At 33.4% G+C, this 46,884-nt stretch carries 36 protein-coding genes and 1 pseudogene; 13 read left to right on the top strand and 24 right to left on the bottom strand.

Features of this window, described 5'->3' with window-relative positions; translation table 11 throughout:
* From HJ01_RS15970 to HJ01_RS15960, 3 genes are all read left to right on the top strand, one after another.
* Nucleotides 1-1,417 (top strand): Ig-like domain-containing protein (locus HJ01_RS15970; protein ID WP_040474068.1); only part of this gene is annotated, 1,417 nt, incomplete at its 5' end.
* 63 nt (nt 1,418-1,480) lie between these two features.
* Nucleotides 1,481-2,395, top strand: coding sequence for a type IX secretion system membrane protein PorP/SprF (locus HJ01_RS15965; RefSeq protein WP_007139535.1), 915 nt, complete (start codon nt 1,481-1,483; stop codon nt 2,393-2,395).
* Between the two features lie 12 nt (nt 2,396-2,407).
* Nucleotides 2,408-4,336 (top strand): OmpA family protein, encoded by a 1,929-nt coding sequence (locus tag HJ01_RS15960; protein ID WP_007139534.1) that lies wholly within the window; start codon nt 2,408-2,410, stop codon nt 4,334-4,336.
* A gap of 79 nt (nt 4,337-4,415) precedes the next feature.
* Here HJ01_RS15960 and HJ01_RS15955 read toward each other — a convergent pair whose 3' ends face one another.
* Nucleotides 4,416-4,856 carry a KTSC domain-containing protein gene (locus HJ01_RS15955; protein ID WP_007139533.1) on the bottom strand — a complete coding sequence of 147 codons (441 nt, stop codon included), beginning with the start codon at nt 4,854-4,856 and terminating at the stop codon, nt 4,416-4,418.
* Nucleotides 4,857-5,029: 173 nt separating this feature from the next.
* Nucleotides 5,030-5,278, bottom strand: a complete 249-nt coding sequence (locus HJ01_RS15950) for a hypothetical protein (RefSeq protein ID WP_007139532.1) — start codon at nt 5,276-5,278, stop codon at nt 5,030-5,032.
* Nucleotides 5,279-5,367: 89 nt separating this feature from the next.
* Here HJ01_RS15950 and HJ01_RS15945 point away from each other — a divergent pair, with 89 nt between their 5' ends.
* The gene (locus HJ01_RS15945; protein WP_040474067.1) at nt 5,368-5,913 is read left to right on the top strand and encodes a hypothetical protein; all 546 of its coding nucleotides are present in this window, start codon (nt 5,368-5,370) and stop codon (nt 5,911-5,913) included.
* Between the two features lie 66 nt (nt 5,914-5,979).
* On the opposite strand, the gene HJ01_RS15940 is transcribed toward HJ01_RS15945, so the two are convergent.
* Together HJ01_RS15940 and HJ01_RS17225 are read right to left on the bottom strand one after the other, a co-directional pair.
* Nucleotides 5,980-6,375 (bottom strand): response regulator, encoded by a 396-nt coding sequence (locus tag HJ01_RS15940; RefSeq protein WP_007139530.1) that lies wholly within the window; start codon nt 6,373-6,375, stop codon nt 5,980-5,982.
* Nucleotides 6,372-9,215 (bottom strand): PAS domain S-box protein, encoded by a 2,844-nt coding sequence (locus HJ01_RS17225; protein WP_007139529.1) that lies wholly within the window; start codon nt 9,213-9,215, stop codon nt 6,372-6,374. Before HJ01_RS17225 ends, HJ01_RS15940 begins: the two co-directional genes overlap by 4 nt.
* A 465-nt stretch (nt 9,216-9,680) precedes the next feature.
* Here HJ01_RS17225 and HJ01_RS17795 point away from each other — a divergent pair, with 465 nt between their 5' ends.
* From HJ01_RS17795 to HJ01_RS15920, 3 genes are read left to right on the top strand one after another with little or no spacing between them, the layout of a single operon-like run.
* Nucleotides 9,681-9,833 carry a hypothetical protein gene (locus HJ01_RS17795; RefSeq protein WP_007139528.1) on the top strand — a complete coding sequence of 51 codons (153 nt, stop codon included), beginning with the start codon at nt 9,681-9,683 and terminating at the stop codon, nt 9,831-9,833.
* A gap of 11 nt (nt 9,834-9,844) precedes the next feature.
* Nucleotides 9,845-10,078 (top strand): hypothetical protein, encoded by a 234-nt coding sequence (locus HJ01_RS15925; protein WP_007139527.1) that lies wholly within the window; start codon nt 9,845-9,847, stop codon nt 10,076-10,078.
* Nucleotides 10,079-10,086: 8 nt separating this feature from the next.
* Complete coding sequence (locus HJ01_RS15920) at nt 10,087-10,467, top strand: YchJ family protein (RefSeq protein ID WP_007139526.1); 381 nt, start codon at nt 10,087-10,089, stop codon at nt 10,465-10,467.
* 130 nt (nt 10,468-10,597) lie between these two features.
* Here HJ01_RS15920 and HJ01_RS15915 read toward each other — a convergent pair whose 3' ends face one another.
* Nucleotides 10,598-11,830, bottom strand: coding sequence for an ATP-binding cassette domain-containing protein (locus tag HJ01_RS15915; protein ID WP_007139525.1), 1,233 nt, complete (start codon nt 11,828-11,830; stop codon nt 10,598-10,600).
* 144 nt (nt 11,831-11,974) lie between these two features.
* On the opposite strand from HJ01_RS15915, the gene HJ01_RS15910 reads away from it, so the two are divergent.
* The 3 genes from HJ01_RS15910 (at nt 11,975) to HJ01_RS15900 (ending at nt 15,362) form a co-directional block, all read left to right on the top strand.
* Nucleotides 11,975-13,093 (top strand): vWA domain-containing protein, encoded by a 1,119-nt coding sequence (locus HJ01_RS15910; protein ID WP_007139524.1) that lies wholly within the window; start codon nt 11,975-11,977, stop codon nt 13,091-13,093.
* 64 nt (nt 13,094-13,157) lie between these two features.
* On the top strand, nt 13,158-14,621 hold the full coding sequence (locus HJ01_RS15905) for a sigma 54-interacting transcriptional regulator (RefSeq protein ID WP_007139523.1): 1,464 nt from the start codon (nt 13,158-13,160) through the stop codon (nt 14,619-14,621).
* Nucleotides 14,622-14,768: 147 nt separating this feature from the next.
* Nucleotides 14,769-15,362, top strand: a complete 594-nt coding sequence (locus tag HJ01_RS15900) for a 2OG-Fe(II) oxygenase (RefSeq protein WP_007139522.1) — start codon at nt 14,769-14,771, stop codon at nt 15,360-15,362.
* Nucleotides 15,363-15,379: 17 nt separating this feature from the next.
* On the opposite strand, the gene HJ01_RS15895 is transcribed toward HJ01_RS15900, so the two are convergent.
* The 8 genes from HJ01_RS15895 to HJ01_RS15860 all read right to left on the bottom strand — a co-directional run bounded on the left by HJ01_RS15895 (nt 15,380) and on the right by HJ01_RS15860 (nt 27,098).
* On the bottom strand, nt 15,380-16,090 hold the full coding sequence (locus HJ01_RS15895) for a DUF4339 domain-containing protein (RefSeq protein WP_007139521.1): 711 nt from the start codon (nt 16,088-16,090) through the stop codon (nt 15,380-15,382).
* 183 nt (nt 16,091-16,273) lie between these two features.
* On the bottom strand, nt 16,274-17,410 hold the full coding sequence (locus tag HJ01_RS15890; protein WP_007139520.1) for a saccharopine dehydrogenase family protein: 1,137 nt from the start codon (nt 17,408-17,410) through the stop codon (nt 16,274-16,276).
* Nucleotides 17,411-17,656: 246 nt separating this feature from the next.
* Nucleotides 17,657-18,013 (bottom strand): hypothetical protein, encoded by a 357-nt coding sequence (locus tag HJ01_RS15885; protein ID WP_007139519.1) that lies wholly within the window; start codon nt 18,011-18,013, stop codon nt 17,657-17,659.
* A gap of 347 nt (nt 18,014-18,360) precedes the next feature.
* Nucleotides 18,361-18,516, bottom strand: a complete 156-nt coding sequence (locus HJ01_RS18080; RefSeq protein WP_410500981.1) for a hypothetical protein — start codon at nt 18,514-18,516, stop codon at nt 18,361-18,363.
* Between the two features lie 143 nt (nt 18,517-18,659).
* The gene (locus HJ01_RS15880) at nt 18,660-20,222 is read right to left on the bottom strand and encodes a Fic family protein (protein ID WP_007139518.1); all 1,563 of its coding nucleotides are present in this window, start codon (nt 20,220-20,222) and stop codon (nt 18,660-18,662) included.
* 435 nt (nt 20,223-20,657) lie between these two features.
* The gene (locus HJ01_RS15870; protein ID WP_007139516.1) at nt 20,658-22,457 is read right to left on the bottom strand and encodes a DUF4365 domain-containing protein; all 1,800 of its coding nucleotides are present in this window, start codon (nt 22,455-22,457) and stop codon (nt 20,658-20,660) included.
* 32 nt (nt 22,458-22,489) lie between these two features.
* Nucleotides 22,490-22,765, bottom strand: a complete 276-nt coding sequence (locus HJ01_RS15865) for a hypothetical protein (RefSeq protein WP_007139515.1) — start codon at nt 22,763-22,765, stop codon at nt 22,490-22,492.
* Nucleotides 22,766-22,838: 73 nt separating this feature from the next.
* Nucleotides 22,839-27,098, bottom strand: coding sequence for an NACHT domain-containing protein (locus HJ01_RS15860; RefSeq protein ID WP_007139514.1), 4,260 nt, complete (start codon nt 27,096-27,098; stop codon nt 22,839-22,841).
* A 1,163-nt stretch (nt 27,099-28,261) separates the two neighbouring features.
* On the opposite strand from HJ01_RS15860, the gene HJ01_RS15850 reads away from it, so the two are divergent.
* The 3 genes from HJ01_RS15850 to HJ01_RS15840 all read left to right on the top strand — a co-directional run bounded on the left by HJ01_RS15850 (nt 28,262) and on the right by HJ01_RS15840 (nt 33,968).
* Nucleotides 28,262-30,262 carry an ATP-dependent nuclease gene (locus tag HJ01_RS15850; RefSeq protein WP_050855249.1) on the top strand — a complete coding sequence of 667 codons (2,001 nt, stop codon included), beginning with the start codon at nt 28,262-28,264 and terminating at the stop codon, nt 30,260-30,262.
* Between the two features lies 1 nt (nt 30,263).
* Nucleotides 30,264-32,084, top strand: a complete 1,821-nt coding sequence (locus HJ01_RS15845; RefSeq protein ID WP_007139509.1) for a UvrD-helicase domain-containing protein — start codon at nt 30,264-30,266, stop codon at nt 32,082-32,084.
* Nucleotides 32,085-32,270: 186 nt separating this feature from the next.
* Entirely contained in the window at nt 32,271-33,968 is a 1,698-nt protein-coding gene (locus HJ01_RS15840) for a hypothetical protein (protein ID WP_193363020.1), read from the top strand.
* 512 nt (nt 33,969-34,480) lie between these two features.
* On the opposite strand, the gene HJ01_RS17220 is transcribed toward HJ01_RS15840, so the two are convergent.
* The 11 genes and pseudogenes from HJ01_RS17220 to HJ01_RS15780 form a co-directional block, all read right to left on the bottom strand.
* Complete coding sequence (locus HJ01_RS17220; protein WP_262487904.1) at nt 34,481-34,864, bottom strand: helix-turn-helix domain-containing protein; 384 nt, start codon at nt 34,862-34,864, stop codon at nt 34,481-34,483.
* A gap of 966 nt (nt 34,865-35,830) precedes the next feature.
* Nucleotides 35,831-36,154, bottom strand: a complete 324-nt coding sequence (locus HJ01_RS15830; RefSeq protein WP_007139506.1) for a helix-turn-helix domain-containing protein — start codon at nt 36,152-36,154, stop codon at nt 35,831-35,833.
* 1,280 nt (nt 36,155-37,434) lie between these two features.
* A complete protein-coding gene (locus HJ01_RS15820; protein WP_007139501.1) occupies nt 37,435-39,531 on the bottom strand; it encodes a copper-translocating P-type ATPase in 2,097 nt (698 codons plus the stop codon).
* Between the two features lie 118 nt (nt 39,532-39,649).
* Nucleotides 39,650-39,952 carry a hypothetical protein gene (locus HJ01_RS15815; RefSeq protein WP_007139500.1) on the bottom strand — a complete coding sequence of 101 codons (303 nt, stop codon included), beginning with the start codon at nt 39,950-39,952 and terminating at the stop codon, nt 39,650-39,652.
* A gap of 5 nt (nt 39,953-39,957) precedes the next feature.
* Nucleotides 39,958-40,542 (bottom strand): hypothetical protein, encoded by a 585-nt coding sequence (locus HJ01_RS15810; protein ID WP_007139499.1) that lies wholly within the window; start codon nt 40,540-40,542, stop codon nt 39,958-39,960.
* Nucleotides 40,543-40,651: 109 nt separating this feature from the next.
* The gene (locus tag HJ01_RS15805; protein WP_007139498.1) at nt 40,652-41,191 is read right to left on the bottom strand and encodes an AAA family ATPase; all 540 of its coding nucleotides are present in this window, start codon (nt 41,189-41,191) and stop codon (nt 40,652-40,654) included.
* An 18-nt stretch (nt 41,192-41,209) separates the two neighbouring features.
* A pseudogene (locus HJ01_RS15800) lies at nt 41,210-42,582 on the bottom strand (MBL fold metallo-hydrolase RNA specificity domain-containing protein).
* A gap of 13 nt (nt 42,583-42,595) precedes the next feature.
* Complete coding sequence (locus tag HJ01_RS15795; RefSeq protein ID WP_007139495.1) at nt 42,596-43,438, bottom strand: ATP cone domain-containing protein; 843 nt, start codon at nt 43,436-43,438, stop codon at nt 42,596-42,598.
* 45 nt (nt 43,439-43,483) lie between these two features.
* Complete coding sequence (locus tag HJ01_RS15790; RefSeq protein WP_007139494.1) at nt 43,484-44,545, bottom strand: class I fructose-bisphosphate aldolase; 1,062 nt, start codon at nt 44,543-44,545, stop codon at nt 43,484-43,486.
* A gap of 11 nt (nt 44,546-44,556) precedes the next feature.
* On the bottom strand, nt 44,557-45,570 hold the full coding sequence (locus tag HJ01_RS15785) for a type II glyceraldehyde-3-phosphate dehydrogenase (protein WP_007139493.1): 1,014 nt from the start codon (nt 45,568-45,570) through the stop codon (nt 44,557-44,559).
* A 15-nt stretch (nt 45,571-45,585) separates the two neighbouring features.
* Nucleotides 45,586-46,884: APC family permease (locus tag HJ01_RS15780; protein WP_040474064.1), on the bottom strand; the 1,299-nt coding region annotated here is incomplete at its 5' end.

The raw sequence follows: 46,884 nt of genomic DNA, 5'->3' as shown, positions 1-46,884 counted from the left end.
AACAGCCCAAGGCGGAACAGTAGTCTTGACTTCAAATGGAAGTTATACATATACACCGGCATTGAATTATAATGGTTTGGATAGTTTTAACTATACCGTAACTGATGGTAATTCATCTGATATAGGATTAGTGACAATTACAGTAACAGCAGTGAACGATGCCCCAGTAGCAGTAGATGACAATATAACAGCAATTGAAGACACCGTATTTAATTCGACAGTAGATTTAGATGCGAACGATACTGATGCAGATGGCGATACACTAACAGTAGTATCAGGCACCATTACAACAGCCCAAGGCGGAACAGTAGTCTTGACTTCAAATGGAAGTTATACATATACACCGGTATTGAATTATAATGGTTTGGATAGTTTTAACTATACGGTAACTGATGGTAATTCATCCGATATAGGATTAGTAACAATTACAGTAACAGCAGTGAACGATGCCCCAGTAGCAGTAGATGATGCAGCTACAACAAATCCAGGTGTTTTGGTAAGAATTCCAGTATTAGCTAATGACAAAGATATTGAGGCAGATTTTCTAACAGTAACTATTATTACACCGTCAACAAAAGGTATAGTCGTAGTTAATGAAGATGGAACAGTAAATTATACTCCTAATCTAAGTTTTACAGTTGGCACTGATACATTTGAATATCAAGTTTGTGATAGTGCTGGTTTGTGTGATATTGGTTCGGTGACTATTGGAATAGCAAATTGTACTGATAGCCCTAATTTAGACTGTGATAGTGACGGACTTGTTAATAGTGAAGAGAACGCCATTGGAACAAATCCTTTAAATTCTGATAGTGATGGAGATGGAGTTACTGACGGCGAAGAGGTTACCCTTGGTACAGATCCGTTGAATCCAGATACCGATGGAGATGGTGTGATAGATGGAACTGAGTTCATCGACGAAACAAACCCTATTGATGGTTGTGATGCTATCGAAGAACATGTAAGTGTACCTCAATCAGCTGCTTTCTTAGCTGGTGATTGTGATGGTGATGGAATTGCAAATGGCGATGAAATTGGTAACAATCCTAACAATCCTAAAGATACGGATGGAGATGGAATACCAGATTACTTAGAACCTAATAACATCTCAAAAGAAGAGGTCTTTGTTAACCAATTGATGACACCAAATGGAGATGGATATAATGATATATTAGTAATAGAGAATTTAGATAATTTTCCTCAAAACACGGTTAAAATTTACAATCGATGGGGTGTTTTAGTATGGGATACACAATCATATAATTCTCAAACTAATTTCTTTAGTGGAAAATCTAGAGGTAGAATCACTATCTCAGGTAATGAAATGTTACCTGCAGGCACCTATTTTTATGTTATTGATTATATAAACAATAATAAAGAAAGAATTAATAAGTCAGGTTATATATACATCAATTAACAGATAACTAAAAAAGGCCTGGAAAAAATCCAGGTCTTAAATAACAACTAAATAATTTAGAAGATGAAAAAAATATATCTAATAATAGTTCTATTTGTTGGGTTTGTAAATTATGCACAACAAGACGCACAGTATACACAATACATGTATAATACAATGAGCGTAAATCCAGCGTATGCCGGCTCTAGAGGAGTATTGAGTTTGACTGCTTTACATAGATCGCAGTGGGTAGGCTTAGATGGAGCTCCAAAAACACAAACTTTTAATGTGAATGCTCCTGTATCAGATAGGATAGGTTTAGGTCTTTCTGTTGTAAATGATAAAATCGGACCTACTAGTGAAACTTTTTTTGACGCTATGTTTTCCTATACTATTGAGACTTCTGCAAACGGAAAACTTTCTTTTGGTGTTAAGGGAGGACTTAATTTATTGAGCATCGACTTCAATCAGTTAAGCCGGTATCAAAATGAACCTACAATGCTTGAAAATAATTTAAACAATAAAATGTCGCCTAATATAGGTGCAGGTATTTATTACCATTCGGATAAATTCTATGCAGGTGTGTCAGTTCCTAATATTTTAGAAACAAAATATTTTGACGATGAATCGTTTTCAGTGGCAAAAGAAAATATGAATTTTTATTTCATTACCGGATATGTATTTGATTTGAGTCCAACTTTAAAATTGAAACCCGCAATTCTCACAAAAATAGTTGCTGGCGCTCCCCTTCAGTTAGATGTATCTGCCAACTTTATTTACAATGAAAAATTTACTTTAGGAGCTGCTTATCGATTAGATGCAGCTTGGAGTGCCTTAGCCGGTTTCAATATTGATAGGGGGATCATGGTAGGATTTGCTTATGATAAAGAGATAACAGAATTAGGTAACACCTCTTTTAATGATGGGTCTTTTGAAATTGTACTTCGATTTGAATTGTTTAACAAATACCAAAAATTATTCTCTCCAAGGTATTTCTAAAAAACTAGCGCTATGAAATTTAAAAAAATTATAACGACCATTATTTTTATCATCAGTGCTAATAGCATTTATGCACAGAATAATAAAATTGAAAAAGGAAACGAAAATTTTAAGAATTATTCATTTTCACCGGCAATAGACATTTATACAAAAATTGCGGACCAAGGATACGCATCTATTGATTTATTTAAAAAAATGGGTGACTCATATTATTTTAAAGGTGATTTAAAGGAAGCTGCTATTTGGTACAAAAAGGCAGTAGAGAATAACGAATCTGTAGATCCCGAGTGTTATTTTAGATATTCCCATGCCCTAAAATCAATTGATAATTATAAGGAAGCAGCCATAATTATGAATAAATTCATGGGAACTAAGCCTGATGATAGTAGGTCGAAATTATTGAAGTCAAATGAAGATTTCTTCAATACTATCAACAAAAAATTAAATAGATATTCAATTAATTTATTGGTCGATAACTCAGATGCCGCAGACTATGGCGCAACATTTTATAATAACAAGCTTGTCTATTCTAGTGCACGGGATACGGGCCTAATGGCACGTAAAATTCACAAATGGGATAATGAAATGTTTACGGACTTATATGTTGCAAATATAGAAGCTGATGGTCAAATAACTAATTCAGTAAAATTTTCGAATAAAATAAATAGTAAATTTCACGAATCTACTCCTGTCTTTACTAGTGACGGTAAGACAGTTTATTTTACTCGTAATAATTATCTAAATAATAAGAGAAAAGGTGATTTAAACGGTATTACAAAGCTAAAGATCTATCGGGCAAGATTAGATAAATCTGGGGACTGGGGTACTATTGAAGAATTGTCTTTTAATAGCGACGAATACTCTGTAGCGCATCCTGCATTAAGTAAGGATGGACGGACACTGTATTTTGCTTCCGACATGCCAGGAACTATGGGTTTATCTGATATTTTTGAGGTAGCTATTAATGCTGATGGATCATTTGGTTTACCAGTCAATTTGGGAGATAAAATTAACACCGAAGGAAGAGAAACATTTCCATTTATGAGCAAGGAAGGTATACTGTATTTTGCTTCGGATGGAATTCCAGGACTTGGTGGGTTAGATGTTTTTGCAGCAAAAATGGATCAAGAAGGCCACTTTATTGCCGTGCAAAATGTAGGTAAGCCCATAAATAGTACAAGTGATGATTTTAATTTTATAATAAACGATATTTCTAAAAACGGTTATTTTTCTTCTAATAGAGTGGGAGGAAAGGGAAGTGATGATCTTTATCTATTAAAAGAAACTACTCCGTTAGATTTTAATGATGGAAAAGAAATTAGGGTTTTTGTAAAATATCTTAACACTAACGAAGAAGTTGTAAATACTAAAGTTTCCTTGAGAAACAAAGCTAATTTAGTAGAGAAAGACTCACAAACTGATCGTGAAGGTAAAGTTGTTTTTGCCCTTAGTAGTCCGGAACAATATTCTATAAATATAGAGAAACAAGGCTACTTAATAGTTAGTCAAGACGTTAAAACGGAAGAAAATACTATTACTATTTACCTTGAAAAGGAATGTTATACCACTAATTTAGGGGACGATTTAGGAAAGATTTTGAAGTTGAATCCAATTTTGTTTGATACTAATCAATGGAATATTAGAGGAGATGCTGGTTTTGAATTAGGAAAGTTAATAGAAGCAATGAATATGTATCCAAAATTAAAAATTGCTATTAGGTCGCATACAGATACAAGAGGTTCTGAAAAATCAAATAAGCAGTTGTCAGAAAATCGAGCACAATCAACAATGAACTTCTTAATTTCGCGAGGTATCGACAAAGATCGATTAACTGCTAAAGGCTATGGAGAAAGTCTAACTATTGTTGACTGCATCTCGGAAAATTGCGATGAAGCGACTCATCAATTAAACAGAAGATCTGAGTTTATAATAATCGAATGATGTTATAAAATAGTAAAGCCCAATTATAAAATAATTGGGCTTTTTATATTTTAACTCAGCGTTAAAGAAACGGTTTCAATTAGTCTTGATTGATCGTTTTTCTCCAAGTGAAAGAATTTAGAATATGTCTTTTTGCAAATCTTCCAGGAGAAGAAGCGTTCACCATCTTTACGTAAGTGGCTTTAGGAACACTAATGTATTCATAAACACTTCCATTTGAAAAATTGATTATTAACCTACCTTCAACAAACTTATAATCAGTTATTGTAGCGGTGTTAATTGTTTCAGTATATTCCGGTAAGTTTAGTTTAGCTGTTTCAGGATTGATACTTACCAAAAAATGATAAGCTTCAATAACTTGCTTGCTTTTTTCTTCTGCCGCTTTTAATCCAGCTTCATCACCTTGAAATTTATCAGGATGACATTCCTTCATAGAGTTACGGTAGATTGTTTTCAAATCTTTTAGCTCTGCAGTTTTTTCTACATTTAGCAGTTTGCGGTATTCAACTATTTTTTTCATATAATATGGTAACTACTTGTCTTTTAATAAGAATTCAATATAATTTGATTTCTATCCCCGACAAATTTTTTGCAAAGGTACACTTTTTTTTTACTCTTTAGTTGGAGACTAAAAAATATTATGAAAAAAGCTGTTTCCATCTTCGTTTGCGGGAATTTTATTCTAAAAGGATATTATTGCTGCGGTTTGTTATTTGCTTTATCGAAATTTTTTGATTTTTTCGGGTATTTGTTGTGGCTGATGTCACTAGGGTTTTCGATGATTGTTTTTATCGTAATCATATCACCAACAACGTGTTTGGCCATAACCATTTTATAATCTAAAAGAAATTCACCACAAAAGAAATTGTTGTTTTCATCTTTTTCAATTATTCCTGTATAAACTCCCTTTTGTAACATTCTTTCTTCGGCACCTTTGGTCATAATCTATTTGTTTTAAAAAATTCAAGTTGCAAAGTTAATCAAATATTAGTTGTCTCGCTACGTTCTGCACATTCTGATTATATTTGTACATGCAAAAAATCTTCCGTCCCAGTCCCAAGTCCTTTAAAAACACTTTCTGTGTGTTCCAAGAATTTCCAATAGAAGAAATTGAAGGCTTAGTGTTGCAATATGCAAGCAAATCGGGCAGTAGTTATTATTACACTAAGGTAGGAATGTATCGGTTGTCGAACCATTGGGGCCGATTAGCTAATAGCAAATGGCGTTTAGAACCTTTGGAACCTGAGTCGGAATCAAAATTTAAATTAGGTTTTGCACCGTGGACTAGTTTTTACCCAGATAATGTCTTGGATGAATTGTACTATATAGAGATGAATTATGTCAAGAACACAGTCAATTATCAGCATAAAAACAATCCTAGTTATGATGAAAGGGCAATTCTTCGAACCAGCTTTGAAACTACTAAAAAAATCAAACAAATAAGGAACCTCCTTAATCTGACTTCATGGGCCAAGTATTTTGAATATGATGATTTAGATGTTTTGAGAAAAGAAATTATAGACCAATTAATCTTCACTAATAAAACCTTGGAGGAAATAAAAAGGGAAGTAGTGTAAATGTCGAAATATTATAACGTGCGAATCCTGTATTTAATTTAAGGGATTTCTATTTGCGATGTTGTTCTAATCGTTTGAAGCAATTAATAGTAAATCGTTTATGGAAACTGGTTTCGATAAATAGCCTAAAATCTCTGAGTAGGTTTTCGATTTGTTTTTATCTTCAGCTGCGATGGATGAACTTACAATATAGATATTGATTTGGTTACTAATTTCCGGTTTTAGGAGACTAAATGCATCCATAAATTCCCATCCATTCATAACGGGCATGTTAATATCTAACAGAATTAAATCAGGCAGGGAGTCCTTTTTCTTTAATGAATTGGCTAATGAGTCGATAGCGTCTTTCCCGTTTTTAAAAGAAGAAAAAGAGGAGAATTTTCCCGATCTATTAATTATTTTATCAATGAGAATTTGGTAGATTGGATCGTCATCAATAACCCATATGTTTTTTTTTCTCATTGTATGTAAATTTTAAATGTAGTCCCCATATTTGGTTCACTTTCTACTGTTATGGTACCGCCCATGGCTTCAATTTGGTTTTTAGTAATAAACAAGCCTATCCCTTTGGAATCTGGATTATTACTGAACGTTTTGTACATCCCGAAAATTTTGTCAGCATTTTTTACAAGGTCAATTCCTACACCATTATCTGATATTTGTAGAACATTCATATCATTTTCTAGAAACCATTGTATTGAGATTTCTGGTTTTCGTTGCGGGTGTCGGTAACGAATAGAATTGGAGATAATATTATAAAGGATACTTTCTAGATATGCAGGGTTATAATTAACCGTTATATTCTTTGGGATAATAGTAGTAATTGATACATCATTTAATATTATTTGTTCAGTTAAGACATTCTGTGCGGTATCTATATATTGTTGAAGGTTGATTGATTCAGATACTAAACCAATGTTTGTTCTTATATTTATAACTTCATTTAAGTGAACCATTGTTTCATTTAAGGAGTCAGAAACAGTCTTTAATAATTGGACCATCTCGTTTCTCTCTTCATCTGTCTCCGATATTTCAATTAAATTTACTATTGATGCAATATTACTCGTATGGGATCTTAAGTTATGAGATACTATATAAGAAAAATTTAATAGCCTTTGGTTTTGTTCGGTAACTAAGTTAAAGGAGTTATTTAATTCTTTTTCCGCTTCTTTAGTTTTTGTAATATCAATCATTATGCCTCGCATACTTGTTGCTGTGCCAGTTTCAACAACTATATTTACAATGTCTCTAAGCCATACCGAAGAACCGTTTTTGGCAATCATTCGGTATTCAAAATCATGGTTTGAATTTGCATCTACTTTTGTTCTGCAGTAATTCTGAACCCAAGAAGTGTCATCGGGGTGTATATGATCTTTCCAGAAACTTGGGCTTGAGGTCCACTGCTCTGGAGTATATCCCAATATATCTTTTACTTTTTCACTAATGAAAGAAAAATTTAATGTTTCGGCATCACATTCCCACACAATACCATCAACTGTATTTATTAAAGATTCTATTTTTTGTTGCGTCTTTAAGGCTGTTTTTTCAGCAGATTTACGTTCAGTTATATCTTCTGTAGCGATAATTACTCTTTCTAATGTATCTTCATATCCTTTGACTACACTATAAATAAGATGAATATCCCTTATTTCGCCTTTAGGGTTTTTTATATTAGCATCTATATTTAAATGATTATTCCCTTGGCAAATGGCTCCAAGATGTTTTATGAAATAATGAGGTATATCTTTACCTAATATAATATCAGTACTGCTAAGATGTTGAAGTTTTGTTTTTGGTGCATATTGAATCAAGCATTGATTGTTGACATTGAGAACTTTAATCAAAGAGAAACATTTTTGTATTATTTCTGGATGGCTCTCTAAAAAGGCTGTCACAATTTCTGGTTCTTCATTGATTAGATTTAATTCGAAAAGATAGTTTTTTACTGCTGAATAGTCTTCTTCCCATAGCGCTAAAGGGGAGTCGTCAAACAAACTTTTGAACCGAACTTCACTTTTTTTGAGTAGCTCTTCACTTTCTTTGATAGCTGAGATATCTTCAACAATTGCAATGTGGGTTGTCGCTTGTTTATTGATTTCCCACATCGGAGAAACAGTGAGGTTTATCCAAATCACTTTTCCTAATTTTGTGATGTATCTTTTTTCCATTGAATACTCTCGAATTTCTCCTCTCCTGAGCTTTCCTAAGTTAGCTAAATCATCATCGAGATCGTCAGGGTGAGTGACAGATTGAAAATTTTTATTTTTAATTTCCTCTAACGAATATCCTAACAAATCACTATGTTTTTTATTCACTTCCATGAAATACCCTGAGTAGGAATCAATTCGTGCAATGCCCACTGAAGCTTGATCAAATATAGTTTTAAATTTTATTTCGCTATTGATTAGTTTTGTGGCTTGCTCATTTACTAAAAGTTGTAGTTCGGCTGGTTTTTTAAAAATTAAGACAATAAAAACACCAAAACACAAGGCTAAAATAAATCCTAAAATAGTAGGAGCCATTAAGTGTGTGTAAACATCATTTGGATTTTTGCTGATCAAGTATATTTTCCAGTTTCCATCCGGGATGTATTCGGACACATAATTTTTCTGGGAGAAGTTACCTTTCATAGGCAGGAAAAATTCTTCCTTTGAAGTATTTGGATTAATTTTCGATAATTGAAAATAGTATTTTGATTTGTCTATTGCATGTATCCCTGATGTTTTAAGTAAAGTTTCTAACCTTATTATAACAGCAGAAAATCCCCAAAATTTATCTTTGTGATAAACCGGAAATCTTCCCACAATTCCTTCACCACCTTGCTTGAGTTGAAAAGGTCCTGCAAAGTACATTTTTTTATTAGCTATTGATTGTAAAGCTTCTTTTCTTAGTTTCTTTGATTTTAGGATATTTAATCCCATTGCAGCTTCATTCCCTTGCATGGGATATACATAGCTTATAATTCCATTAGGTACTAATTGAACTGAATTAATACTGTTGTTTGAGGCTAACAACTGCTTCGCAATTTCATCAAAGTTCTGAGGCTTGCCTTCATCATTAATAGTTAGGGCTAGTGTCAATGTAGTTGCGTAACAGTTTTTTAAGGATTGTCCAATATTTTGATGAACTCCTGAGAGGATCGTGTCCATTTCATTATTTTTGTTTTCCTTCAGAATTTGATAACGCTGGAAGGCAACAAAGATCACAACGCTGCATAAGACTAGTGAAACTATAAGCCCCGCAATTTTAGGCCTTGTTAAAAACCAACTGATTAAATTAGACCACTTATTTTTAGATTCCATTAGTTTTATTTGGGCAATTTGGGATAACTGAAATTATTAAAATTCAAATATTTGAATGCATTAGTAACTATAATGTAGGCAAATTAATTAAAAAATCTTATGGATTTAGATTTAATATTTTTTTTTATTAATTATTTTCAAACACCTAATTAATTCAATGTTTTATTGTGGGTTCTGTGTCTACTAGTTGACTTCAAATACTTTTATCAATCAATTAGCGCTATGGATTTTTTTTATAAAAAAAAAGATAGAAATGCAGCTTAGTTTGTGATAAGGAAATAAAAATGGAAGAAGTCAACTTATCTCATTTCGGAATAATTTTTTATTGTATTAAAAATGCCGAACTTTACAGAGAAATTAAATAGAATCACGCTGAGGGAATTTGACTTGTTTTATAAAATCTAATTAGTTGTATTGATTATTTTAGAATAACGGGATTTAAATTGCAATGTAAGAAATAGTATTATGAGCAGAAACAACGAGAAAAACATTAAAAAGCATAACGATAAGTTGCACAAAGCCCAGGACAGGGTAAAGCAGGCTGAAATCACTCGCAAAGAACAATTGAAACAGATTGTAAAGAAATTTAATGAGGCGAATGCGTCAGGAACTAATTAAAAGCAAATCCCATGGGAAACAATAAATTTACAGATTTGAAAAAAGGCGTTCAAGAAGTAATTGATTTAATTGCCAATAGAAATGCCAAAGAAGCCAATAATAAACTAGTCGAAGTAAGCGAGGTATTAGATGAATTACTGGACTATTCAGAAGAGGATGAAGATTTAATTGAAATTAGCAAATACCAAGTATTGTTGAATCAATTGCACCAATCTATTATTTCGCTTAATGGCCAAGCCAATTAGTACATACAATGAAAGCGTTAGCCTGCCACTGTGGTTCCCAAACAAATTTTAAGGATTGTTGCAAACAGTATATTGACGGTACCCAAAACGCAGCTACCGCAGTCGTTTTAATGCGTTCCCGTTATTCCGCATACGCGACACATAATGCTGATTATCTTGTGCAAACCACCCATGTTTCAACTCGAAAAGAGCACAATAAAAAAGATATTCTTGATTGGTCTCAAAGCAATCAATGGATAAAGTTAGAGGTGTTACAGGCGACAGATAATACTGTGGAGTTTAAGGCTTTCTATCTGGATCACTTAATGCAGATGCAAATTCACCATGAGCACTCCACTTTTAAGAAGGAGAGTGGGAAATGGTTTTATGTTGATGGTGAATTTTATTAGTTTCTTTAGTCATAGCGATTTTTACAGCAGCGTATCGTGTGAGTGATGGAAGTGGAAATCCCACGCGTTTTTTAGGTGGATTAAGAACGGCCAGCACGACTCTTGTGGTCACGCCCATATTATAAGAAAATCAATTTAGAATTTTACCGATAGATCCTGTGATTTTTGGAGTTAATTCATAGGTAGCATTTGGCTTTATATTAGGTTCTACTCTATGGGAAACGTATAAAATTGCCATCTCTGTTTTTTGCGATAAAAGAGTAATTAATTGAGTTACCAACGCGGCATTTTCATCATCTAAACCTTCTACGGGTTCATCCAGAATTATTAGCGGTGGGTGTTTAAGGACCGCTCTTACTATCAAAGCAAGTCTTTGATGGCCTATGGAAAGTTGATTGAAAGTACTGTTTTTTAGATGATTCATATCAATCAATTCAAGCCATTGTGTTACAATCTTTTTCTGGAAATGAGTAGGTTGCGTATACAAGCCGATGGAGTCAAAGAAGCCAGATAAAATCATTTGCTCTAAAGTGTCTCTTTTTTGAAATAAGTCAGTCATGGCGGTCGAAAAGTAGCCAATATTCTTTTTTATATCCCAAATACTTTCTCCACTTCCTTTCTTTTTTCCAAAAAGATAGATTTCTTGACCATATCCTTTTGCATTTTCTCCTGTAATTAAAGAAAGCAAAGTGCTTTTTCCTGAGCCATTTGGGCCTAATAATTGCCAAAAATCTCCTTTTTTAATTGTCCAATCAATATTTTTTAAAACAGGTTTTTCTTGATAACTTACACAAACTTTATTCATTTTAATTAAAACGCTATCATTGAAAATAATGGGTTCAAATGCAGCTGGTATACCATTGAAATTTACGGTCGGATTTTTTACAATTGATTTTAATTCCTCTAAAACAAAGGAGTTGTTTAGCACATGACTTTTCTTCGGAATGAAGGAAAGCAAGTCGCTATTCCGGTTTACAATCTGGATGAGTGGTATTTTTTTAGATAGTTCCTCTAAAGCAATTGTTATTGATTTTCTAGAGCTAAAATCTAAATGATCCAAAGGATTGTCTAGAATGATAAAACTAGGTTGCTGCTTAATGCAATATTTTAAAAACACTTTTTTTCGTTCTCCTGATGAAAATGTACTCAATTTCCTTATGGTTTCTGCTGATGCTTCAATGGTGTCGTATTGGTATTCTTTTTTGATGAATTTATTAATGGCGATGTCCGAAAAAAGAATCCCCTTTTTGGTATTAAAAGCACTAAGTTTTCCAGTTGATTTACCAGAAAGAATAGTTTCGATAAACGCTTTTTTATCTACTTGATTGGATAAAAGAATATCCCAATGTTCGAGTTGTTGCATTTTGATTTTTTAAAAATATAAAATTAGACTTATTTCATTTAATAGGGTCCAATTAAAATAGAATGTTGGTAAAAGTTCATTTTAACTAAATATTAATAATCGTTTGTCAAGGCCTTGTTTTAAAATGATGTAATTTTAAGGTCTATGGAAAATGATAATAAAAAAGGTTTTTATTTCAAGCAATATGAGGCTCCAAATCAATCTCCGTTTGATAAACTCTTTGGAATTTTCAAGGAGTTAATTACGCACACTTCGGGAGATTTTGACGAAGCAATAGATTGGCTGCGCGAACTAGACAAGGAATATAAACTCACCGATGAACACTACACAATTGATGATTTTATCGAGGATTTAAAGAAAAAAGGCTACATCCGCGATGAGCTCAAAGAAGATGGAACATCAGGACTTGGCATTACGGCAAAAACGGAGCGGGCTATCAGACAACAAGCTTTAGACCAAATTTTTGGAAATTTAAAACGTTCTGGAAGCGGTAATCATAAAACCAAGCATTCTGGAAACGGAGATGAGCATACTGGTGAATTTCGAGAATTTCATTTTGGGGATGGTTTAGAGCGAATTTCTTTGACGGAGAGTTTGCGAAATGCCCAAATTAATAATGGGATGGAAGATTTCATGTTGACAGAGAATGATTTGGTTGTGGAGGAAACCCAATACAAATCGCAAATGAGTACTGTATTGATGATTGACATCAGTCACAGTATGATTTTGTACGGAGAAGACAGAATAACTCCTGCTAAAAAAGTAGCAATGGCTCTTGCAGAGTTGATTACGACACGTTATCCAAAAGACACTTTAGATATTTTAGTGTTTGGAAATGATGCCTGGACTATTGCAATCAAAGATTTGCCATATCTAAAAGTAGGTCCCTTCCATACCAATACTGTTGCTGGTTTACAGCTGGCGATGGATTTATTGCGTAGAAAAAGGAATACCAACAAGCAAATATTTATGATTACTGATGGGAAACCAAGTTGCGTAAGAGAACGTGACGGTTCTTATTATATGAACAGTAATGGTCTTGATGAGTACATTGTTGATAAATGCTACAGTCAAGCGCAACAAGCTCGCAAACTGCATATCCCTATTACCACCTTTATGATTGCTAATGATCCTTATTTGCAACAATTTGTCAATAAATTCACCGAAGCCAATCAAGGGAAAGCATTTTATACAGGGCTTAAGGGCTTGGGCGAAATGATTTTCGAGGATTATGAGACGAATAGAAAGAAAAGGGTGAAGTAGGTTTGAAAGAAAGGGGAGAATAGAATAAAGAGAAAAGAAACAAGATAGAAAGACAATTGAAAAGATGAAAATAGAAAATATAAATACTTTAGGTGAACTAAAAGCATCAGGATACGAAAGCAAAAGTATCAAGGATGAATTAAGGAATAATTTAAGAGATAGAATTAAATCAGGAAAACCTGCTTTTGAAGGGGTTCACGGTTTTGAGAATACCGTTATTCCAGAGATGGAACGCGCTATTTTGTCTCGTCATAATATAAATTTATTAGGTCTTCGTGGTCAAGCCAAAACGAGATTAGCACGTAAAATGGTTGATTTATTAGACGAATACATTCCGTTTGTTACAGGTTCAGAGATTAATGATGATCCTTTAAATCCTATTTCTCGTTTTGCAAAAGATTTAATTGCAATCCATGGGGATGCGACTCCAATTTCCTGGTTGCACAGAAGCGAACGTTTTTCAGAAAAACTAGCTACACCAGATGTTACTGTAGCAGATTTAATAGGAGATGTTGACCCGATAAAAGCTGCAAATTTAAAGTTATCGTATGCAGATGATCGTGTTATTCATTTTGGGATGATCCCAAGGGCAAATCGCTGCATTTTTGTGATTAATGAACTACCAGATTTACAAGCCCGTATTCAAGTGGCCTTGTTTAATATATTGCAGGAAGGCGATATTCAAATACGTGGTTTTAAATTGCGCATGCCACTAGATATGCAGTTCATCTTTACAGCAAATCCAGAAGATTATACAAATCGAGGAAGTATTGTGACACCACTTAAAGACCGTATAGGTTCGCAAATATTGACACACTATCCTGAAACGATAAAAATTGCAAGAACGATAACAGAGCAAGAAGCTAAGCTGGACGCATCACAAAATGATATGGTTCACGTACCTTCATTAGCCAGAGATTTATTAGAACAAATCAGTTTTGAAGCTCGTGATAGCGAATATATTGATAATAAAAGTGGGGTGAGTGCGAGGTTGAGCATTACTGCTTTTGAGAATTTATTGAGTACAGCCGAAAGACGAGCATTGAGATCTGGAGATGATAAGACTACCGTGCGATTATCAGATTTTATGGGTATTATTCCATCCATAACCGGTAAAGTAGAATTAGTTTACGAAGGAGAGCAGGAGGGAGCTGCTGCCGTGGCTCAAAACCTACTGGGATCTGCCATTCATACTTTTTTCCCAGGTTATTTTCCAAAAATCGAAAAATTGGAAAAGCCAAATGAAACGACAGAGTATACAGATTTGATCGAATGGTTTTTTGCCGAAAGCGGTTTTGAATTATTAGATGATGCCAGTGATGAAGACTACCAAAGAATTTTGGGTGCTATTGTGCCACTCGAGATTTTGATTAAAAAATACCAACCTGAATTAGCTAACGAAGATAAATTTTTTATGAAGGAATTTATTCTTTGGGCTTTAGTAGAGTACAATAAGTTGAGTAAAGATCGTATATCCGAAGGATATCAGTTCAAGGATATATACGGTAGCTATATTAGTAAGCTTTAAAATAAACGATTAGTTATGTAATAGCGCTTAGAAAATATTTTCTAAGCGCTATTTTTTATTATAGCTATAATGCTATCAGCATGTTATATGTGATGGAATATATACTACCTTACAAAGATTATCCGTCCTTGCGGTTGATTAAAACTAATGGAAAATAGCTTTGAAGCTTTGATTACCACTTATATTGATAATAAAGTAGGTATATCTGAAAATTTTTTAAGTGATGATTTGGCGAACCACTTAAAACAAAATTTATTAGCCTTAAACCAACAAGATTTATTGATTTTTGCCGGAACAGGAAATTCAGAAGCTATTGTTTATGATAGTGCGGTTCGTAGTGATTCTATATATTGGCTTGATAGAAAGAACAATAATGTCTTTGAAAATGCCTTTTTTGATCAAATAGAAGCATTTATCAGTTATTTAAATGAGAGTTGCTTTGCTGGAATTACAGGATACGAGTTTCATTATTCACTATATGAAAAAGGAGACTTCTATTTGCAACATTTTGATCAATTTCAAAATAACCCCAGTCGTAAATATTCGATGATTAGTTATTTAAATAGTAATTGGCAACCCAGTGATGGTGGAGAACTGTTAATTCACCAAGAAAATCACAATCAGAAAATCACACCAATACAAGGGAAAACAGTTTTCTTTAAAAGTGATGAATTACTTCATGAAGTTTTAGTGACCAATAACACCCGAATGAGTATTACGGGCTGGTTAAAATGTGATTAGTGTCTTTTAAAAAATATTTAATGTATTGCTTCTAGCTCTAGATACAATCTATTGGCTTCGTTTTCTAGCTGATCAATTTCCCTTTTCCAATTTGCAATGTCATTTTGGGCTAGGCGAACCTGTTCTTCCTGGCTGCTTTCTGATTGTAATTGTTGAAAGTTTTCGAGAGCGGATAAGTTATTTTTTGCTTCAGCTAACTGATTTTTATCTTCAATAAGAAAATCTTTGATTTCAGAAAGACGAACAGTAATTGAATCTTTTCTTCTTTTACTATTGTTTTCAGATGCTATTCTTTTTTGTATCTCTTGTTGAATGCGTTGTTCGTTGGATTCTTTCTGTTCTAATTCCACTTGCACGTTACCGAACTCCGTTTGCTTATTTTTTAAGTCCAAATCATTTCTTTTATTACTCTGAATAATATCAAGCGCTATAACAGTCATCATTATTGCTAAAAAGCCTAGAGCTAAAAAGAAGTAACTTTTCTTGAGTCCAAAAATAGTTTGGTTAGATTTTGTTTCTTCCGCTTTTGGAGCGGGAGTAGGTTGTTTTATAGTAGGTATAGCTGCTCTAAAAAACGGGACAAATTCTACTAAGTCCACTGCATGTTTCCATTCGTCCATGCCTTGGTGCCAGACTAATGTATTTTTCTTTATTTGTTGGTTTTTTAACTCCTCAAGCGTAAAAGGGCCAGCGTTATCATTACCGTTGTTAATGTAATAGGTTTTCATTTCTATGCTACTATTTTGTATGCAAAAGTATTGCGAAATTTTCCGAAAAAATAGTGATTTAAATACAATAAATAGAATAAAATTGTTTGAAATTTATAAAGGTAGATTCGTTAGTTGATTAGAAAGCTGTTTTTGATTAATATGATTTTTGAAAGTGATTGCTGTGTTTCTGTTGCATATACATTAGCCGTATACCCTTGAAACATAAATTCCGTTTAGAAATTTCTTAGGATCTAGTTGGCTTTGTAATAGCAGGCCCCTATGTGGGTTTTCGAGTAGGAGTTGGGCTGCTTGGGCCAAGGGAGCAGCTGTGGTTGTTTGTATAGCTCTCAATAGTTGATTTCCTACTTTCAAAGGAAGAATACGCTTGGCAACTTCTCGTCTGCGTAATATTCCCGTCGCGTCTTTTCCTTCGACTGCTGCATACAATACAATTTGGTCATCTTCTATATGAGGTATTATGGCTTGCATTTTTGCTTGGAGATCGTGAATGGCGTTAATCGGATTTTTCAATTCGCTAAGTTGTTCCTCTACCCAAGCATAATGTCCTGGATGGCGCAAGGTTTTATAATCGAGTGAACGTACTTTTCCAGACAGTGCATCTGGTAAATCAGCTGCACCTCCTGAAGTAAGGTCCTCATCAAATGCTATACCGTCAATAATGATGGTAGCTCTTTCCGACAAAGCAGCTAAGGATGTTTTTTTATAATCGCGAAGGACTATGGCATCTTTGAGGTATTCCGTTGCTACACCTACCGGGCTCCAAGTAAATCCATAATAGTGTGGTGCAACAGCATGGTTTGTCAATGCACCTACTTTAAATTCTAATTTGTCTACTTTATGTACATCAAAGTCATTGCAAAATTCCTGAAATAGTCCGTGGGCAAGTAAGTCAATGTAGCCTGGCGCTAGGCCAGTCTGAAGTATGAAACCGGTTTTTGCGTCAGAGGCCAATGTCATTATTCTTTCAGTTTCAGCCACATATTCGGTTAGATTGGCGTAATGCATGGCAAAATCCTTGGCAAATTGAGCCATTTTTGGGGCTTGACTACCGGGAAGGCAGTCCAGAATGATATCGCCTTTAAAGAAAAGCTCCTGCATTTCGTCAGTAATTCCATTTTCCGGAAGATGGAAGGCTTTTATTTCGCACTTTTTAGTGCTGCCTTCTTCAATCCATTGAGCCACTTTTTGTGCATTAGAAAGCGTTCGGTTACCAATGAAGAGGCTGGGGGTAACCTCGCTCCATTCCATCAACAGCAAGCCGACGGCTTCGGCAATGCCGCCTGCACCAGCGATAATAATATTGAAGTGTTTTTTCATATCTTGAAGATAGTGAAAAAAATAGTTTAAACAATTGGTTGTTATATAGTTATGTGTTAATTTGTTAAACGGGTAGATAACAACGCCATCTTATGTCAAGGATAGTAACGGAAAGCCCGCCAGGGATGCAGGCTTTTGTGAAACAAAGCCCGAAACAGCAACCAAAGGGAGCTCGTTTCGGGCTTATGTTTTATGGACTGCTTGCTGCGGACTTGCAGTGTATAGCCTGCCCTGACAGCCAAAAAATTAGTTCAAAAGTTCTTTGGAGCCTATTCTAAAACAACGTTCACTTCCTAAGTACAGGGGGTTTCCGTGTTTTTCAGACCAAAATCCATCTAGAACGTCTTTGTTGATACATTTGTAAACGGCGACACCTTTGTAAATAGAATTGTCTTCGCTGCGATAGTTGAAATTAATAACTAGGATATTGTCTTTGAAAAATCCACTACCATTTTGTACCTGATTACTGATTAGCCAATGGGCTATAATGCGATTGTTTAAATCTAGGGATAAGCTGAGTGTACCTTTGTAACTAAGTTCGTCAACAGCATCTTGATTACTTCCTTCAATGGAGTAGCTACCAACTAAGTCTTCGATTGTCATCATTGTTGTTTACAATATTTAAGGTAATATTAGGTGTTAAAGTTCTAGAGTAGAAGTGTAAAAATGAATATTATTTTACTTTCCAATACAGAAAATAACTTTCCTTACTTTAATAGGGCTCTAAACTTTAGTGGTACAATTATGGTACAATTTAAAACACATTATCGCAAAACAAAACAAAGTATCCTTATCAAGATAACATAACTCATGGGAGTTGTTTATGCAAAAATAGTTATAAACTTTGAATGTTGATTATATCACTTACATAAAAAAACTAAGTCTTGTATGATGGGAATACTTAGAGATTAGATTTAAAAAGTAAAGAGGTCAAAAATCTAGTATTAACTTTAGATTTGTGACCTCTTTTCAATATCATTTTGGATTTCGAAATAAGTTTTTACTCGACCAGACTTAATCCATTTCATTAACTCATGTCTGTAAAAATAAATGCGTTTACCTTGTTTATTAACTGGGATTTCCCTTTTACATACTTTACTATAGATCGTTTTCTTCTTTCATATTTTTATAATATATATTTACTAAACTAACTTGCAAAAGTGGAGGCCAATATTGATTTATGTTTAGAACTTACAAGATATTACTAATAAAAGCACGACAAATGAATTGGTTGGTTTTATTGGATTTTTTATATGGAAGGGGGTAATTCAGCTACTGCTTTTCCTTTTAGTGTTTCATTTACCAGATATCCAAGGAATGCTGCAAATGGAATAATATTCTGATCTACGCTGGCTTTTTCCAGTGCCTGCATGTATTCGTCCCTTTTTTCAACAGGTATTACTGTCCATGGATATCCACCGGATGCCAGCATAGCATTTAAAAGAAAACGTCCCATTCGTCCATTTCCATCCATATAGGGATGAATAAATACAAATATGAAATGTCCTAAAACAGCACGTACCGAGGCTTCACTTTCTTGTTCAAGCAATTCAAAAAGAATTGGCATAGTATCACGCATAGCCTCGACGTTAAGCGGTGTGTGTTTAGAGTTGCCAATATAGACTTGATGATTTCGATATCCGGCCAGATCCGATGCTTTTAATATGCCAGCTGCTACACTTGGATCAAATAGTTCTCTGTACCATTTGGAATGATCTTTGTCTACTTCGATGCCAGGGTTTGCTCCCTTTAAGATTTCTTTAATTGTCTCTTTAACTTGCGTAAATGCTTGATAATAACCTCTAGCAGCCATAGCATCCCTTTGTTTTTGATCCTCCTCATTTTCTTTTGCGTCCCATCTGCCACTGCTCACTTTGGCAATTAATTCCGGAGTTACACGATAGCGTTCAATAGATAATGAATGATAAGCATCAGTAATAAAAATATCATCAATTTCTTTAAGATATGAATTAGTGTCTTTGGGTAGTCCGGGCTGGGCAGGAAAGTTATTTATAATATCTTTGCGCATCTGCATCCACATTAAGCGAATTCGGTTTGCATATGGAGATCGCTCGCGCGGAGATAATTTGATATCAAGTTGATTGTTAAATGGGTCTTCTTCGCGAATATCGTAATCTGCTATCTTGAATGTTTCAATAATCTGATCTGCTATTCTATCACGATGTATATTGCGAAATGCACCGGCTAAACGTCCAGCGAGTGTGGTATGCCCATTCTCCAACAATATTGGCAATAACTCAGAGGCATCCCTGATCATTGAAAGTGTCGTACGGGCATCAATTGCATTATGAGTATACAAAGAAGGGCTGCTATAGATAAGAGCACTCTGCAGATTGTACATTTTTATACCTCTTTGTATCTCAATTTGATCGGGTAATGCTATAGTAGTCTTTAGATTGAAAAGTGATGTATTGTATGGCAATGGGGTTGGTTTGTTGTTGCCTTCGGGGGAGCGTACAATTAATTGCTGTGGGACTGACCAGTTTCCAGAATGTATAAGCAGTGATTGATCAGCAGACATACACCAGTTCTCCCCATATTTTTTATTAAGAAATTGAGAAATAAAATCCCAGTATGAACTAAACCAGGCAGTTGTTTCCCCTTCTTTTTCACTTGGGTCTGTTGCAATGTACCAGCCTTTAGAAACCTCTCGAATAAAACCATTTTTTACCAGCAGCTGTCGATATTTTGCATTAGGGATATCTTCGGTATGTATTCCCACAATGTTCTTCTCTTGTATGTCTTTAAGAAAAGTAAGTGCTTCTACAAATCTTTCTTTTGGTGTTGCCATTTTTAATTATATTATTGTTAACCATACTATAATTTTACTTAGAAATTTGCATGCGTGGATACGTGATAAAATTAGTATATGCAAATGTACTAAAATTAGTAAACATAAACGTGATAAAATTAGTAAATCCACTGTGTTTAAATTAGTAAATTCGATAGTGCTGAAATTAGTAAATCTAAATCATGAAGAATATTTATATAAATATTAATTATTTTAGGTTTGATTAGATCAAAAAAACATCTAGTTATAGATTGGAATTTAATGTATTGATTTTTAATGTAATGGGGTATATTTCTAAATATAAAAAGATTACCTTTGCTCAAGCGGTACGGGCGCTTGAGCAACAAACCCTAACCCAAGAAAACAAGCCATGTAAGCCTTTAAAGGCTTACATGGCTTGTTTTCTTGGGTTGAAATTTGTGTTAATTATTTGGATTATAAAGAAACTTCTGGAAAGCTGAATTCAAAAAAATCTTTGATTGACCAGGTAGGATCAAAATTAAAATTCTCGTCCAATGGACTGTATATATCAATACCATTTCTACTTGTAGTATCTTGAATTTGGTTGATATGCGTTGTATATTTATTGACAAATTGCTGATGAGCGGTATTGCCTGTGAATATTAATTCATATTCCTTTTGTAAACCTGCAAATTCATACGCATTTGTGAAATTAAGTATTTTTGTACATAAATCTGCTGCCTGCTCATCTCTTTGAAGAAAATGAAGGATTTGATATTCAAGAATATAACAAGAAAGCATATTTTCCCGAAACTCAATAGCATCATAAGACTCTGCTATTTTATCTAGCTGTTGGCAATCGAAGATTAGCTGTTTACGGGTTTTCTCGTCAAGAGCCTTGCTGAGATCAAATGATCTTTTATTCCAATTTGACAAGTAGTGCGTATGGAGGGCTTTTTCATAATTCCACTTAATCCTTACGATTATTAAATTAGCGATGCCAATTTGGAAATTACATTTATGAGCTGATTCAGCAAGGCTGTCTATTTGTCTCAAAAATTTACCCTCCAGCTCAAGCCATTCAAGATAGGTTCTGGTTTTTAAGGGACTCTTTATCCTTCCGATAAAATAACTGAAATTTGAATTTAAATCATGGAACAAGATAGTAGACTCTGCAGAAATAATTTTGTTATATGCAATGATTCTGATTTGATTATTTTTCTCATATTCCAGAATATTTTTCACAGTATCGTAGACAGTAGCAAGACCTTCTGAAGTATTTGATTTATTACTAGAGAGTTCGTAAAAAGCTTTTTCTTTCTGAAAATAAGTTCCTGTTTCTTTTCGGTCATTTATTTTCTGAATTTCAGTGTCATATTCCTCTTTGGTTATAATGCCTAGAAGGTACTTGCCGTTTAGTAAGGTATATTCCAGTGCGGCCTGCATTCCACTGTCGAAGTTGTCGGAGTGCTTTTCGGCGATTTTCAAGAGATCCATTGCCTTGTATATGTTCCCACGATGAAAATAAGCAATACCACTGTAGAGATTGAATCTTAGCGTCGCATTATTACGGGGATGTGTCCTTTGTTCAATTTCAATTATATAATTAAAATAATGGTTGTTGATTAGATCAGCCCCAAATTGGTCAATATATTCGATATTTTCGGCAACGCTGTAAACTTCATTATTGTGGTCAATAAGTATTCCCTGCAATTTGTCTGCCGGAGATGGTATTTTTTGATACTGGTTTATTCGGCGAAGCAAAATTCCGTTTGCGAATGTTTGTTGATAAATAGCTTCAATCGCGTCATCATCAAGTATTTTTGAAAACCGTAACGCATGTTTTTCTTTTTTGCTCCAGTCGGGTTCTTTTTGATGAAGCACAGCAAGAAAAATACTAACATTTTCAAAGTAAAAAGATTGTGTCGGTTTATGATATAATACATAAAAAGCTGGCAATCCATTATTGAGTAGATAATTGATATTTGAAGAATCAATCTGAAGGGTGAAACTTTCGTCCTTATTTGCTTTTACAGATTCAGTTGCTTTAAGCTGCACGGCAAATCTATAATTGGTATAAACCCAATTACCGGGGGTATTTTCTTTTTTAAGTTCAATATGAAAATCAATTCCTTTGTCCCTTTTGGTTTCAGAGCGTATTTCAAATTTATCAGTGCAAAAAAGTGACCTGAAAAAATTATTGGAAATCGTTTCCAGATTTTCATTGGCATTAACCTTTGGTAGATTCGAATCTTCAAAACTGTATTGTTTCATAACTTGCCAAATTCTATTGTAAATTTAAGCATTTAGTAATCAAGCTTGTTTTTTACTTTGACAATAACATCCCAAATTTTATTTTCATCAGTTTTGTTTTCGGCAGTTACCACAAATTCCAAATCTTTTTCATCTGCTTTTGCACCATTTTCTGCATCTATCAAAAAGCTCACCTCTGCCTTGATATCTAATTTATTCAATTCAAAAATATATTTATTGGTAAGCGAGGCAACCCTTCTTTTAGTTGAAAATTGCCCTGGCCAATCCAGCGAAAATAATTGACCATACAGCCATATAGTTGTCTTCATAATTTAAAATTTAATTTTTTTTTAATAATAATCAATTTAAAATTGATTGGATTATTTTGACTGTGTGACTATTTTAGATTAAAAATAAATATTTATTATCATCCAATATCTTTAACACTTGTATCATTTTATAAGGTTTTGATTTATGGTTATAATATATCTCCTGAATATCGTTTTTTAGTTTGTTTAAATAAAATAAGTCCAAATTTTGAGATTCCAGTTTTTCAGAATCTATGTCATTAAGTAGTTGTAAGGTTTTTGCGCAGGTTAGCTCATCATTTGCTTTGCAAACGCTTATAATTGTTTCAACGCAAATTCTAACTGGGGAATAATGATCCCCGAATAATGCTTGGAGATTTGGGGTTGACAGGCACAAATCAAAAGTGTTCACAAGCATTTTTAATGCATTTGCCTGGGTGAATTTTAACCATTCCTGATTTCTAAAAACAAATTCTCCTTTTAGATCATTTTGAATCTGATTTTCTACGATGATGTAATATTTCTCAAAGGCATCCTGATAATTTAAGCTGATCAGATTTCTTATGATTTCCTTTTCTGTAAATATATCATAAGTAATTAAACTGGAGTAATTTTGGGTTAAAAAGTCTAAAGCAATGTCCTCTCTGTTCTCTTTTGTCAGCAGCGGCGTAATACAATCAAATAGGAAACGGGTAGATTCTCCGTTGTTTTCAAGTTTATAATTTAAAAATTCTTGTAGCGATTCTAAATCCTTATAGAAAAAATTTTCTATTATTTCCCCGGTATAATGGTAATTGCCGCTGCTTAAAAACTCATATATTTTTGATTTTAGATCCAGGTTAAGATTAGTTATGCTAATATTATTTTCTCGACAGTATTTTAAATGATTGCAGAAATTCTGCGCTGAGAGTTTGGCATGCTGGAGATTATTTACAATACGCTCATTCACCTTTTCAATGGGAACAATACCTTTCAGATAATCTGTTTTAATGCCTTCCTCGAGTGAATTGAACCATAACATGTCCAACAGCATCTGCTGATCTAAATAGAAATGAAAAAACTTCTGAAATTTATAGATAGACTCAAAGAGATAATACTTGTCATTGTAGTAGTAATCATTCCCTAGAGCGAGCTCATTTAAATAAAAATCTTTGGCTGTTGGCGTCATCTGGTCACACCACTCTTTGATGAATTGTTTTTGGTGTTCAGAGATTTCAATTTTGGCGGTTTTTTTGTCTTTGGGAAGGCTGTTTAAAATATCGTACATAATATCAAGGCTTGAATTCAGTACTTCCTTATGCAGATCAGCTTTGTTTAGTTTTTTACTCTCAGGATAATTATTTCTCAGAATTTCATACAAAAGACTTCTTGCATTCTCTGTAACCTTTTTTTGAAGTTCATGATCCCGGTAATATTTGTAATAAAATTTATCAAGATCTTCGAAGCTTAAATCTTCCTTGTCCAGGTATTGGTATAATATTATAATCTGATTTACAATTTCCTGTTGATCAAATAAGATATCAAAATTCTTTTGCTCTTTTGTGGCAAAAAAATCATTTCTATCCTGAAGCTGCTGCTGGCTAAATTTGTCTTCAAAGATGAAATCAGTCCTTAATTCTATATAAGTTTCAAGCTCTTTGCTTATGGTGAAATTTCTGTGACTCAATACGTTTCTAAACTGATTCATGAACTCTTGGTTAAGAGTTCCTTCATTGTATTTTTGGCGAATTTTATCAAAATCAATTTGTGCAGTAATCTCAGCTAAAAAATGTTTGCGGTCAGAGTTTCCACTAATTGATTCAAGTACAATATCAAACACCTGCCTCTCAATATTACAAGATCGGACAACTTCCAAAAGCAGCTGATCATCATAATAATTTGCTGCATCCTCGATCACAACATTTGAAATTATCTTAATCAAATCATGATTATATTGCTTGTTAGAAGAGAAAAAAACTTTTAGATGAGCCAGAAACTCTTTTACTAAACTGTCCCTAAATTGGTAATTTTTTTGCCTTTCAATAGCAAAGCTGTAAATTTTAAGCAAAATTGATCCATCGGTGATTTTTGCAAATAATGTAAAAATTCTGTCTTTGGTAGAACTTACCGAATTGTATTTTGGAACAGAATTCCATTTTTTATTTCCAATGGTTTTATCTAAAATGTCCAGAAAATAATCAATATTATCAATAGTAGATTGAATAGGTGCAAAAGAGATAATTGAGCTGATAATTTCTCTTTCATCTCTGTCTTTAAGCAATTCAATGATCTGGTTGAAAAATAATATATCTTCATTTAAATCCATGCTCTTGCAAAGCATCATGGCATCCTGTATAAGATGCACATAATGCTCATCGGCAAAATCAGCCTGATTAATAATATCAAGAGTTAGTGCTCTTATCTGATCTGAAAATTCTGGAGGAATATTCATATAGGACAGGATTTTCATAGCAGACATTCTTGCTCTTCTGTGAATGGAGATATCCTTGGATTGAGAAAGCAAGTACTCTATATTATTATTACATTGGCTGAAAGATGCAATACTGTTTGAGTCGTTAATCCACAGATTATCTTCTATGCAGTCCTTGGTGAATAGTTTCTTTAAAACCTTAGATTTTATCTCATCGGTTATTCTGTCTGAATCGGCATTAAAGAGCAGTTCATAATCGTTGTCAACCATCCAGTCCACTAAAGAATCATGTATCGCTTGGTCTTCTATAAGGTTCAGTAAAAAAGTAACTACATTATGCCAGGTAGGATGGACTTTGTTTGTATGAATATCTATTCGAATCAGGTTTATTATCTCTTGAAAAGTTAGCTCGGATAGAATACTGGCCACAAAATACTCTTGGATGTTTTTAAGGACAAAACTCCAATTATCGGCCATATTTTCTTCCAGGAAAGGGTTTTTTGCAAGATTTACTTCATCGACCTGCGCTGCCTTTTTTATTTCAGAAGCAGTCAGAAATGGTCTTTGCATGGCTTCGAAAGAGAATGCAATTTTCTTGGTATAGCTTATAATTTGGTCTTTATCAAATGATGGATAATTGCTGAATTTATTCTCTTTATCCTCACTAAGTCTTGAATTAACATATTCGCGTATCAATAAAGCTTTATTGGTCAGGATCACATTATGTTTTTTATAATGATTTCCAATCAGCTCAAGGTAAAATGGGTTTTCTAAAATATCCTTATTTTTATAAATATCAAAATTTTTATCATCCTCTACCTTTAGACCATATTTAGATTCAAGAAAATGTAACCCGGTCCATAGATTTATTTCATTTAAGAAGTAAACCCCCAAGTCACTGATGTTTTTAATGTATTTTTTATAAATATTTGTTCGGCAGCTAATGATTAACCTTATTTTTTTATCATCAAATAAAGCTCTATTATCATTAATAAAGCTCCTGAGCTTATTACTGAAATCGATAATATTTTCAATTTCATCCACGCCGTCAAAAATTATGATTTGTCTAGGAATCAATTTAAAGGTGTCAGGCAGAAAATTTTCAATTTTGGAAGAGGTAGTGAAGTTTTTTAAAGATTTAAAAAAAGGTATAATATTTAATCTGTCCCTACTGTGCCATAATTCGGAGGCTAATTGTCTTAGTTCTGAGGTCTTTCCAAAACCGGGATTTCCCAGTAGAATAACCCCGGTGTCGTTTACATAAACCTCAGAGAGTAATGTTTTCTGGTCAGTTGTCGCCATATAATATTCATACTCCCTATTTTGAACGACCCTTACACTTCTTTTAATATGAAACGGGTCTTCTTTAATATTGTCGATATAGATGTGTTTGTCAGTTTCATCAATGACTATTTTTTGCAGATTTCTGTCGGAGAAAATGAACTTGTCGAATTGGTTTAAGATTTCTTCTCTTTCACTTTCATTGAAAACTGGTGCCTCTTTTTGGTAAGCTTTTTTATAGATCTCAGGATATAGGGAGAAGTATTTTTCAATATCATTTTCTGGGCTTAAAACAGCGACTTTAAAATGTCCATTGGCCAAGGCTTCAAGAAAGGGCTTATTTCTGGTTTCTTCAAAAATATTACTGAAATCCTTTTTTGGGGATATAAAGAGGAATAAATCTATATTTTTATGGGTGGAGGCAAGCTGTGGTATTTTAATTATTGCATCAGTATAATTCAATTCTGATGTATAGTCCTTGCATTCACTATAAATTAATTTACTGAAATATTTATCATCAACAATTTCAATTAAATTATCATAACCATCTTGGGAGCCTGACAACTGAATTCGTTTTCGGACAACGGTATATTTTAGTTCTTTGAAAATTTTTTCAAGAAACTCAAGAGCCAGGATTTCTAAATCACCTCCTTTTTTTGACATAAGGGTAAATTTTAATGAAATACAAATATAGTATAAGAAATGCCTGAATTTGAGCCCAAAAAATGTATTGTATGAATTGAAGTGTTGTTATGAGTATAAAATTAGAAGAGCTGGAGATCATGGGAGTGTATGCGTGGGCTATATGTTAAAAAACGAAGCTGCTTCCGTTTTTAAAATGTTTCATTTTATTGTTTTTCATTCGGGAACGCACCACAATTAGCCGCATCCTTACGGGACAGTTTTCATCTGATTGCTTAATTATTTTAGGCTATTTTCCATTTGATCAATATTTCTAATTTAAACTACTCCCAGTAGTTTAAATAAATTAGGTATAAATTTTTGACGGACGTTTATTTATTGCATCAATCAGAGATTACTGAGCGGCTCAAAACAGCACCTCAAAAACAGATAATTACATGGCTCTCCAAGCATTCTAATCTAAGACTTGAAATTGAAGAATACGCTGAGCTTATACAGCATTTGGAGCTGGTGTTAGCCTCCGGTGAAGCTTCACAATATGTAATTTTAAGCATTGAAGCAGTAAAAGGCCTAGATCAGATTGTCTATTCGAGCAAAGAACAGTGAGGAGTCTTTATGACGATGCTGAAATTGACCACTTCATTGTCCTTGTTAACTTTTCTAACTGTTGCATCTTTTGTAATGCGTCCTGTGATTTCCATGATGTTAATTTTTTAAGATTACTACTGTTTTGATTTCTTCTCCAATCCCCTGCAAAAATTGTTTTTAAAAGAAAACCGGAAAAAAGAAAGAAAAAATCAAGTGACCGATTATAAGGATGCGGAGTGGTGTAAGTCCAGAAGGGTGGTGAAGCGTAAGCGGAGCCATTATGTGCATGCAGCATACGGCGGGGGCTATCTTGGCTACCTTTTTATTCCGTTTAGAATTGAAAATTTTAGTATTTACCTTATGTATTTGTGAATAAAATCTTATATTGTGGGTTGGATTTATATAAAATTTCAAGAAGGCCAATCGGGCTGCTAAACCAATGTCTAGTTGAGCTTACAGCTTTTTAATAATGATAAGAGTGCATTGTAAAGCACGGATAACCGAATTAATAGTTCAAATTATGGAAACTCGTAAATTCATAACGACATAAATTTTATATATTTATCAATTAAGGAATTAGAAACCAGTTGTTGATTATGTATATAGAAAAACTTACAATTAAAAAATTCAGGTCTATTGAGTATTTAGTAGTAGAATTTAATAAAGGACTAAATATTATTGTTGGAGAAAACAATGTAGGAAAAACGACCATAATTGACGCAATCAGGATATGCTTAAGCTTAGGAAGACAATGGAGAGATATTGGTGTGAAAAATCCGGAAGATTTTTATATTGACAACTTGGTTATTTCAGATGTCCTTGAACCTATAGAATTTACTATAGAGTTTAAAATTGAAGAAGCTGAAGACAGAAATCTTTTTCATTCACTATTATGGCAAGACCCAGCAAAGAAAGAATCCCCAAACTTAAGGTTGAATTTTCATTATGATATTGAAAAAGACATTAGGGGAAATGAAAAATTAAAATGGAAAGTATGGGGAGGACATGATACTATCGTAGATATGGCAGAGTTACAGCAGATATATTACTCTTATCTGGAACCATTAAGAAATGCCGAACAGGAATTAAGGCCTTATGCAAACAATAATAAAGTTACTTCCTTATTTAGGGATATGACTTCGTATGAGAAAGCTGATCCAGCAGGAAAAAAAACAGTCAGCCTTACACATGACAAAAAAAACGAGCTTTCACAAGCAATTGAAAAAGTGCTTCAAAACGATGACTGGACTGGTTTAATCAGTACAGGACAAAGTTATATAAATGAACATCTAGAAAAAGCAGATATCAAGAAAAAGAGTTCTAAGGTCCATTTAAAGCTGTTGGAATATAAATATGACAATATTGTTAAGGGGCTCCTTACAAGGAAACCTGTTTACTCACAAGCGGTTTTGGGTACTGATTTACACCTTCAAAAATATTTTGATATCAGCCAGAATGGATTGGGAGATAATAATATAATATTGGCATCGGCAGTTTTAGGGGATCTGAAAAGCAGGAGAGATCAGGAAATTGAACATTATTATGCTTTATTGATAGAGGAACCCGAAGCTCATTTACATCCGCAACGTCAAAACACATTTTTTAATTATCTAAATACTTTACAAGATTTAGGTGTGCAAATATTTATAACTTCACATTCTCCAACAATCACTGCAAAATCAAATCTTGATAATCTACTGATATTACAAAAAGATGAATTGTATAAAACATCTTTTTTCACGACCAGGAAATCGATCCTTACAGGCAAGAACAAAGATTATTTGAGAAAATTTTTAGACGTTACCAAATCGCAACTGTTTTTCGCAAGCGGGTGTATATTGGTTGAAGGTATATCAGAAGCATTATTACTTCCTGTATTTGCTAAAATGACTGGAAAAGATTATGATCTTGATAAGAATGGTATTGAAATAGTAAATATCAATGGAGTTGCTTTTGAGCCATTTGCCAATCTTTTTAACGCACCTGATAAAGAAAAGAGATTGGCGACTTATTGTTCGCTAATCACTGATGATGACAAAAGTATCATAAAATCTGGAAATTTTATTAGCAAAGGTGAGGGAATCAATAAGGCTCAAGCTGTTGAAGTTTTCAAAGAGCTTAAAGGTCTAAAAATAATTGACCACAGTAATCGTATAGTGGATTTTGACGTGACAAAGGATCTAAAAATCACAGATTTTGAGTCCAATGAAGTTTTTATTAAGGCAGTATTGTCAAACAAATACAATAAGTTATCTGACCGTGCCTCAAAAGCACAAAAATTAGCCAATAAAAATCTAAGAGTTGAATTAGCGAATCATACATTTGAGTATGAGCTTATAACAGCAGATGACTACAATGCCAGATTAATTGCCCGAATTTATAACGATATGCATTCTAAAAAATATGTTGATGTTTTTGCTAATAAGCACTTGCTAGCGGCTGATATTTTGAAGAAGTTGAAATCCAATAAAGATAAATCAGTGTTAGCAGAAAACTTAGCTTATTTACTTGAGCAAAAACCTGGAATGTGGAGGCATTTTGTAATTCCTAAATACCTTGAAAATTCAATTCGTTGGGTAATCGATAAAAAGGTCTAACATGTATAGCAAATTATCAGATGGCCAACGAAAAATTTTAGATTACAATCAGGGTACAGTAGTTGTAAAGGCTTGTCCCGGCAGTGGTAAAACATATTCGTTGGCGGCACGAATATCGCGTCTGCTCAGAGAGCCTGATTTAGGAAAAAAAGGCCTGGCAATAATTTCATTTACAAATATTGCATGTAGGGAAATCGAAGATAAGCTCTTAACTGATTTTTCAACTCCAATTCCTTTAAGCCACCCTCATTTTTTGGGAACCATAGATAGTTTTATCAATACGTTTATCTTCCTTCCTTTTGGTCATTTAATAATGGGATGTTCTTCCAGGCCGGAATTGGTAGGGGAACCACATGGCCCATGGAGTGTGAAGAAGTTTGATATGGATTATGACCAGTATTTTGATAAGACAACTTTTGATTCGAATGATATCCTAACTCGTATAGCGCCTTATCAAGCATTCCATTTTAAATGGGTTTATAACAACATTAGCGGTGGTATCAACGGTAATATCACAAATATTATCAATTCTAAATGGGCTTTGTTTAAAAAAGGTTATGCTAATCAGTCTGATGCAAATTATATTGCTCTTAAAGTGTTAGAAAAATATCCTATAATAGCTGAAAATATTGCTAAAAAGTTTGCTAATTTTTTAATTGATGAATGTCAAGATACGAATGACATACATATGAAAATCATTGACATATTTAATAGTAAAGGCAACAACAATATTATGCTGATCGGTGATCGTGACCAGTCGATATTTGAATGGAATGAAGCCCGGCCTGAATTATTTGATGCGAAATATGATGTATGGGACAAGATACTTTTGTATGAGAATAGAAGAAGCTCCCAGCATATTTGTGATTTCATACAGAATCTATCGTCATTTTCAGAAATAAAAGCTGTAAATGAACGAGTTAAGGACTCTGTTTTAATACCTGCAATTTCTGGCTATAAAATGCCAAAGAAAGCGACTAAAAAAGATATTACAGTTATAACCACTGAAGAAAGCCATGAGGCTTTTGGAGAAATTTTAAAAGATTTCCTTAAGGAATGTGATAATAATGGAATAATAGTAAATAAAGAAAATGTAGCGGTATTGTATAGAGGTACTGCGAGTTCGAGATACTTAGGACTTAGTTCTGATGTGCATAGTTTTGAGACTATCCCCTGGCTAAAGAATCATTATCATGTGAAAGGCATAATCAAAGGAAAGCATATGTATGAACATGGGGGATTAAACAAAGGATATAAATTATTGGAAAAATCATATTTTGAGGCTCTATTGCGTCCGGCCGATTCACGATTCTACTGCAGCAGTCAATTTATAAGTGATAAGATAGCGGTTTTAGGAATCAAAAATTATAGAAGAGAAATTTTTAGATTTATTGACAGCCTGCCTTATACTAAAGATAAGACCTTAAATGTATGGGTGAAGGAGGCTAATGCAGCGTTAAAAAGCTCAGGGATTAATATTAATTTAAATATTGATAGCAAATACGGGGATATTTTAATTGATGATTATTTTGGTGAAGATTTAAACAGTGAGCGACTGCATCCATTTTATTTTGGGACCGTTCATTCGGTAAAAGGCAAAACTTTTCAGGCTGTCTTGTTGTTATTGGGGAAAAAATCGGTTCTTAAGAATTATGATACCATTTTAAATTCTGACCCAAAACTTTTAAATCCAAACGATTTGGAAGAATTGCGGATTGTATATGTTGCTTTATCGCGTCCTGAGCTATTTTTAAAATTGGTAGTTCCTGACTCAGATGTGAAATTATGGACTGATAAACTACTCAGGCAGAACAATGTTTAGACCTATTGATGTGACAACTTATTTTAGGGTTTAAGGCGTTTTATCTTTTTTTGGGTGTTTTTAATGATTTTGAGATTGTTTAAATAGCTGATTATCAGATTTTTGATTTTAAAAATCAATTGTGTTTAAAAAAACGAGCCGTGCGCTTAAAATTAATAAATATAATTTATAAGGGCAGCGTGACAAATGAAAGGAAAACAACAAAGCGTACAAGAAAAATATAATAAATTTTTAACGGATCTGCTTGAGCAGAAATTGTTCGAATCTGCGATGGAAATACATTCCAGCTTGGTAAAAACTTTTGGTGTTACTCCTGAAAATGCCAGAAAAATTGTGAGTAGGGCCGTATCGCAGAAAGCAATCAAATCGTCAGCACCCTATACTTTTGGAAAGGGACAGTACGTCTATATCTATAATGAATATGATTTTGGAAAAGATGGAATAAAAAAAGTTGCAGAAAAATCCCGTCCTCCTATATATAGATTGTTAGAATTAATGGATCAAAATATGGGGATTATTTCCTATTACGAAGCATTGAAAATTACTGCAGCTCCATTGGCAGAGAGCTCTACAAAAGTAGTTTCCTTAGATGATATACTTACTCTTTTGATGAAACTCGATGTAGCTTACAAAGTGAAGGATCGAAACGATTTGGTTTATATTGTATATAAAGTGAACAAGGAAAAACAAGCTGAAGCATCTGTAGAAATTATGATGGCGGATCATTTTGCAACTATGGTATCAGACTGCAGCGTTTTACCAGATATCTTACGATGGTTGGGTAATGCAAATATTATTGACAATGTCAATGCCATATATAGGAATAAGAAAACGCCACATATTGGAGCAAAACATAATAATCTGGTGTGGGATGCCTTTGCTTATTCCCGTGCAACAGGAATTAATCCGATTTTGGGAGCAAAAGCAGATACTATAGATAAAAAAACTCTTGTTGCTTTGGATGTAGTTCTTGCCTCGGAGTATTCTGCGATACATCTGGATGCTTTTATAAGCAGGATTCAGATTAATCGTAAATCTGTAAATGAAGAGGATAGAAAAATACTCCCTATCATTATTTACAGATTATGTTCGCAGCATACCATTAATAAAATTAGGAAGAATGGAATTATTGCATTTGATATAAGCGCCATTTTTGGGACAAGGATTTATGATGTACTAAATCGAATCAAGGAACTGTCTGTGCTGCTTAAGGGTAATGATAGGATTGAACAGACTGTAGAAAGTATATTAAAGACAATTAACAATGCTGGCCAAGATGAAGCATTAAAGGAACTTAGAGGAACTTTATTTGAGTTTTTGATGTACCCCTTAATGAAAACATTATATCCTAATGCTTCTATTGAGAGAGGGAAAATACTGAGTATGGATAATAATGGCAAGAAGGAGAGCTATGAGTATGATTATATTATTGAATCAAGTAATCCCCCTGAACTAATTTTCGTTGAACTTAAAGGCTATAATGCCAGTGCTACTATAAATTTGGGTGACAGCAATAAAAAAGCGACACTTCAGTGGTTTTTTAGGAAAACGCTTCCCTTTGCTGAAAAATATTATAAAACAACTATTGAAAAAGGGAAAAAAGCAAAGGCAGTTTTTATAACGTCGGCTAATTTTTTTGATGACGGCAAAGAATTTATTGGAAAGATGAATGCTAGTAAATATAGGTCAATGCAATTAGAAACAGGTTATGAAAGAGAAGCATTGCTTCAATTACTCAAGAAGTACGGATTTGAAACAGAAATAAGAATTATCGACAAATTTTATTCCGGTTCTCAAAATGAAGATGGTTTTGATCAGGAAGAACAGCAAAATAATGAAGTACGGAATATCCTCTCTGATATTAAAGAAGATTTACCGTTTTAATTAAATGATGAACTAAAGTTTACGATTTATCCTTTAAAAAGTTAGATTGAGAGGGGCTTACATTCTTATTAAAAGAAGTGAAAAATAAAATCGTTTAGACTTCTTTTTGTGTGTTTTTAAAATTTATTTTTTAAGAAAGATTTAATATAAAAAGATATCAATTATTAAGATATCAAATTGCATTATTAGTGTTTCGTTACGAAGACTTTTTTTGTTTAAAATTAGGTACTTCTTTAATCATTTTAAGTAAAATAAATAAACAAATTCTGATGAATTTAATAGAAACAAAGTCAATTGGCAAAGTCATACTAAATGAGCAAACACCAAATAGAGAATATAGATTTGAACACTATTTGATCCCATATTATTAAAGAGGCTACCGGTGGGACATTGAAAATGTAGAGTCTTTATTAGATGATATACATAATTTTATTCTTTCGGGTGAGGACAACTATTGTTTACAGCCAATAGCAGAGCTTCTTTTGGGTTTAAAAGCATATGCCTGAGCGATATTACTTTATAAGAGCTTCAATATCCTTTTTAGCAACATAAGTAAACTTTCCCAGTGAAAATTTACATATGTTATTACGTTTTATAATATTGTACAATGCACCACTTGAAATATTTAATTTCTTTTGTATTTCAGTGATAGTATAACAGTCTTTAATTTCAGCGTGTTTTCTTTGTTCTGTAGGTCGTAAAACTACTTCGAATCCAATTTGTGACTTTTCAAATAAAACATTGATATCACACCGTCTAATTAAGGTTTTTCTTTCTGAAAAGTTATAGGCATTTATTCTTTTGGTATTGATCAAACGATAGACAGTTTTAGCAGAAAAACCTAAAAGCAATGCAAGTTGTTTTACAGTTAGAAATTCTTTGTCTTTGAGCTCAATAAGTGGCTGGTTTTTTATTTTGATCGTTTGAAGGTTTGAGTTTTCAATTTTCTTAGCCTTCTCTTATAATCTTTGCTTGCACATTTTAAAGAACAATATTTTGTCGTTGTTTTCTGTGCAAGGAACTCAGAACCACAAAATCCACATATTCTATATACTGAAATATTTGAGCTCATTTTCCAGTTTTATTAGTTGGAATTATAGGACTGAAAAGTAGTAAAGAACGCTTAAACGACACGTTTTGATTTGGGAGAAATATTACAAGTATACTTTTTAAAGTAGCCAGACTAAAATATTTAATTACTCCAGTAAATATAAGGCTTTTCATTTTAATAATTATACTTCAAGGTTTGTTTACACAGTTTAAAAATTTGCTAATTTCTGTAAAAGAAAGTAACAAACCAGTGTTTACAATAGCTCACAGATAGTAGATGAAAGAGTGGTACATTTTTGAACCAAATAAAACAAAAGAAAAGCAAGTAAAAATGTTAATTTGCCTATAATATTGGTTGTTTTTAATAATATTAAGTGGAATTAAGAGCGTTTAAGCGCCGTTATTTGCCCCTAAAAAACACATAAAAGCGATTTTTTCTTTTATGGTACAATTATGGTACAAAAAGTAGATTTTGACGAAAAATATGTAGGATTTTTAGCCTTTAATTTAACGTAAAATTAAGAAAAAATGTTAAAATTATGTTAATTATTTGCCGATGCAGAAAATAACTTTCCTTACTTTATTGGAGTTTTAAACTTCTGTGGTACAATTATGGTACAATTTAAAGCAAACTATCGCAAAACAAAACAAAGTATCCTTGTCAAGATAACATAACTCATGGGAGTTGTTTTCACAAAAATAGTTATAAATTTTGATTATATCACTAATATAAAAAAGGCTAAGTCTTGTATGATGAGAATACTAAGAGATTAGGGGTAAAAAAAAAAGAGGTCAAAAATCTAGTATTAACTTTAGATTTTTGACCTCTTTTCAATATCATTTTGGATTTCAAAATAAGTTTTTACTCGACCAGACTTAATCCATTTCATTAGCTCATGTCTGTAAAAATAAATGCGTTTACCTTGTTTATTAACTGGGATTTCCCTTTTACATACTTTACTATATACTGTTGATACCGATAGATTTAAAAGTTTTGATGCTTCTTGAATGTTTAGAAGTTCTTCCTTGTTTTCTTCCACATTAGAGATTCTTAAAATAAGTTTTTCTAAATACTCCAATTTATCATGAATCTTGTTCATCATTACAGGTATTTGGTCAAAAGTAAATGGCTTCATGGCGATCTGTTATTTAAATCCTCATGTAAAAGTATTTAATACGAACATTGGAGATAATAGATGTCCTTTAAAGGGGGAGTTTGGCTTTTAATTTCTAACTATTACTGATTGTAAGCCAATAGATAATAATTATTCATTTCGGAAAATTTAGGTTCGACCTATCCAGTTTAGTAGCGCTGTACGAACAAATGTCGATTTTTTTTGTAGAGAATTTAGAACGATTACCCTGTAAATATTTAGGATTAAATGTCGTTAGTATTTATGCAGCAAATTCCAGTGATATTATTCACCCAATTCCGATTTAAAAAGATGATTGAATCTTTTTTAATATTGTAATTCAGAAGCTTATAAAAATTTCTGGATTCCATTCCTAATTTTATCACAGTTGTTTTTTATCAATACACCTCCCTTTTTTACGGAAATAGCACCTACCTGAACATAGTTTTTGCTCTTAATTTGTACTTGTAAATAGATTGCTAATTGTAGAATAAATAATATTGTTAAAGCCAAAAAAAGAGGCTTTATAAAATTTTAAATGTTATGTATAAAGAAAAACCAACTCTTGTGATTTTGGCTGCGGGTATGGGAGTCGCTATGGGCCTTGAAACAAATAGATACTTTTACACCAGAAGAGGATACCATTATTGATTTTTCAATGTTTGATGCACTTCAAGCTGGCTTTGGAAAATTTGTATTTATAATACGTAGAAGTTTTGAAAATTTTTTAATTTTAAGTGTTTTTCAGAAGGTTAAATTTCGACCTAGATTCTTTAATTTTCATTCAAAATAATTTATTGGATAAAACATTAAATGCAATAAAAAAAAGAATTTAAGAGGTGAGAGGGAACACAGTTGAAAACTGAATTGGTTTTTAAAATTTAGTTTAAGATTATGAGTTACTAGTAAAGTCAAGTGATTCAATACTGGCTTTATTTTTAAAAGTTTCAAAGTCATTTAACTTTTTTTAAGTGTCTGTTTACTCATATTTTTCTAAAGTGGCGCTTTAAGTGTATCGCGATTTCAGAATTAGTCATAGAAATAAAGCCATGATTAAACGATTACTTAATTTTATTTTAAGAAGTTTCTTTTCAAGACCTACCTTTTTTGACTTATTTATTCCTTTGCAGTCTTGATTGTGCAAAGGAATAAATAGTCAGCATGAATGCTACTATTGGGTTTCATTTTTAAGATTGTAGTGTTTATTCGTTCTTGATGTTCCAGATTCTTAATATCACTTTTATTTAGTAGCACTCATTAATAAGAAATTGATTTTTATTGGATTATCCCTTATTAATTTGCTTTTTTAGCAATTGTGCATTAATTGCTACAATAACAGTACTTAAGCTCATAAATACAGCACCAACCGCAGGGCCTAAAACGAATCCAGACGAATACAATACTCCAGCTGCAAGAGGAATGGTTACTACATTATAAGCCGTAGCCCATAGAAGATTTTGAATCATTTTACGGTAGGTCGCTTTTCCAAATAAAATCAAATTGGCAATATCCTGAGGGTTACTGTTCACCAAAATGATATCTGCCGTTTCGGCGGCGACATCCGTACCGGAACCAACGGCAATTCCTACATTGGCTTGAGCTAGGGCAGGGGCATCATTTACGCCATCACCTGTCATAGCGACAAAATCTCCTTTACTCTGAAGTTCTTTAATAATTTCAACTTTTTGATGTGGCAATACTTCGGCATAATAGCCATCTAAACCTAGTTTATCACTTACCGCTTTTGCCGTTTTTTCATTATCGCCAGTAGCCATTAATACCTTAATATTGTTCTTTTTAAAAATTCTAATTGCTTCTGCAGATTCTGGTCTGATTTCATCTGCCAAAGCAATAAAACCTATTAGCTTACTATCAATTAGAATAAAGACTACTGTTTCTGCTGCATCACTATAGGCATCTTCTGGAATTGAAATATTGTTTTCACGCAAATATCCTGGACTTACTACTTTTACGTTTTTTCCTTCAACTATTGCCTCTACCCCTTTACCTGTAATAGCAGAAAATTTTTCGAGTTTGGGAATTACTATGTTATTCTCCTTTACTTTTTTAATAATTCCAACTGCAATTGGATGTTCTGAACTTTGTTCTAAAGCGCTGGACAGTCTTAAAACTTCGTCTGAATTATAATTTTTATCTACAGACTCGATTCTTGTAACCCCAAAATCACCTTTGGTTAAAGTTCCTGTTTTATCAAAAAGAATTGCAGATATTTTGCGAGATTCTTCGAATGCTGTTCTATTTCGAATTAATAAACCATTTTGAGCCGAAACTGCTGTAGATATAGCTACAACTAGTGGTATAGCAAGACCTAGTGCGTGTGGACAAGCGATTACCATTACTGTTACCATTCGTTCTAAAGCAAAAACAAAAGGAAATCCTAAAAGGAGCCAAGTCGCTAGAGTACCAAATCCAATAGCTAAAGCAATATAGGTTAGCCATTTTGCGGCTCGATCAGACAAGTTTTGCATCTTTGACTTTGTCTTTTGTGCCTCTTCAACCATCTTAATCACTTTGTTAAGATAGCTGTCTTTACCAGTGTGTTCAACTTTAACTTTTATAGTGCTATTCCCGTTTACCGAGCCACCAATAACTTTATTGGCCACTTCCTTTTTCACTGGTTTTGACTCTCCAGTAAGCATTGATTCATTTAAATAACTCGTACCTTCAGTAATTATCCCATCAGCTGGAACTTTTTCACCAGGTTTTATTAGAATCACATCGTCTTTCAATAACTTATCAAGAGAAATATCTTCAATTTTATCCCCATTTACTTTATGTGCTTCCGCAGGCATCATGCTCACTAAAAGCTGTAATGCTTTAGATGCTCCTAGTACGCTTTTCATCTCGATCCAATGCCCCAACAGCATTATGGCTATTAACGTAGCCAGTTCCCAAAAGAAGTCTACTCCCTTTAAACCAAAAACCGTTGCGGAACTATAAAAATAGGCAACACTTATGGCCATTGCTATCAAGGTCATCATTCCAGGGACTCCTTTTTTTATTTCCCCAAAAAAGCCTTTCAAAAATGGCCAACCCCCATAAAAATAGACGATAGTTGAAAGAGCAAATAGGATATACGAATTCCCAGGAAGTAAAAAATTATACCCAACTAAGTCCTGTATCATGGGAGATATAATTAAGATAGGGATAGTTAAAACGATTACCAACCAAAAACGCTTTTTAAAGTCTGCTATCATCATTTTGTGGTGGTCGTGACCTACCGAACCCATAGGAACACTACCATGATCCATTTTTGAGTGGTCCATTTTCGCATGTTCTTCTTGAGTCATGTCCATTTTTGAATGATCCATCTTTGAATGGTCTATTTTTTTGTTCTCGTGCTCTTTATGATTTTCCATATTTTGGTTATTTTAGTTATTTTTATTTGGATATTTAAGGTTAATTTTTTTTAAAGGTTCACTTACTATTCGAGCTAGCTTATCGTTATCCTACCAGAATGAGTTTTAAATTATTTATTTAATGTTTCATCTTCAGTTTTTGTATCATTTTTTCATTCAAGTTTTCACTGTATACTCCATAAGCATCGACTAATAAACCCTTAATTCCATTTTTAGACGAAATTGCATATAAAATACTGTTATCGTCTGTACTACTCATTCCTTCAAACCTATAGAATTCATCTACCTCAAAATCTTCTGGATGAATTTCAATAGAAATAGAAGCACATCTAATACAATCCTGATGTAAATTGAAATCGTAGGTATAACCGTTACTTATTAAATCATTAATTGCCTCTGAAAGTGTGTCGTAATTTTTCATTTTTTTTATTTATATAGCATTGTGAAGTAACTACCATCATTTTCGATAAACTTTTGATAGGTGAGTAAACCGTTTGAATTTAACTTTTCAGTTAATAAATAATTTAATTGTTTGATTCTTATACCAAAAGCATATGCTTTGATACTTATTTTTGATTTTATACTTAAACTTCGATTGTTAATTTCTTTTTTTCTGTCATAGATTTTTATGGTGCTTTTTGAACCAAAAAAATTCATTAAACCTGAATCAAAACTTATGTCTAAATCAACATTCGCTAACTTTTCGATATTGTACAATTCTTTAAAATTTATTGATTTTGTACTGATTTCGGTTTCTTTTGATTTTGGGTCTGCAAAAGGAAAAACAAATAAAACAATACTAAACTTTTCTGGCTCGCATTTATATGTTGTTGTGTATTTTTCTTTTAGTGTTTTATTTTTGTCATATAAAGTGGTTGTTACTTTTATTTCATAATAATCCTTTTTTTTCGTGATTTTTCCAGCTTCAAAAAGTTGCTTATTTAGCAAATCGCCTTTATCATTGTAATTCTCTCTTTCGATAGTTCTACCTTCTATTTGTTCTAAAAACATGTTGTTTTGAGATTTTGCACTTGTGCAAATAAACAATATGAAAAGACATAAATAGGATAGAATGGATTTGGTATCACAATTGTATTTGTTTTTTATATTTGACATTTTTCTATACATTATCTAAAATATATTTAACTCTTTCTAAAGGAGGCAAAACAGGCACAAAAACAATTGGAAAACCTAAATCTTTATAAACATCAATTATTAATTGGTGAATTTTTTTTTGATCCTCTTCATTTTCGGTTCTGGCATAGTCTTTTGTAAAAGGGAGTCTATCTAAAATAAAAATTTTTTTATAAGAGGTTGCTTTTATTGCCTTTATTAATTTTTCATCATAATCTAATTTCAAAAATTGATAATAGGCTAAAGCATCTGGAATGGCTCTATCCAAAAAAACAATATCTTTTGTTTTAATTGAAGCTTCTTGTTCGATTTGCATGTCTAGAACTCCTAATTGAAATTTTCTTTTGTTATTTCTAATTTCATCAACTGAATGTCCTTCATTTCGCATAGTATCGATGTAATGTCGTGCATGTTCTATTGTAGTAATATATCCTTGTTTTTGAAGCAAATCAATTACCGTTGTTTTACCAGTACTAGGGCCGCCAGTGACAACATACCAATTTTTCTGCGTTGAACTATTCATCATATTACCTTTATTTTATAATTAAACTTCTTCAACACTATATAGCTGAGGTATTTCAGCATCCCAACCATAGGTTTCTTTTATCCCTTTCTGTAGTGCTTCCGCACCTTCTTTCTCCCCATGAACAATAAAAATACGTTCGGGTTTGTTTTTTATTTTACTCATCCAGTCCATAAGTTCTGTATGGTCTGCGTGTGCTGATAGCCCTTCGATTTCAGCTACTTGCATTTTGAAAGGTACCCATTTTCCGTACACTTTTAATTCTTTTTCACCTTCTAATAATTTTCTTCCACGAGTTCCTTCGGCTTGATACCCTACAAAAAGTAAGGTGTTATCAGGATTTTGAGCTTGCGTCTCCAAATAGTTTAGCATTCTTCCACCATGAGCATTCCACTACCTGCGATTACGATTTTTGGTTTATTATCTGTTCGTAATTCCATAGTTTCTCGATAACTACTTACTACTGTAAAATGAGAACACATTTCATCGCATTCGTTATCTTCTAACTTATGCCAATCTTTTGTGCGGTGAAATAGTTCCAATACGTTAGCACCCATAGGACTGTCCATTATCATTTGTACTTTAGGAATTTTATTTTCTTTAAGCAATTTCCAAAAAATAAACATCATCAATTGCGCACGTTCTACAGAAAAACTGGGTACAAACAGACTACCACCTCTTTTTATGGTTTCATTGACCAGTTTTTCAATTTGTGGAATGGCTTCTAGTTCCTCTTGATGAAATCGACCTCCATAAGTAGATTCTATGAAAAGTACATCCGCTTTTTTTGGTTTCAAAGGAGAATACAACAGTAAATCATTTGTTCTTCCTATATCTCCTGAAAAGACAAAACGTTTTCCGTGCACATCCAGTTCTATAAATGTAGCTCCTAAAATATGCCCATTATATTGAAATCGAGCCCTGATACCATCAAACAATGGAATCCATTGTGATTGTGGAACGGTCTTAAAATGAGGAATTGTTTTTTCCACATCCTTTAAATCGTATAATGGTTCTGCTGGACTATGTTTTGAATAACCTTCTTTATTAGCACGTTCGGCTTCCTGTTCTTGGATTTTAGCACTATCATTAAGTATAATTTTTGCAATATCCAAGGTAGGATTAGTACCATAAATAGGGCCGTTGAAGCCTTGCTTAACCAATCTTGGTAAATATCCTGTATGATCCATGTGACCATGCGTTAGTAGTACTATATCAATATCTGACACGTTGACTGGTGGATATTCCCAATTTTTAAGACGCAGTTCTTTAAGTCCTTGAAAAAGACCACAATCGATTAATATTTTTTTGTCTCCTGTGTCCACTAAATATTTAGAGCCAGTTACTGTTCCTGCAGCTCCTAAAAAGTGAATTTTAATACTTTTATTTTCCATGATTTTTTAGTTTTTAATGTTCGTTACATAATTGCAGAGAGTCATCTAGAATCTTCTTTTGCCGTATTTTATCAATTCCTATTTCTTCCAGTAGATATGAGTTTTCATAAATCTCTTTACACAACACAATGTTTTTATCCAATAATTTTCTTTTTTCCGCTTTTGTCAACGTCGTTAAAGCGGTTAGCGGATGTAGTCCTGATTTGTCTATTCGTTCTTTAAGTCCATTTCCCTTCGGGTAATCCCAACTTGCCAGACCTAAACCTACACAAGTTCCATATTGAATCGCATCAGTTGTTAATCTAGTGTTTGTATAAACCCATCCTTTGTGAAGTTTTGTATTGTGACCTTGTTGTTTTTTCCATTGTTTTTCAACATCCAAAAATCGTGATTGAATATAAAGAGGAATTTTTACATTGCAAAATCGTCCTTGGTCGCTGTGGTATTTACATTCTATCATATAATGGTCATTATCCTTTTGCGCTATGACATCTATCTCGTGTTGCACACAATTACCCTCTACAATTACTCCAACTTTTGTTTCATATCCTTCGTGTGATAGTAGTTTTCCTATTAGTTTTTCAAAAGGAAAGCCAGACGGTCCCAATTCCATTAATGCTTTTTTGAGTTTATACCTCGATGCACTTACAGGTGACTTGCCTTTAAGCATTTTAAAAGCCATCTTATAGATTTGCTTGGTAGTGATGCCTTCATATAGCGATGCATTAACTTGCTGGACGATTTGCTGAATAAGTTCCTCGTTTGCTTGTGAGCGTTTTAAGGATGTGATAAGTTTTTCAACATCAAATGGAACTATGTCTCCTGAGTGTTTAACTATGTTGATGGTGTTCGTCATTTTTTTAAGTTTTAAAAGACTTGCAACAGTATTAGTCTTTCTTAACTATGCTACTGTTACCTTATTATCCAGATATACACTTTGTACTGTATGTAACAAATCAACACCTTCTTTAAAAGGTCGTTGAAATGCTTTTCGACCTAAAATCAAGCCTGAACCACCGGCTCTTTTATTGATTACGGCAGTTGTTACTGCTTCCATCAAATCGGAATCACCCTCGGAACCACCACCTGAATTGATTAATCCAATTTTTCCCATATAGCAATTAGCTACTTGCAGCCTACATAGATCAATGGGGTGTTTAGTAGTCAATGTTTCATACATTTCATCATCATATTTACTAAAACCAATTTCTTTAAATCCGAAATTATTAGTTGGCAACTTTTGTTTGATAATATCTGCCTGAATTGTTACACCTAAATGATTCGCTTGTCCTGTTAAGTCTGCAGAAGTATGATAATCAACAGTGCCTTTTTTGAACGAATCATTTCTTAGATAACACCATAAAATAGTGACCATACCTAAATTGTGTGCTTCTTCAAATGCTTCGGCAATTTCTTTGAGTTGTCTGTTACTTTCGGCAGATCCAAAATAAATAGTTGCACCTACAGCTATAGCTCCCATATCCCAGGCAGCTTTTACCCTACCAAATAGTGTTTGGTCATATTTAGTGGGATAAGTAAGCAGTTCGTTATGGTTGATTTTGACTATGAATGGTATTTTATGAGCATATTTTCTTGCGTTCAATCCCAAAACCCCAAAAGTGGAAGCTACTGCATTACAGCCTCCTTCTATCGCCAATTTTATAATGTTTTCAGGGTCAAAATAGTCTGGGTTTTTATAAAAAGAAAAGGCAGCACTATGCTCAACACCTTGGTCGACAGGAAGGATACTTAAATATCCAGTACCGCCCAGATTTCCGTGGTTGTATAGTTGGGATAAACTCCGAAGTACTTGTGGATTTCTGTTACTATTTGCAAATACTTTATCGAGACTATTTTTACTTGGGGTTTGCAATTGGTCTTTTGTGATCTTTTCACAAACGTAATCCAAATAATAATCTGCTTTATCGCCTAAAATTTCTGATATGTTTTTTTCTGTTTTCATCTTAAAAAGATTTAATGAATTCCTAAACTTTCATTTGTTTTAGCAATGGATTTATCCGCATCCATTTCAATTCCTGTAAGTGCTCTAATGGCATCGATAGTTTCAGGTATGACAATAGCTTGGTTGTCCACCACATAGGCATAGAATAATTCATCGCCTACAACTTTCAGCATATCTTCCCATAGTGCCACTTCATACATATCGCCCCACGGACGTCCCATGTCTAGAAACATTTCTTTAATGGTATTGTTTGAAACTAAACCTTGGTCGTAATGAATTAGTTTAATTCTACTAGATTTCTTGAAAGCCTCTAGCACCTCTTCCTTCGTAGTTTGTTTTTTTAATTTCACGTTCCAATAATGCATGTGGCTCAAGGTTTCTGGCACTTTTACTGCAGAAGTAATAACGTTTAAATCAGGGTCAACACTTTGGGCGTCGGGACCTTGGTGGCTCGGTATGTCTCTTTCGGGTACCATAGTGTTCATAATACCACCTAAATGACTTTCCCATGGGTCTGTAGCTCTTCTTAAAAGCGTTCCTCTAGCATATTCTAATAATCCAGCTTTTTTTAAGGCAGTCAATGTTCTTAAAATAGAAGTGGTGTTACAAGAAACTACTCTTGTAGCGTTTAAATTTATTGCTGATTTGTAATTGTTTTCGGCACTAAAGGAATGACCAGTAGTTTCGTGTTTTTCGCCACCTTGAACTATAAATTTCACGCCTATTTCTTTGTACATTTTTATATTTTGAGCAGCTATATTTTTCGGGGTACAATCCACTACTAAATCTACCTTCTTTAAAAGTTCTTGTATACTTCCTTTTAATGGAATATTTGCAATTTTCATTTCTTTCTCGGCTTCGGGTGTTGCTGCATAGATATTGTACTCTTTTCTAACAGCGTTTTGAATGCGCCAATCGCTGATAACATCACAGACTCCTACTAGTTTGAAATCGTCTTGTTTATTAATAGCATCAGCCATTCTTTTTCCGATAACTCCATATCCGATAACTGCTATATTTTTCATGTAATTTTATTTTAATTATGTTTTATTATTATTTGTTTCCATTCCCATTGGCATATTCCCATTATCATCTGTATGTGAAATCATAAAAAAACGTTCTGAGATAAGTATTAATATAATTCCGATTGCCGCGACTATAATTACTAAAGGATCGTTAATGTATTTTACATAAAGGAAAGCCGAAAGAACTACTGCATCCATAATAATTGCTATTAAGGGTATAATCGGATGGAAATCTACTTCCTTTTTAAGGTGACGAAAAAGGCCCCAATGAATAGCAATATCCATAATAAGATAAAAAATAACTCCAATAGAAGCGATTCTTGTCAAATCGAACAACATAGTCAGCAAAATAGCAAGGGAAACCGTGAATAGGAGTGCGGGGTTTTTGAAGTTACCTATTTTATTTAAGGATGGTACCTGTTTCATATTACTCAACATCTCCAATAGGCGAGAGGCTGCAAATACACTAGCTATTACACCTGAAAAAGTGGCAACGATTGCGATTGCTATGGTAATCCAAGAACCCCATTCCCCGAATACCGGTTTTGCAGCGGCCGCTAATGCATAATCCTTAGCTTTAATTATTTCAGGTATGCTCAATCCTCCTGCAACAGCAAGAGCAAGTGCTACATAAATCAAAGTACAGATAACAATAGAAGAAACGATAGAGCGGCCTAGATTTTTATGGGGGTCTTTAATATCTCCCCCTTGATTTGTAATAGTAGTAAACCCTTTAAAAGCTAGTATTGCCAATGCCAATGCAGCAACAAAGCCAACTCCCTGTGGCAGAGCCTCGGTGTTCTTTGGGATATAATTTCCAGTAATATTTGCAAATCCAGAAACTAATAGGCCAGCAATTGCGAGCAATGCAATACCAAGCACTTTTATGACTGCAGTAAAGGTTGCTGTTGTTCCAATGACTTTGTTACCTAAAATATTCACGATATATACCGCAACCAATAGTAGAATGCCAAGAATCGTAGCGTAACCAGCAAAACGTTCTGGGAATAACCGAAGTGTATAAGCTGCGAAAGTACCTGCTACTAAACTCTGAGAAACCACCATTGAGACATACATCAATAAAGAAAACACACCTGTTGTAGTTCCTGGTCCATAGGATTTATTTAAAAATTTAACTACACCACCTGAGGAAGGAAAAGCATTTGAAAACTTTACATAAGAATAGGCACTGAAACCCACGACAACGGCACCTGCTATAAAAACAATTGGAAATAAATCTCCCACCAACTCTGCCATTTGCCCCATAAGGACAAATATTCCCGCACCTATCATTGCACCCGTGCCAAGAGATAT

Origin of the sequence: Flavobacterium frigoris PS1 (assembly GCF_000252125.1) — a bacterium.
GTDB classification, from domain to species: domain Bacteria; phylum Bacteroidota; class Bacteroidia; order Flavobacteriales; family Flavobacteriaceae; genus Flavobacterium; species Flavobacterium frigoris_A.
The sequence above is the reverse complement of the archived record's forward strand: the minus strand, read 5'-3'. Positions and strand labels throughout refer to the sequence as shown.

Bases quoted from the DNA above. Each gene is read 5' to 3' on its own strand.
- HJ01_RS15845 (WP_007139509.1), top strand. From the start codon at position 30,264: ATGTATAGCAAATTATCAGATGGCCAACGAAAAATTTTAGATTACAAT.
- HJ01_RS15880 (WP_007139518.1), bottom strand. From the start codon at position 20,222: ATGGCAACACCAAAAGAAAGATTTGTAGAAGCACTTACTTTTCTTAAA.
- HJ01_RS15900 (WP_007139522.1), top strand. From the start codon at position 14,769: ATGGAAAATAGCTTTGAAGCTTTGATTACCACTTATATTGATAATAAA.
- HJ01_RS15960 (WP_007139534.1), top strand. From the start codon at position 2,408: ATGAAATTTAAAAAAATTATAACGACCATTATTTTTATCATCAGTGCT.
- HJ01_RS15955 (WP_007139533.1), bottom strand. From the start codon at position 4,856: ATGAAAAAAATAGTTGAATACCGCAAACTGCTAAATGTAGAAAAAACT.
- HJ01_RS15815 (WP_007139500.1), bottom strand. From the start codon at position 39,952: ATGAAAAATTACGACACACTTTCAGAGGCAATTAATGATTTAATAAGT.
- HJ01_RS15895 (WP_007139521.1), bottom strand. From the start codon at position 16,090: ATGAAAACCTATTACATTAACAACGGTAATGATAACGCTGGCCCTTTT.
- HJ01_RS17225 (WP_007139529.1), bottom strand. From the start codon at position 9,215: ATGGAATCTAAAAATAAGTGGTCTAATTTAATCAGTTGGTTTTTAACA.
- HJ01_RS15850 (WP_050855249.1), top strand. From the start codon at position 28,262: ATGTATATAGAAAAACTTACAATTAAAAAATTCAGGTCTATTGAGTAT.
- HJ01_RS17795 (WP_007139528.1), top strand. From the start codon at position 9,681: ATGAGCAGAAACAACGAGAAAAACATTAAAAAGCATAACGATAAGTTG.
- HJ01_RS15920 (WP_007139526.1), top strand. From the start codon at position 10,087: ATGAAAGCGTTAGCCTGCCACTGTGGTTCCCAAACAAATTTTAAGGAT.
- HJ01_RS15925 (WP_007139527.1), top strand. From the start codon at position 9,845: ATGGGAAACAATAAATTTACAGATTTGAAAAAAGGCGTTCAAGAAGTA.
- HJ01_RS15865 (WP_007139515.1), bottom strand. From the start codon at position 22,765: ATGAAGACAACTATATGGCTGTATGGTCAATTATTTTCGCTGGATTGG.
- HJ01_RS15945 (WP_040474067.1), top strand. From the start codon at position 5,368: ATGCAAAAAATCTTCCGTCCCAGTCCCAAGTCCTTTAAAAACACTTTC.
- HJ01_RS15805 (WP_007139498.1), bottom strand. From the start codon at position 41,191: ATGATGAATAGTTCAACGCAGAAAAATTGGTATGTTGTCACTGGCGGC.
- HJ01_RS15910 (WP_007139524.1), top strand. From the start codon at position 11,975: ATGGAAAATGATAATAAAAAAGGTTTTTATTTCAAGCAATATGAGGCT.
- HJ01_RS15820 (WP_007139501.1), bottom strand. From the start codon at position 39,531: ATGGAAAATCATAAAGAGCACGAGAACAAAAAAATAGACCATTCAAAG.
- HJ01_RS15965 (WP_007139535.1), top strand. From the start codon at position 1,481: ATGAAAAAAATATATCTAATAATAGTTCTATTTGTTGGGTTTGTAAAT.
- HJ01_RS15940 (WP_007139530.1), bottom strand. From the start codon at position 6,375: ATGAGAAAAAAAAACATATGGGTTATTGATGACGATCCAATCTACCAA.
- HJ01_RS15830 (WP_007139506.1), bottom strand. From the start codon at position 36,154: ATGAAGCCATTTACTTTTGACCAAATACCTGTAATGATGAACAAGATT.
- HJ01_RS15810 (WP_007139499.1), bottom strand. From the start codon at position 40,542: ATGTTTTTAGAACAAATAGAAGGTAGAACTATCGAAAGAGAGAATTAC.
- HJ01_RS15890 (WP_007139520.1), bottom strand. From the start codon at position 17,410: ATGAAAAAACACTTCAATATTATTATCGCTGGTGCAGGCGGCATTGCC.
- HJ01_RS15795 (WP_007139495.1), bottom strand. From the start codon at position 43,438: ATGACGAACACCATCAACATAGTTAAACACTCAGGAGACATAGTTCCA.
- HJ01_RS15915 (WP_007139525.1), bottom strand. From the start codon at position 11,830: ATGCAACAACTCGAACATTGGGATATTCTTTTATCCAATCAAGTAGAT.
- HJ01_RS15860 (WP_007139514.1), bottom strand. From the start codon at position 27,098: ATGTCAAAAAAAGGAGGTGATTTAGAAATCCTGGCTCTTGAGTTTCTT.
- HJ01_RS15870 (WP_007139516.1), bottom strand. From the start codon at position 22,457: ATGAAACAATACAGTTTTGAAGATTCGAATCTACCAAAGGTTAATGCC.
- HJ01_RS15785 (WP_007139493.1), bottom strand. From the start codon at position 45,570: ATGAAAAATATAGCAGTTATCGGATATGGAGTTATCGGAAAAAGAATG.
- HJ01_RS15790 (WP_007139494.1), bottom strand. From the start codon at position 44,545: ATGAAAACAGAAAAAAACATATCAGAAATTTTAGGCGATAAAGCAGAT.
- HJ01_RS15885 (WP_007139519.1), bottom strand. From the start codon at position 18,013: ATGACAATCGAAGACTTAGTTGGTAGCTACTCCATTGAAGGAAGTAAT.
- HJ01_RS15905 (WP_007139523.1), top strand. From the start codon at position 13,158: ATGAAAATAGAAAATATAAATACTTTAGGTGAACTAAAAGCATCAGGA.
- HJ01_RS15840 (WP_193363020.1), top strand. From the start codon at position 32,271: ATGAAAGGAAAACAACAAAGCGTACAAGAAAAATATAATAAATTTTTA.
- HJ01_RS15950 (WP_007139532.1), bottom strand. From the start codon at position 5,278: ATGACCAAAGGTGCCGAAGAAAGAATGTTACAAAAGGGAGTTTATACA.